At 54.6% G+C, this 57305-nt stretch carries 58 protein-coding genes (1 of these 58 cut by a window edge); 43 read left to right on the top strand and 15 right to left on the bottom strand.

Annotated features, from left to right (window positions below; translation table 11 throughout):
• The 3 genes in view from OGX97_RS22660 to iadA are tightly spaced (at most 11 nt apart) and all read left to right on the top strand, a layout consistent with a single transcriptional unit that may run on beyond the window.
• Nucleotides 1–182: the 3' end of a nucleoside recognition domain-containing protein gene (locus OGX97_RS22660; RefSeq protein WP_032944189.1), read on the top strand. The gene continues 478 nt to the left of window position 1, outside the view; 182 of the gene's 660 nt are visible here — the last part of the coding sequence; the start codon falls outside the window, past its left edge; its stop codon occupies nucleotides 180–182.
• 1 nt (nucleotide 183) lies between these two features.
• Nucleotides 184–645: a YjiG family protein gene (locus tag OGX97_RS22655; protein ID WP_003835099.1), complete on the top strand. Its 462-nt coding sequence runs from the start codon at nucleotides 184–186 to the stop codon at nucleotides 643–645.
• A gap of 11 nt (nucleotides 646–656) precedes the next feature.
• Entirely contained in the window at nucleotides 657–1820 is a 1164-nt protein-coding gene (gene iadA, locus OGX97_RS22650; protein WP_079935146.1) for a beta-aspartyl-peptidase, read from the top strand.
• A 54-nt stretch (nucleotides 1821–1874) separates the two neighbouring features.
• Here the strand turns inward: iadA and bcp are convergent, their stop codons facing one another.
• Both bcp and OGX97_RS22640 read right to left on the bottom strand, forming a co-directional pair.
• Nucleotides 1875–2345: a thioredoxin-dependent thiol peroxidase gene (bcp, locus tag OGX97_RS22645; RefSeq protein WP_003835095.1), complete on the bottom strand. Its 471-nt coding sequence runs from the start codon at nucleotides 2343–2345 to the stop codon at nucleotides 1875–1877.
• Nucleotides 2345–2917, bottom strand: a complete 573-nt coding sequence (locus tag OGX97_RS22640; protein WP_003037954.1) for a glycine cleavage system transcriptional repressor — start codon at nucleotides 2915–2917, stop codon at nucleotides 2345–2347. The genes bcp and OGX97_RS22640 overlap by 1 nt, the downstream gene beginning before the upstream one ends.
• A gap of 145 nt (nucleotides 2918–3062) precedes the next feature.
• On the opposite strand from OGX97_RS22640, the gene dapA reads away from it, so the two are divergent.
• The 6 genes from dapA (at nucleotide 3063) to ypfH (ending at nucleotide 9612) form a co-directional block, all read left to right on the top strand.
• Nucleotides 3063–3941 carry a 4-hydroxy-tetrahydrodipicolinate synthase gene (gene dapA, locus OGX97_RS22635; RefSeq protein WP_003037957.1) on the top strand — a complete coding sequence of 293 codons (879 nt, stop codon included), beginning with the start codon at nucleotides 3063–3065 and terminating at the stop codon, nucleotides 3939–3941.
• A gap of 16 nt (nucleotides 3942–3957) precedes the next feature.
• Nucleotides 3958–4992, top strand: a complete 1035-nt coding sequence (gene bamC / locus OGX97_RS22630; protein ID WP_003835088.1) for an outer membrane protein assembly factor BamC — start codon at nucleotides 3958–3960, stop codon at nucleotides 4990–4992.
• Nucleotides 4993–5103: 111 nt separating this feature from the next.
• A complete protein-coding gene (gene purC, locus OGX97_RS22625; protein ID WP_003835086.1) occupies nucleotides 5104–5817 on the top strand; it encodes a phosphoribosylaminoimidazolesuccinocarboxamide synthase in 714 nt (237 codons plus the stop codon).
• A 128-nt stretch (nucleotides 5818–5945) separates the two neighbouring features.
• On the top strand, nucleotides 5946–6809 hold the full coding sequence (gene ypfJ / locus OGX97_RS22620; RefSeq protein WP_032944186.1) for a KPN_02809 family neutral zinc metallopeptidase: 864 nt from the start codon (nucleotides 5946–5948) through the stop codon (nucleotides 6807–6809).
• Between the two features lie 15 nt (nucleotides 6810–6824).
• Nucleotides 6825–8840 (top strand): tRNA(Met) cytidine acetyltransferase TmcA, encoded by a 2016-nt coding sequence (locus tag OGX97_RS22615; protein ID WP_235127010.1) that lies wholly within the window; start codon nucleotides 6825–6827, stop codon nucleotides 8838–8840.
• 73 nt (nucleotides 8841–8913) lie between these two features.
• On the top strand, nucleotides 8914–9612 hold the full coding sequence (gene ypfH / locus OGX97_RS22610) for an esterase (protein WP_218659051.1): 699 nt from the start codon (nucleotides 8914–8916) through the stop codon (nucleotides 9610–9612).
• Nucleotides 9613–9715: 103 nt separating this feature from the next.
• On the opposite strand, the gene OGX97_RS22605 is transcribed toward ypfH, so the two are convergent.
• From OGX97_RS22605 to OGX97_RS22595, 3 genes are read right to left on the bottom strand one after another with little or no spacing between them, the layout of a single operon-like run.
• A complete protein-coding gene (locus OGX97_RS22605) occupies nucleotides 9716–9916 on the bottom strand; it encodes a YpfN family protein (RefSeq protein WP_218659052.1) in 201 nt (66 codons plus the stop codon).
• 27 nt (nucleotides 9917–9943) lie between these two features.
• Complete coding sequence (dapE, locus tag OGX97_RS22600) at nucleotides 9944–11071, bottom strand: succinyl-diaminopimelate desuccinylase (protein ID WP_003037976.1); 1128 nt, start codon at nucleotides 11069–11071, stop codon at nucleotides 9944–9946.
• A 3-nt stretch (nucleotides 11072–11074) separates the two neighbouring features.
• Nucleotides 11075–11431 carry an ArsC family reductase gene (locus tag OGX97_RS22595; protein ID WP_279850722.1) on the bottom strand — a complete coding sequence of 119 codons (357 nt, stop codon included), beginning with the start codon at nucleotides 11429–11431 and terminating at the stop codon, nucleotides 11075–11077.
• Between the two features lie 389 nt (nucleotides 11432–11820).
• Between OGX97_RS22595 and ypfM the strand changes: the two genes are divergently transcribed.
• Complete coding sequence (gene ypfM, locus OGX97_RS22590) at nucleotides 11821–11880, top strand: protein YpfM (RefSeq protein ID WP_001386977.1); 60 nt, start codon at nucleotides 11821–11823, stop codon at nucleotides 11878–11880.
• Between the two features lie 75 nt (nucleotides 11881–11955).
• Here ypfM and acrD read toward each other — a convergent pair whose 3' ends face one another.
• Complete coding sequence (gene acrD, locus OGX97_RS22585; protein ID WP_218659053.1) at nucleotides 11956–15069, bottom strand: multidrug efflux RND transporter permease AcrD; 3114 nt, start codon at nucleotides 15067–15069, stop codon at nucleotides 11956–11958.
• 184 nt (nucleotides 15070–15253) lie between these two features.
• Nucleotides 15254–16951, bottom strand: coding sequence for a nitrate/nitrite two-component system sensor histidine kinase NarQ (gene narQ / locus OGX97_RS22580; protein ID WP_032944178.1), 1698 nt, complete (start codon nucleotides 16949–16951; stop codon nucleotides 15254–15256).
• Nucleotides 16952–17211: 260 nt separating this feature from the next.
• Between narQ and aegA the strand changes: the two genes are divergently transcribed.
• From aegA to OGX97_RS22565, 3 genes are all read left to right on the top strand, one after another.
• Nucleotides 17212–19191, top strand: a complete 1980-nt coding sequence (gene aegA, locus OGX97_RS22575) for a formate-dependent uric acid utilization protein AegA (RefSeq protein WP_235127013.1) — start codon at nucleotides 17212–17214, stop codon at nucleotides 19189–19191.
• Between the two features lie 156 nt (nucleotides 19192–19347).
• The gene (nudK, locus tag OGX97_RS22570) at nucleotides 19348–19923 is read left to right on the top strand and encodes a GDP-mannose pyrophosphatase NudK (protein WP_279850723.1); all 576 of its coding nucleotides are present in this window, start codon (nucleotides 19348–19350) and stop codon (nucleotides 19921–19923) included.
• Between the two features lie 123 nt (nucleotides 19924–20046).
• Entirely contained in the window at nucleotides 20047–21090 is a 1044-nt protein-coding gene (locus OGX97_RS22565) for a DUF1176 domain-containing protein (protein WP_195995360.1), read from the top strand.
• Here the strand turns inward: OGX97_RS22565 and tkt are convergent.
• Complete coding sequence (gene tkt, locus OGX97_RS22560; RefSeq protein WP_195995359.1) at nucleotides 21080–23074, bottom strand: transketolase; 1995 nt, start codon at nucleotides 23072–23074, stop codon at nucleotides 21080–21082. The genes OGX97_RS22565 and tkt overlap by 11 nt on opposite strands.
• 280 nt (nucleotides 23075–23354) lie before the next feature.
• Between tkt and maeB the strand changes: the two genes are divergently transcribed.
• The 18 genes from maeB to eutR all read left to right on the top strand — a co-directional run bounded on the left by maeB (nucleotide 23355) and on the right by eutR (nucleotide 40654).
• Nucleotides 23355–25634, top strand: coding sequence for an NADP-dependent oxaloacetate-decarboxylating malate dehydrogenase (maeB, locus tag OGX97_RS22555; RefSeq protein WP_003835063.1), 2280 nt, complete (start codon nucleotides 23355–23357; stop codon nucleotides 25632–25634).
• Between the two features lie 160 nt (nucleotides 25635–25794).
• The gene (eutS, locus tag OGX97_RS22550) at nucleotides 25795–26130 is read left to right on the top strand and encodes an ethanolamine utilization microcompartment protein EutS (RefSeq protein WP_003037995.1); all 336 of its coding nucleotides are present in this window, start codon (nucleotides 25795–25797) and stop codon (nucleotides 26128–26130) included.
• Nucleotides 26131–26142: 12 nt separating this feature from the next.
• The gene (gene eutP / locus OGX97_RS22545; protein ID WP_003037998.1) at nucleotides 26143–26622 is read left to right on the top strand and encodes an ethanolamine utilization acetate kinase EutP; all 480 of its coding nucleotides are present in this window, start codon (nucleotides 26143–26145) and stop codon (nucleotides 26620–26622) included.
• Nucleotides 26600–27298, top strand: coding sequence for an ethanolamine utilization acetate kinase EutQ (gene eutQ, locus OGX97_RS22540; RefSeq protein ID WP_235127017.1), 699 nt, complete (start codon nucleotides 26600–26602; stop codon nucleotides 27296–27298). The genes eutP and eutQ overlap by 23 nt, the downstream gene beginning before the upstream one ends.
• A gap of 9 nt (nucleotides 27299–27307) precedes the next feature.
• Nucleotides 27308–28111, top strand: coding sequence for an ethanolamine utilization cob(I)yrinic acid a,c-diamide adenosyltransferase EutT (eutT, locus tag OGX97_RS22535; RefSeq protein WP_003835057.1), 804 nt, complete (start codon nucleotides 27308–27310; stop codon nucleotides 28109–28111).
• Nucleotides 28108–29124, top strand: coding sequence for a phosphate acetyltransferase (pta, locus tag OGX97_RS22530; RefSeq protein WP_032944169.1), 1017 nt, complete (start codon nucleotides 28108–28110; stop codon nucleotides 29122–29124). Before eutT ends, pta begins: the two co-directional genes overlap by 4 nt.
• Nucleotides 29125–29160: 36 nt before the next feature.
• Nucleotides 29161–29454 carry an ethanolamine utilization microcompartment protein EutM gene (gene eutM / locus OGX97_RS22525; protein ID WP_003835054.1) on the top strand — a complete coding sequence of 98 codons (294 nt, stop codon included), beginning with the start codon at nucleotides 29161–29163 and terminating at the stop codon, nucleotides 29452–29454.
• A 114-nt stretch (nucleotides 29455–29568) separates the two neighbouring features.
• Nucleotides 29569–29856, top strand: coding sequence for an ethanolamine utilization microcompartment protein EutN (eutN, locus tag OGX97_RS22520; protein WP_003038011.1), 288 nt, complete (start codon nucleotides 29569–29571; stop codon nucleotides 29854–29856).
• Nucleotides 29857–29867: 11 nt separating this feature from the next.
• On the top strand, nucleotides 29868–31271 hold the full coding sequence (locus OGX97_RS22515) for an aldehyde dehydrogenase family protein (RefSeq protein WP_286592731.1): 1404 nt from the start codon (nucleotides 29868–29870) through the stop codon (nucleotides 31269–31271).
• A 12-nt stretch (nucleotides 31272–31283) separates the two neighbouring features.
• On the top strand, nucleotides 31284–32123 hold the full coding sequence (gene eutJ, locus OGX97_RS22510) for an ethanolamine utilization protein EutJ (protein ID WP_048234757.1): 840 nt from the start codon (nucleotides 31284–31286) through the stop codon (nucleotides 32121–32123).
• On the top strand, nucleotides 32113–33300 hold the full coding sequence (eutG, locus tag OGX97_RS22505; protein ID WP_008785420.1) for an ethanolamine utilization ethanol dehydrogenase EutG: 1188 nt from the start codon (nucleotides 32113–32115) through the stop codon (nucleotides 33298–33300). The genes eutJ and eutG overlap by 11 nt, the downstream gene beginning before the upstream one ends.
• A gap of 119 nt (nucleotides 33301–33419) precedes the next feature.
• Nucleotides 33420–34652 (top strand): ethanolamine utilization protein EutH, encoded by a 1233-nt coding sequence (gene eutH, locus OGX97_RS22500; protein WP_003835043.1) that lies wholly within the window; start codon nucleotides 33420–33422, stop codon nucleotides 34650–34652.
• Nucleotides 34649–36052 carry an ethanolamine ammonia-lyase reactivating factor EutA gene (gene eutA / locus OGX97_RS22495; protein WP_257119526.1) on the top strand — a complete coding sequence of 468 codons (1404 nt, stop codon included), beginning with the start codon at nucleotides 34649–34651 and terminating at the stop codon, nucleotides 36050–36052. Before eutH ends, eutA begins: the two co-directional genes overlap by 4 nt.
• A gap of 11 nt (nucleotides 36053–36063) precedes the next feature.
• On the top strand, nucleotides 36064–37425 hold the full coding sequence (eutB, locus tag OGX97_RS22490) for an ethanolamine ammonia-lyase subunit alpha (protein ID WP_003038029.1): 1362 nt from the start codon (nucleotides 36064–36066) through the stop codon (nucleotides 37423–37425).
• A gap of 20 nt (nucleotides 37426–37445) precedes the next feature.
• Entirely contained in the window at nucleotides 37446–38342 is an 897-nt protein-coding gene (gene eutC, locus OGX97_RS22485) for an ethanolamine ammonia-lyase subunit EutC (RefSeq protein WP_008785418.1), read from the top strand.
• Nucleotides 38343–38351: 9 nt separating this feature from the next.
• Nucleotides 38352–39011: an ethanolamine utilization microcompartment protein EutL gene (eutL, locus tag OGX97_RS22480; RefSeq protein WP_003838537.1), complete on the top strand. Its 660-nt coding sequence runs from the start codon at nucleotides 38352–38354 to the stop codon at nucleotides 39009–39011.
• Nucleotides 39012–39022: 11 nt separating this feature from the next.
• Nucleotides 39023–39553, top strand: a complete 531-nt coding sequence (gene eutK / locus OGX97_RS22475) for an ethanolamine utilization microcompartment protein EutK (protein WP_279850724.1) — start codon at nucleotides 39023–39025, stop codon at nucleotides 39551–39553.
• Between the two features lie 48 nt (nucleotides 39554–39601).
• Nucleotides 39602–40654: an HTH-type transcriptional regulator EutR gene (eutR, locus tag OGX97_RS22470; RefSeq protein WP_003835032.1), complete on the top strand. Its 1053-nt coding sequence runs from the start codon at nucleotides 39602–39604 to the stop codon at nucleotides 40652–40654.
• A 95-nt stretch (nucleotides 40655–40749) separates the two neighbouring features.
• On the opposite strand, the gene hemF is transcribed toward eutR, so the two are convergent.
• Nucleotides 40750–41649 (bottom strand): oxygen-dependent coproporphyrinogen oxidase, encoded by a 900-nt coding sequence (gene hemF / locus OGX97_RS22465; protein ID WP_235127021.1) that lies wholly within the window; start codon nucleotides 41647–41649, stop codon nucleotides 40750–40752.
• A 2-nt stretch (nucleotides 41650–41651) separates the two neighbouring features.
• A complete protein-coding gene (gene amiA, locus OGX97_RS22460) occupies nucleotides 41652–42521 on the bottom strand; it encodes an N-acetylmuramoyl-L-alanine amidase AmiA (RefSeq protein ID WP_003038046.1) in 870 nt (289 codons plus the stop codon).
• A 212-nt stretch (nucleotides 42522–42733) separates the two neighbouring features.
• Between amiA and OGX97_RS22455 the strand changes: the two genes are divergently transcribed.
• The 10 genes from OGX97_RS22455 (at nucleotide 42734) to cysM (ending at nucleotide 51188) form a co-directional block, all read left to right on the top strand.
• Nucleotides 42734–43159, top strand: a complete 426-nt coding sequence (locus tag OGX97_RS22455) for a GNAT family acetyltransferase (RefSeq protein WP_003038048.1) — start codon at nucleotides 42734–42736, stop codon at nucleotides 43157–43159.
• Nucleotides 43146–43595 carry a DUF2919 domain-containing protein gene (locus tag OGX97_RS22450; protein WP_003835027.1) on the top strand — a complete coding sequence of 150 codons (450 nt, stop codon included), beginning with the start codon at nucleotides 43146–43148 and terminating at the stop codon, nucleotides 43593–43595. The genes OGX97_RS22455 and OGX97_RS22450 overlap by 14 nt, the downstream gene beginning before the upstream one ends.
• Nucleotides 43596–43654: 59 nt before the next feature.
• Entirely contained in the window at nucleotides 43655–44230 is a 576-nt protein-coding gene (locus tag OGX97_RS22445; protein WP_048215807.1) for an RpoE-regulated lipoprotein, read from the top strand.
• Nucleotides 44231–44323: 93 nt separating this feature from the next.
• Nucleotides 44324–45223 (top strand): porphyrinogen peroxidase, encoded by a 900-nt coding sequence (yfeX, locus tag OGX97_RS22440; protein WP_003835022.1) that lies wholly within the window; start codon nucleotides 44324–44326, stop codon nucleotides 45221–45223.
• 172 nt (nucleotides 45224–45395) lie between these two features.
• Complete coding sequence (gene ucpA, locus OGX97_RS22435) at nucleotides 45396–46187, top strand: SDR family oxidoreductase UcpA (protein WP_003835020.1); 792 nt, start codon at nucleotides 45396–45398, stop codon at nucleotides 46185–46187.
• Nucleotides 46188–46344: 157 nt separating this feature from the next.
• Complete coding sequence (locus OGX97_RS22430; RefSeq protein WP_235127026.1) at nucleotides 46345–47361, top strand: sulfate ABC transporter substrate-binding protein; 1017 nt, start codon at nucleotides 46345–46347, stop codon at nucleotides 47359–47361.
• Complete coding sequence (gene cysT, locus OGX97_RS22425) at nucleotides 47362–48195, top strand: sulfate/thiosulfate ABC transporter permease CysT (protein ID WP_003038061.1); 834 nt, start codon at nucleotides 47362–47364, stop codon at nucleotides 48193–48195. It begins immediately after the preceding gene.
• Nucleotides 48195–49070, top strand: coding sequence for a sulfate/thiosulfate ABC transporter permease CysW (gene cysW, locus OGX97_RS22420; RefSeq protein ID WP_003038064.1), 876 nt, complete (start codon nucleotides 48195–48197; stop codon nucleotides 49068–49070). The genes cysT and cysW overlap by 1 nt, the downstream gene beginning before the upstream one ends.
• Nucleotides 49060–50157, top strand: a complete 1098-nt coding sequence (cysA, locus tag OGX97_RS22415) for a sulfate/thiosulfate ABC transporter ATP-binding protein CysA (protein WP_235127028.1) — start codon at nucleotides 49060–49062, stop codon at nucleotides 50155–50157. The genes cysW and cysA overlap by 11 nt, the downstream gene beginning before the upstream one ends.
• Before the next feature lie 119 nt (nucleotides 50158–50276).
• Nucleotides 50277–51188 (top strand): cysteine synthase CysM, encoded by a 912-nt coding sequence (cysM, locus tag OGX97_RS22410; RefSeq protein WP_003835014.1) that lies wholly within the window; start codon nucleotides 50277–50279, stop codon nucleotides 51186–51188.
• 81 nt (nucleotides 51189–51269) lie between these two features.
• Here cysM and OGX97_RS22405 read toward each other — a convergent pair whose 3' ends face one another.
• Entirely contained in the window at nucleotides 51270–51986 is a 717-nt protein-coding gene (locus OGX97_RS22405) for a type 1 glutamine amidotransferase (RefSeq protein ID WP_235127030.1), read from the bottom strand.
• 13 nt (nucleotides 51987–51999) lie between these two features.
• On the bottom strand, nucleotides 52000–53292 hold the full coding sequence (ptsJ, locus tag OGX97_RS22400) for a MocR-like B6 salvage transcription factor PtsJ (protein ID WP_191226952.1): 1293 nt from the start codon (nucleotides 53290–53292) through the stop codon (nucleotides 52000–52002).
• 82 nt (nucleotides 53293–53374) lie between these two features.
• Between ptsJ and pdxK the strand changes: the two genes are divergently transcribed.
• Nucleotides 53375–54241 carry a pyridoxine/pyridoxal/pyridoxamine kinase gene (pdxK, locus tag OGX97_RS22395; RefSeq protein WP_235127032.1) on the top strand — a complete coding sequence of 289 codons (867 nt, stop codon included), beginning with the start codon at nucleotides 53375–53377 and terminating at the stop codon, nucleotides 54239–54241.
• Nucleotides 54238–54477, top strand: coding sequence for a hypothetical protein (locus tag OGX97_RS22390; protein WP_008785406.1), 240 nt, complete (start codon nucleotides 54238–54240; stop codon nucleotides 54475–54477). The genes pdxK and OGX97_RS22390 overlap by 4 nt, the downstream gene beginning before the upstream one ends.
• A gap of 148 nt (nucleotides 54478–54625) precedes the next feature.
• Here the strand turns inward: OGX97_RS22390 and crr are convergent, their stop codons facing one another.
• From crr to ptsH, 3 genes are read right to left on the bottom strand one after another with little or no spacing between them, the layout of a single operon-like run.
• Nucleotides 54626–55135: a PTS glucose transporter subunit IIA gene (crr, locus tag OGX97_RS22385; protein WP_000522253.1), complete on the bottom strand. Its 510-nt coding sequence runs from the start codon at nucleotides 55133–55135 to the stop codon at nucleotides 54626–54628.
• A gap of 40 nt (nucleotides 55136–55175) precedes the next feature.
• A complete protein-coding gene (gene ptsI / locus OGX97_RS22380; protein WP_103015162.1) occupies nucleotides 55176–56903 on the bottom strand; it encodes a phosphoenolpyruvate-protein phosphotransferase PtsI in 1728 nt (575 codons plus the stop codon).
• Between the two features lie 45 nt (nucleotides 56904–56948).
• Entirely contained in the window at nucleotides 56949–57206 is a 258-nt protein-coding gene (gene ptsH, locus OGX97_RS22375; RefSeq protein WP_002913505.1) for a phosphocarrier protein Hpr, read from the bottom strand.
• Nucleotides 57207–57305 lie beyond the last annotated feature (99 nt).

Here is a 57305-nt window from a genome sequence, read left to right as displayed (position 1 = left end):
AAACCAGCGGCAGCGCATGCATTACCAACTATTTTTCATCTGGCGCAGCGCTGTTTACGATGGTGACCGTTCCGGTGATTACGCCGCTGGCGGTGATCCTTGTCTTCAAATTTGTGGGCGCGAACCTGTTGCGTGTGTGGATCGCGCAGCTGGAAAATCGCCGTATGCAGCAGGAGGCGTGAGATGACAACGCAGGTACGTAAAAACGTCATGGATATGTTTATCGATGGCGCACGGCGCGGGTTTACCATTGCAACAACCAGTCTGTTGCCTAACGTGGTGATGGCGTTTGTGATTATTCAGGCGCTGAAGGTGACAGGGCTGCTCGAGGTTGTAGGGCGGGTATGCGAGCCGGTAATGGCGCTGTGGGGGCTACCGGGGGAATCTGCCACTGTGCTGCTGGCAGCGGTGATGAGTATGGGAGGCGGCGTCGGCGTGTGCGCCAGCCTGGTTGTCGCCGGTACGCTTTCGGGACATGATGCCACGGTGTTGTTACCGGCTATCTACCTGATGGGAAATCCGGTGCAAAATGTGGGCCGTTGTCTGGGGACCGCGGGGGTTCATCCTCGTTATTACCCGCTAATTATTGCGGTATGCGTCATTAATGCGCTGCTCTCTATTTGGGTTATGCAGGTTATTGCCTGACAAGGAAGGTTATGAACTGTTCAATTCTTGATTTGACGTTGTTCCAGCAGGGACACGTGTATGCGCCGGAAGATTTAGGGCGACAGGATATACTGGTCTCCGGCAGCAAAATTGTTGCCATCGCCCCGTCAATTTCTCCTGAAGACTTTCCCGGTTGCGAGTGTATCAATCTTGACGGCGCGATTGTATGCCCAGGATTTATCGATCAACACGTCCATCTTATTGGCGGCGGTGGGGAAGCGGGGCCGCATACCCGCACGCCGGAAGTGCGCTTGTCACGGCTGGTTGAAGCTGGTGTCACGTCGGTGGTGGGTTTGCTGGGGACCGATGGCATTACCCGTCACCCGGAATCGCTGCTGGCAAAAACCCGCGCGCTGGAGTTTGAAGGCATCAGCGCATGGATGCTGACCGGGGCGTATTCTCTGCCTTCCCCGACTATCACCGGCAGTATCGATCGCGATGTGGCGCTGATTGATAAAGTTATTGGTGTGAAATGTGCGGTTTCGGACCATCGTTCTTCAGCCCCGGATACCTCGGCGCTGGCAAATATGGCGGCGCAGTCGCGCGTCGGCGGGTTGTTGGGGCGCAAACCAGGGATCAGCGTTTTCCATATGGGCGACAGCCCGCGCATGCTGGAACCGTTGTACCAGATCCTCGACTGCTGCGATGTGCCGATTACTAAACTGTTGCCGACACACGTTAACCGTGCGGAACCGTTGTTCCAGGCGGCGCTGGAGTATGCCCGTAAAGGCGGTTATATCGACATTACCAGCAGCATTGATGAGCCCGTCGACCCGGCCACGGCTATCGCCACGGCGCTGCGCCAGAACGTGCCGCTGTCGCGCATTACCCTTAGTTCGGATGGCAACGGCAGCCAGCCGGAATTTGATGAGCTTGGCAATCTCACCGGCATCGGTGTCGCGGGGTTTGAATCACTGGCTGAGACGGTGCGCCAGTTGGTGAAGATTCATGCCATACCGCTGGAACAGGCGCTGTGTCCGCTGACGCGTACGGTCGCAGAATTTTTGGCACTGGAGCATAAAGGGCGTCTGGCGGTGGGATGCGATGCGGACATTCTGGTGCTCAACGACGCGCTGGAAGTTCATCACCTGTGGGCGAAGGGAAAAGCCGTAGTCAGGGAGCAGAAAGCGTGCGTGAAAGGGACGTTTGAGTAACCGGGCAGTCATCTGCCGGATAAGGCGTTCACGCCTCCATCCGGCATTTCACGGTCAGGCGTTCTCTTTCAGCCAATTCATTACCACGTCGTGGTGGTTGCTGGTTTTGAAGTCATCAAACACATGCTCAATTTTCCCTTCGGCATCAATCAGGAAGCTGATGCGGTGGATGCCATCGTAGGTTTTGCCCATAAATGACTTCTCACCCCAGACGCCGAACTGCTCGCAAACCTGATGATCTTCATCGGACAGGAGCGTGAAATTCAGGACTTCTTTCTCCGCGAATCGGGAAAGCTTCTCTGGTTTGTCGGTGCTGATCCCCAGCACTTCAACACCCGCTTTTTTTAACTCATCCATGTTATCGCGCAGGCCGCAGGCCTGTACGGTACAGCCGGGTGTCATGGCTTTCGGGTAAAAATAAACCAGAACACGCTGTCCCTGGAAGTCGGTTAAATTTACTTGTTCTCCGTCTTGATCCGGCAAGCTAAATTTCGGTGCGATATCACCGGCTTTCAGTGGGTTCATTACTTAACTCCATCCTGTTCATCATGCTGTGAGTAATTGACGACGTTAATACTGCCTTGCGCATTGAGTTCTGTACAGAGTGCTTTAAACGCATCTTCAATATTTGCCGAATCATGTGACGCAGGACTATGTGCGGTAATTTGAATAAACAACTGCGCCGCCTTTCCATTCTCAGCCGGTTGCGTGCGTGAAACCAGTTCCGCAATATTCATTTGGTGGCTGTCAAACAGAGCGGTGAAGCGTTCAATCAAATGGGGAGAATCAGGGACATCGACCTGCACCCATACCGTAGCAGGCATTGCCGGACGGGGGCGCGCGGTCGTGCGCTTCATCACAATGAGTAAATCCAGCTCTGCGCCTTTTAATGGCAGGGTTGATTCAATCAGGGTGATGGCATTCCAGGTGCCCGACAGCAACATGATAAACGTGAACTCATCACCCAGCATGGCCAGTCGGCTGTCTTCGATATTACAGCCGCAACTGCTGACATGACGCGTGATGGTGTTCACAATTCCTGGGCGATCGGCACCCAGCGCAGTAATGACCAGATAGTGTTGCGATGACGATGTCAAACCTGTTCTTCCTTTGAGCGGTGAGGTAATCATAAGGAAAGCATAAAAAAAACATGCATACAACAATCAGAACGGCTCTGGTCGCTTGCTTTTATTGTCGTACCAAACGTACCATTGAGACACTTGTTTGCACAGAGGATGGCCCATGTTCACGGGAAGTATTGTCGCGCTTGTTACGCCGATGGATGAGAAAGGTAAAGTCTGCCGGTCGAGCCTGAAAAAACTGATTGATTATCATGTCGCCAGCGGCACCTCGGCGATCGTTTCTGTTGGCACCACCGGTGAGTCCGCCACCCTGAGTCATGATGAACATGGCGATGTGGTGATGATGACGCTGGAACTGGCTGACGGGCGTATTCCGGTGATTGCTGGAACCGGCGCCAATGCGACCGCGGAAGCCATTAGTCTGACGCAGCGTTTCAACGACAGCGGTGTTGTCGGCTGCCTGACGGTGACGCCTTACTACAACCGCCCAACCCAGGAAGGTTTGTTCCAGCATTTCAAAGCCATCGCTGAGCATACTGACCTGCCGCAAATTCTGTATAATGTGCCGTCCCGTACTGGCTGCGATATGCTGCCGGAAACCGTGGGTCGTCTGGCGAAAGTTAAAAATATTATCGCTATTAAAGAGGCCACGGGGAACTTAAGTCGCGTTCACCAGATCAAAGAGCTGGTTTCGGACGACTTTATTCTGCTCAGCGGTGATGACGCGACCGGACTGGATTTTATGCAGCTCGGTGGTCATGGCGTGATTTCCGTAACGTCTAACGTTGCGGCACGTGATATGGCTGAAATGTGCAAACTGGCGGCAGCCGGGCAATTTGCCGAGGCGCGGGTGATTAACCAGCGTCTGATGCCGTTACACAACAAACTATTTGTCGAACCCAATCCTATCCCCGTGAAATGGGCGTGTAAGGAGTTGGGACTTGTGGCGACCGATACGCTACGTCTGCCGATGACGCCAATCACGGACAATGCTCGTGAAATCGTCAAAGCGGCGCTTAAGCATGCCGGTTTGCTGTAAAGTTTAGGGAGATTTGATGGCTTACTCAGTACAAAAGTCGCGCCTGGCCAAGGTTGCGGGTGTTTCGCTTGTTATGTTGCTCGCGGCCTGTAGCTCTGACTCGCGCTATAAGCGCCAGGTGAGCGGTGATGAATCCTATCTGGAGGCCGCACCGCTTGCTGAGCTTCATGCTCCAGCTGGGATGATTTTGCCGGTTATGTCGGGCGACTATAATATCCCGGTAACCAACGGCAGTGGTGCCGTGGGTAAAGCGCTGGATATTCGTCCACCGGCTCAGCCGTTAGCATTAGTCACCGGTGCTCGCACACAGATCGCGGGTGATACGTCGACATTACTGGTGGAAAACGGTCGTGGCAACACACTGTGGCCGCAGGTCGTTAGCGTCATTCAGTCTAAAAACTACACGATCACCAAACGTGATGATGCCAGCCAGACGTTGACCACCGACTGGGTTGACTGGAACCGTCTGGATGAAGACGAGCAGTACCGTGGACGTTATCAAATCTCGGTTAAACCGCAGGGCTATCAGCAAGCGGTAACGGTGAAACTGGTTAACCTCGAGCAGGCGGGTAAACCCGTAGCCGATGCGGCATCAATGCAGCGTTACAGCGCTGAGATGATGAACGTTATCTCTGCTGGTCTGGATAAGAACGCCACCGACGCCGCGAATGCCGCGCAGAACCGCTCTGCAGCCACCATGGATGTTCAGAGCGCCGCCGATGACACCGGTTTACCAATGCTGGTGGTACGCGGGCCGTTCAACGTGGTGTGGCAGCGTCTGCCGGCAGCGCTTGAGAAAGTGGGGATGAAGGTAACCGACAGCACCCGTTCTCAGGGCAGCATCGCGGTGACCTACAAACCACTGTCCGATAGCAACTGGCAGGAGTTGGGCGCAAGCGATCCGGGTCTGGTATCCGGCGACTATAAACTGCAGGTCGGTGATTTAGACAACCGCAGCAGCTTGCAGTTTATCGATCCGAAGGGGCATACCCTGACGCAAAGCCAGAACGACGCGCTGGTCGCCGTCTTCCAGGCAGCGTTCAGTAAGTAAAAATAAAGGGCTGGATAACTCCAGCCCTTTTTTTCTGATATGATACGCAAACGTGTGCGTCGGCAGAAAAACGCAATATTTATCGTTAATTCACACCCAGGAGTAATAAAGATGCAAAAGCAAGCTGAGTTGTATCGTGGTAAAGCGAAGACCGTATACAGCACGGAAAACCCGGACCTGTTGGTGCTCGAATTCCGCAATGATACGTCAGCAGGGGATGGCGCGCGCATTGAACAGTTTGACCGTAAAGGCATGGTGAACAACAAATTCAACCATTTCATTATGACTAAACTGCAAGAAGCGGGTATTCCTACCCAGATGGAGCGACTGCTTTCTGATACCGAATGTCTGGTGAAAAAACTGGAGATGGTACCGGTTGAATGTGTGGTACGTAACCGCGCGGCAGGCTCTCTGGTTAAGCGTTTAGGCGTTGAGGAAGGTATTGAGCTGAATCCGCCGCTGTTTGATCTGTTCCTGAAAAACGATGCTATGCACGATCCAATGATTAACGATTCCTATTGCGAAACTTTTGGTTGGGTGAGCAAAGAGAATCTGGCACGTATGAAAGAGCTGACCTACAAAGCTAACGACGTGCTGAAAAAGATGTTTGATGATGCTGGTCTGATTCTGGTCGACTTCAAACTTGAGTTTGGTTTGTATAAAGGTGAAGTGGTTCTGGGTGATGAATTCTCACCGGACGGTAGCCGCCTGTGGGACAAAGAAACGCTGGATAAAATGGACAAAGATCGCTTCCGCCAGAGTCTGGGCGGCCTGATCGAAGCCTATGAAGCCGTCGCGCATCGCCTGGGTGTGAAGTTAGACTAATCTTCCCCTGAGCCGGCGATCGCTCTCCGGCTCATTAACCCCACCTGATTTGATTACTATTTCTTATGGTAATCCTGTTCCGAACCGCCTACGATCATCATCATAATGAATAAAAAGTTGAGGTGATTATGCGCTGGCAAGGGCGTCGTGAAAGTGACAACGTGGAAGACAGACGAAACAGCTCTGGCGGCCCCTCTATGGGTGGGCCTGGTTTTCGTCTGCCCAGTGGTAAAGGCGGCATCATCCTGCTGATTGTGGTGCTGGTGGCGGGTTACTATGGCGTGGATCTCACCGGGCTAATGACTGGCCAGCCGGTCTCCCAACAGCAATCATCACGCTCCATCAGCCCAAACGATGATGAAGCGGCAAAATTTACCTCGGTGATTCTGGCTACAACAGAAGATACCTGGGGACAGCAGTTTGAAAAAATGGGTCGCACCTACCAACAGCCGAAGCTGGTGATGTACCGGGGCGCGACGCGTACCGGCTGCGGCGCGGGTCAGTCCGTGATGGGACCGTTTTATTGCCCGGCAGATGGTACGGTTTACATCGACCTTTCATTCTATGACGACATGAAAAACAAGCTGGGCGCCGATGGTGATTTTGCTCAGGGCTATGTTATCGCCCATGAAGTGGGTCACCACGTGCAGAAACTGCTGGGCATTGAACCTAAAGTTCGTCAGATGCAGCAGAATGCCTCACAGGCAGAAGTGAACCGTCTTTCCGTTCGAATGGAACTGCAGGCAGACTGCTTTGCCGGTGTCTGGGGCCACAGCATGCAGCAGCAGGGCGTTCTGGAGTCTGGTGACCTGGAAGAGGCACTGAACGCCGCACAGGCCATTGGTGACGATCGTCTGCAACAGCAGGGACAAGGACGCGTCGTGCCGGACAGCTTTACTCACGGAACCTCTGAACAGCGTTTTACCTGGTTCAAACGCGGTTTTGATAGCGGCGATCCGGGGCAATGTAATACTTTTGGTAAAGGTATCTAAGATACTGAGGCAGGGATGTCCGATAACACGGCGCTGAGCGCGTTAACCGAACAAATGACCCACGAAGGGATCCGTCGTCTGCTGATTATCAGCGGCGAGGATAACTGGTGTCAGGAACAGGCATTAGCGCTACGTAGCACGTTACCCGGCGACTGGCTGTGGGTAGGGGAGCAAGCCCCTACCGAGCCGTGCTGTACGCCGCAGGCGCTAAAAACATTATTAGGGCGCGAGTTTCGTCATGCGGTTTTTGACGCAGGGCAGGGTTTTGACGCTGCGGCGTTTGCCGCCTTAAGCGGCACACTGCTTGCTGGCAGTTGGCTGGTTTTGCTGACCCCACCCTGGCATTCCTGGCACACGCATCCGGACGCGGATTCACTACGCTGGAGCGATTGTGCTGAACCGATCCCTACACCGCACTTTATTGAACACGTCAAACGGGTGATTTCCCGCGATAGACAGGCTCTGCACTGGCAGCAGCATCAGCCGGTTGCCTGTCCGCACTTTCCTGCTCGCGCAGCCTGGCACGCGGCAACCGGCGAACCCCAGCCAGAACAGGCGATGATATTAAATCATTTGCTGGCTATGCCTCCCGGTGTGGTTGCGGTGACGGCCGCACGGGGTCGGGGCAAATCCGCTCTGGCAGGGCAACTCATAGCGCGGATAAATGGCACTGCGATTGTGACAGCGCCTGCCAAAGCGGCAACCGATGTGCTGGCGCAATTTGCCGGAGAGCGTTACCGTTTTATGGCCCCGGATGCGCTGTTAAGCAGTTCTGCAATCGCAGACTGGCTAATTGTGGATGAAGCCGCCGCGATCCCCGCGCCGCTGCTGCACCAACTGGTGGCGCGTTTTCCTCGTACGCTGTTAACCACTACAGTACAAGGCTACGAGGGAACGGGGAGAGGCTTCCTGCTGAAATTCTGTGCCCGCTTCCCCAATCTTCAACACTATGAGTTGCAACAACCGGTACGCTGGGCGCAGGGATGTCCGCTGGAGCAAATCGTCAGCGATGTGCTGGTGTTTGATGATGAAACGTTCACGCATGCCCCATTGGGGGAGCTTCACTTCTCGGCATTTGAGCAACAGTCCTGGCATGCTAATCCGGCGCTGCCGTTAGCGGTATACCAGCTGCTTTCTGGAGCGCATTATCGCACCTCGCCATTGGACCTGCGGCGGATGATGGACGCGCCTGGTCAGCATTTTCTTCAGGCATCAACCGCTGACTCAGTGGCGGGGGCTGTCTGGTTGGTCGATGAAGGGGGACTATCCGCGGAATTAAGCCAGGCCGTCTGGGCCGGATATCGTCGACCGAGAGGGAATCTGGTTGCGCAGTCGCTGGCGGCGCACGGTGGTGACCCGTTGGCGGCGACGCTCGTCGGGAGACGGGTCAGTCGAATTGCGGTTCATCCTGCTCGCCAGCGAGAAGGTATCGGACAGCAGTTGATTATGCAGGCCCTGCGTTATTCCATGCAGTGTGATTATCTGTCCGTCAGCTTTGGTTATACGGCTGAACTATGGCGTTTCTGGCAACGCTGCGGTTTTGTGCTGGTGCGGATGGGAAATCATCGGGAAGCCAGCAGCGGCTGTTATACCGCCATGGCGTTACTTCCCATTAGCGAAGCGGGGAAACGCCTTGCCGAGCGGGAGCACCAGCATTTGCGTCGTGATGCGAAAATCCTTGCGCAATGGAACGGTGAGAGCATTCCGCTGGTCCCACTGAAAGAGACTACGCTTAATGAGGATGACTGGGCTGAGCTGGCTGGGTTTGCCTTCGCGCATCGGCCATTATTGACGTCGCTAGGCTGTCTGAGTCGTCTGCTTGAGCACAGTGAGTTACCTCTTCCGGCCTTGCGCGGACGCATCCAGGCTAAACGTAGCGACGCCGAATTGTGCCAACAGCTCAAGATTTCTGGTCGTAAAGCGTTGCTGGTCATTCAGCGCGCCGAAGCGGCGCAGGCATTAAATCAGCTGGATGCAGAGCGTGAACAGCGGCTACATAATCGCATTATGCAATGGCAATTTTTTCACTAACTTCTTCAATTTCCTGGCATGGTCATTGCGGTTAAGCGGCGTAGAATGATTCTCATCAGCTAAGGAGAACGCCATGAAACATGACCATTTTGTTGTTCAAAGTCCCGATAAACCCGCTCAACAGCTACTGCTGCTGTTTCATGGCGTCGGCGATAACCCGGTTGCTATGGGCGAAATTGGCACCTGGTTTGCGCCGCTGTTTCCGGATGCGCTAATCGTTAGCATTGGTGGAGCAGAGCCTTACGGGACGACGTCCGGACGTCAGTGGTTTTCGGTGCAGGGCGTAACAGAAGAGAATCGTCAGGCTCGTGTTGACGCCATTATGCCGGTGTTTATCGAAACCGTGCGCTACTGGCAGAAGCACAGCGGCGTTTCGCCGCAGGCAACCGCGCTGATTGGTTTTTCTCAGGGTTCAATTATGTCACTTGAGAGCATCAAAGCTGAGCCGGGGCTGGCATCGCGGGTCATCGCCTTCAATGGCCGCTATGCCACCTTGCCAGAGGCTGCAACCACCGCGACGACGGTGCATTTGATTCACGGTGGTGAAGACCGGGTAATTGAGTTATCTCATGCCGTTGCCGCGCAGGAAGCGTTAATTCGCGCCGGTGGGGATGTGACGCTGGATATCGTCGAAAATCTGGGGCACGCCATTGATGAACGCAGTATGCAGTTTGCGCTCGATCATCTGCGTTTTACCGTACCGAAGCACTACTTTGATGAAGCGCTGAGCGGCGGTAAGCCTCACGATGATGATGTGATTACCATGATCTGATTGATCACCGTAGGCCGGATAAAACGCGAAGCGTTGCCATCCGGCACGTAATGCCCGGCGGCGCTAACGCTTACCGGGCCTACGGGACTTATCGGCCTACTAATTATTTCTTCGGTTGGTCCTTATTCGGCCAATCGTCGTCGTCGTCCCATTTATCGTTAAAGTCACGATGCGGGGGAAGATCCGGCTTGTTGGCAAGAAATTTCTTGTGATCGACGCGCTTGAGATCTTTAATCACGTTCAGCAGCACGCCTACCAGAAACACCAACACCAGAATCCACCAATATTTTGCCAGCCAGTCCATGCTCATTTCCTCTTACAGGAACACTCATCAGGCGACGAGTTGCTCCATGATACGTTGATACATACGGGCAAGCAGCTGCAGGTCGGCGGCATTAACACATTCATTAATTTTATGAATAGTGGCGTTGACCGGCCCAAGTTCTACTACCTGCGCCCCCATGCGGGCAATAAAACGCCCGTCGGACGTCCCGCCTGTAGTCAGTAACTGCGGTTTAATCTCATTATAGTGCTCAATGGCGTTCACCACTGCATCCACCAGTTTACCGCGTTCGGTCAGGAACGGCTGACCGGAAAGCCACCAGTCGACGGTATAACGCAGCTGATGTTTCTCCAGCAGCGCGTGAACCCGTGCTTTAATCATCTCATCGGTCAGCTCAGTGCTGAAACGGAAGTTGAACTGGATAAACAGTTCTCCAGGGATAACGTTGTTGCTTCCGGTTCCAGCCTGAATATTGGCAATCTGCATGCTGGTCGCCGGGAAGAATTCGTTACCCTGATCCCACTCGATCGCCACCAGTTCGTTGAGCATGGGGGCCGCGCGGTGTACCGGGTTATCGGCCAGATGCGGATAGGCTACGTGGCCCTGCACGCCGTGAATGGTCAGGTTGCAGGTCAGTGAACCACGACGTCCATTTTTCACCACGTCGCCAACGATTTCCGTGCTGGATGGCTCACCCACCAGGCAATAATCCAGTCGTTCATTACGCGCCATCAGCGCTTCAACCACCTTCACGGTGCCGTTTTTGGCGCTGGCTTCTTCGTCAGACGTTATCAAAAAGGCCAGACGACCCTGATGATTTGGATGCTGGGCGACAAAACGTTCTGCGGCCACGACCATCGCCGCCAGTGAACCCTTCATATCGGCAGCGCCACGCCCGAACAACATGCCATCGCGAATGGTCGGTTCGAACGGTGGATTGATCCAGCGATCGACATCGCCGGCAGGCACTACGTCGGTGTGACCGGCAAATGCCAGGGTCTCACCTTTACCGCGCCATGCCCAAAAATTCTGTGTGTCACCAAAGTCCATTCGCTCAACGGTAAAACCTACCGCGCGCAGGCGTTCAATCATTAACGCCTGGCACCCGGCATCATCCGGGCTCAGGGAAGGACGGCGAATAAGCTGCTGTGTCAGCTCAATGACCGGGCACGACATAGACTACACCTCATTAAAAAACAGAGTATAACTGGATTCACTGAAACCAAGCAGCATAGGCTTACCCGGCGCGCAGAGCAATGGGCGTTTGATAATTGCTGGCATTTCAATCATCAACGCGGTGGCGGAAGCCGCATCGGTGATTTGACTGCGCGTGGATTCATCGAGTTTACGCCAGGTGGTTCCACGCGTATTGAGCAGCGCCTCCCAACCTAATTCGCTGATAAAGGACTGTAATAGCGTGTTGTCCAGACCGTCGACGCGATAATCATGAAAGCAGTAGTCAATACCTTGAGCCTCCAACCAGCGTCTGGCTTTTTTAATCGTGTCGCAATTCTTAATGCCGTAAAGGGTGATCATTTGAATCCTTATTGACGTAATTTGAATATTTATTCTTTTATTCTGTGGCAATGAATAATACATATTGTCATTCAATCGTTATAGAAAAATATAACATTGTTGAACAACAGTGAATAATGATTCCTGAAAGCTCCAAAAAATACCGTATAACTAAAAATCAGAATCTGCCTGTTTGCATCAGCCTGTTTTTCCATCAGAATTGCAAAAGTAGTAGATGATGTATGAATATTTCAAAATATTGCAGTAAGTCACATAAAATTTATGGGTATAGCGCATAGTGATCACATAAACCCCAAACACTGGAGGAATCAATCGCAACCATCGGTTAAATTGCCTTCTTTTAATGATGATGATTTCGTAGAATGCCCATAATAATAAGAGAGGTTGTTATGATTGAACGTGAACTGGGGAACTGGAAAGACTTTATCGAAGTGATGCTTCGTAAATAATTTTCTGGAAGAAATTCATATCCTGTAAAGGATAAAAAAAGGCGACTCAACGTAAGTCGCCTTTTTTGTGTCCGATTATTCTGGGCGTGGCTTCAATGGGAAGCGTCTGCGCACCAGCACAAAGAACAGGGGAACGAAGTAAATCGCCAGGATAGTGGCTGAAATCATCCCGCCCATTACGCCAGTCCCCACCGCATGTTGACCGCCGGAGCCAGCGCCACTGCTGATGGTCATCGGCAGCACCCCGAAGATAAACGCCAGTGACGTCATCAGAATTGGGCGTAAACGTTGGCGACAAGCATGGAGCGTGGCGTCGAGCAGATCGTGTCCTTTCTCGTTCATCTCATTGGCGAATTCAACAATCAATATTGCGTTCTTCGCCGATAGCCCGATAACGGTAAGTAACCCGACCTGGAAATACACATCGTTTTCCAGGCCGCGCATCCAGGTCGCCAGTAGCGCACCAATGACCCCCAACGGCACGACCAGCATGACGGAGAAGGGTACCGACCAGCTTTCGTACAGTGCCGCCAGACACAGGAACACGACCAGCAGAGAAATGGCGTACAGGGCAGGGGCCTGAGAGCCCGATAGCCGTTCCTGATAAGACATCGCAGTCCATTCGAGGCCAAACCCTGTCGGTAACTGGCGCACCAGCGATTCCATTATGTCCATTGCCGTACCGGTACTGACGCCAGGCGCGGCTTCGCCGACAATCTCGACCGCGGAGTAGCCGTTATAGCGCTCCAGACGTGGTGAACCGGTTTCCCAGCGTGAAGTCGCAAAGGCCGAGAAAGGCACCATGCCACCGTTGTTATTGCGGACGTACCACAAGTTAATGTCGTCCGGGAGCATGCGAAATTTTGCTGCCGCCTGCACGTAAACCTTCTTCACGCGGCCCCGGTCCATAAAGTCATTGACGTAGCTGGAACCCCAGGCCGTTTGCAATGTGTCGTTGATGTCGTCGATGGAAACGCCCAGCGCCTGGGCTTTGCGCTGATCGATATCAATTTGCAACTGTGGGCTGTCGTCCAGACCGTTATGACGAACGCGGGTCAGGGACGTGTCTTTCCCTGCCAGCTCAATGAGTTTGTCGCGCGCGGCCATTAACGCATCATGGCCCGCACCGGCGTGATCCTGCAGCTCCATATCGAAACCGGCAGAGCTTCCGAGGCCGCTGATAGCCGGAGGGCTGCTGGCGAAGACGCGGGCTTCTTTAATCTTATTAAAGGCTTTGGTCGCACGTTCGATGATGGCGAAAGAGGTCCCGGTAGTGGTGTCGCGCTCATCCCAGTCTTTTAAGCGGACAAACATACGTGCCACGTTTTGACCGTTCCCGCCAGGGCCAGAACCGACTGTGGAAAAGACTGACATAATGTTGTCTTTCTCATGGGTGAAGTAATACTTCTCCACTTCCTCAACCACTTTCAATGTTTGCTGCTGTGTGGAGCCGCTGGGCAACTGTACCGAGGTGGTAAACATGCCGCGGTCTTCCAGCGGTAGGAAGGAGGTTGGGAGGCGCAGGAACAGGAAAACCATTCCGCCGAGCAGCAGGCCGTAGATCAGTATCCAGCGCAGGCTGCGGTGCAGGATCCTGGCGACGCCTTTTTCGTAGCGCTCGGCGTTGCGATTAAACATCCGGTTAAACCAGCCGAAGAAACCGGTTTGTCCGTGATGCTCGCCTTTATGCAGCGGTTTGAGCAGGGTGGCGCACAGAGCGGGGGTCAGGATCATCGCCACCAGAACAGACAGTACCATGGCGGAGACGATAGTAATCGAGAACTGGCGGTAAATAGCCCCGGTAGTGCCGCCGAAGAAGGCCATCGGGATAAACACCGCTGACAGCACCATGGCGATACCGACCAGCGCACCCTGGATTTGTCCCATCGATTTCCGCGTGGCTTCCCGCGGTGAGAGTCCTTCCTCACTCATAATACGCTCGACGTTTTCCACTACCACAATGGCGTCATCGACCAGCAGGCCGATCGCCAGCACCATCGCAAACATCGTCAAGGTGTTAACGCTATAGCCAAAGGCGTAAAGCACGGAGAAGGTACCCATCAGGACGACGGGAACGGCGATGGTGGGAATCAGCGTGGCGCGGAAGTTTTGCAGGAACAGGTACATCACGAGGAATACCAGTGCAATAGCTTCCAGCAGGGTTTTTACCACGTCGATGATTGAGGCTTTGACAAAGGAGGTGGTTTCATAAGCCACCTTATATTCCAGCCCATGCGGAAAATATTGTGACAGCTCGTTCAGACGGTTAATGACCAGCGTTGCTGTCGCCATTTCATTGGCGCCTGAAGCCAGCTTCACGCCCAGGCCGGAGGCAGGATTTCCATTAAAGCGGCTGAGGTAATCATACTTTTCAGCCCCCATTTCGACCGTCGCCACATCGCCCAGTTTAACTTCTGAACCATCCTGGTTGACGCGTAGCGTAATGGCGCGGAATTCATCCGGAGTCTGCAGTAGCGACTGGGCGTTGATCGTCGCGTTCAGCGCCTGCTTGTCCACCGAAGGCGTACCGCCAAGTTGTCCGACGGCAATCTGCGCATTTTGTGACTCGATAGCGTCGGTCACATCTTTAGCGGTCATCTGGAAACTGTTCAGTTTGGCCGGGTCAAGCCAGATACGCATGGAGTACTGTGAGCCGTAAGCGTCAATATCTCCTACGCCGTTAATACGGCTGAGTGGATCCTGAATGTTACTGGCGACGTAGTCGGCGATGTCCTGCTTATCCATTGAGCCATCGGTGGAGACAAAGGCGATAGTCAGAATATTGGTGTCCCCGGTCTTACGCACCGTGACCCCCTGATCCTGTACCGCCTGCGGCAGTTTACGCATTGCCGATTGCAGCTGGTTTTGCACCTGCTGGACGGCCTCGTCAGGATCGGTTCCGGCAACGAAGCTCAACGTAACCGTAGCCTGACCTGTCCCGCTGCTCTGCGATGACATGTACATCAGGTTATCGAGACCGGTCATGTTCTGCTCGATAACCTGGGTGACGGTGTTTTCCAGAGTCTGAGCCGAAGCGCCAGGATAGTTGGCGGTGACCCGCACGTTTGGCGGTGCCAGATCGGGATATTGCTCAACGGGCAGTGAAAAAATAGCCAGGGCTCCTGTCAGGCACAACAGGATAGCTAACACCCAGGCAAAAATGGGGCGATCGATGAAAAAATTCGCCATTAAAAGAGGACCTCGTGTTTCTGCGTATCGTTATGGGTATGGCTTGCTTCACTTTAGCGGCAAGGTACGGGTCAAACGTGGAGAAAAAAAGAAGATAATGTAAATTATCATGCCCGTTTACAGCATACCTTTCGTGCCAACGCCGTCAGGCCTGGATCCAGACCCGACGGCGCTTTGCGGTTCTTTACGTTAGCTCACTGTCTGATTCAGCCGAACGGAAACTGATGCTCACCAACGTTCCCCCTCCGGAAGGTTGAGAGAAGGTCAACGTGCCGCTCAGTCTTTCCGCCCGCTCACGCATAATATTGAGTCCATAGTGCCCTGCAGGCTCATGCGGCTCGCCAATGCCGATGCCGTTATCGCGGATATAAACCGTGTGGTTGCCGTCCGGAGCCGTTACGCAGCTGACGGCAATTTCGCTCGCACTGGCATGCTTAATGGCGTTCAGCACCGCTTCGCGGATGATCTGCAACAGGTGCACCTGCATTTGCGCATCCAACGCCAGCGTGGGTAACCGACAGTCGAGTGTGAGTTTAGCTGAGGTTTGATTTTGCAGCGTTTCCAGCATTTCATGCAGGGCGGAGGGTAAGTCTGCCTGCTGTAAGGTCAGACGGAAGGTGGTGAGCAGTTCGCGTAGCTGACGGTAGGCATCGTTCAGCGCCTGGGAGAAATCCGCCATAATGCTTTGCGCCGGGGCGTTATCCTCCGGGATTGAACGTTTAAGCAACGTGAGCTGAATGCGTAAATAAGAGAGCACCTGCGCCAGCGAGTCGTGCAGCTCGCGTGCAATCGTCGCTCGCTCCTCCATTAACAACAGCTGCTGAAAATGTTTTTGCGCCTGGTTGAAGTACAACCCGCGTCCCAGCATCGAGGAGACGCTGTTGAGCAGCGGAGTAGAAGCATTGACGTTTGGACTTTGCCAGTGCAGTTCGCCGTAGACGGTTTCCTGCATGGTGACAGGCAGGATCTGCATCGGTAGCTCGAGGCTTTTAGTCCCTTCGCTAATCCGCCAGTTATCACCGACGGTGAGTTCAAGGAAATACGCGGCGTCATGTTCGCGGACGATCTGTAAAATATGGCGGAAGCAGTGCACGTCAATCTGGCTGGTATTTAACGCCTGCGAGCACTGATACAACACCTCCAGACGGCGATTGGCTTCGTGGAGATCGTGAGTTTTCTCGGCCACAGACGCTTCCAGCGAGCGATACAGTTTGTGTAATTCACTCGACATCTGGCTAAATGTTTTGCCCAGCAACCCCAGTTCATTAGGCAAACCGGTATCCAGCGGTGGGATATCAAATTGACCGTGTTCAATTTGCTGACTGGCCATCACCAGTTTATTCAGCGGACGTACCACCTGCTGGCGAATGCGCCGCAGGGTAAAGAAGACGAGGGTGAATATGCCGATCCCGCCCGCCAGCGAGATGCCAAATACCAGCATTACTTTACGTTCGGCATAATGCTGCAACGCCAGCACGAAGAGATCGATCTGATCGACGTAGTTGTTGATGTTGGCCTGGTACCATTTTAAATCGCCGTCGATCAGGCGGGCGTTCATTTCCAGCCAGTTAGCATGCAGACGTCCATAGCGGCTTTTTACCGCTTGTGGCACATACCACGCGTTCAGATTCTGTAATGCTGGCGAGTTTAGCGCCTGCTGGAAAAGCTGGCGGTGGGCGTTAAGCTGCGGGCTCTGGCTTTGTAGATCGTAACCCAGACGGTAGCTTTGCATGCGCAATGAGCCAGCAACGTTGATGGCTTCGGCATCTCGCAAGCTGCTGGTCAGCGTGAGCAGCGCAATACCCGTTGAGAGAATCGACAGCATCACTATGTAGAAAAAAGCTTTAGCCAGACTGGCCGAGACCGGACGCTTTACCGTCACTTGTGCATCCTCACACAATACACGTCGCGCCTGAAAACAGCGTGAACGATGCGGTGTATTTGATAAATGTTAATAAAACGCCATGAAACTGGATGGTAACTGAAACACAATTTCATATGCGATGAAATAAATTGATCTGCCACAGGTTCTGGATAAATAGTTGTGCTTCCTGGGCAAATGAACATTGCCGCTTCCTTCCGTGTCGGTTAATAACACTCTTATAAAGAATAAGGTTTTTGCAACCAAAAAAGAAGGAAGCCATGAATCGTTTTATTATGGTCAATAGCCAGCAGTGCCTGGGATGCCATGCCTGTGAGGTCGCCTGCGTCATGGCTCACAATGGCGAACAGCATGTCCTGAGCCAACGGCATTTTCAGCCCCGAATTACCGTCATTAAGCATCAGCAGCAGCGCAGCGCGGTGACCTGCCACCACTGCGAAGATGCACCCTGCGCCAGAAGTTGCCCAAACGGGGCAATTAGCCATGATAACGACAGCGTTCAGGTGAACCCGCAAAAGTGTATTGGCTGTAAATCGTGCGTTGTAGCCTGTCCTTTCGGCACGATGCAGATCGTACTCACTCCCGTCGCCAAAGGGAAGGTGAAAGCTACCGCGCACAAATGCGATCTGTGCCAAGGGCGTGAACAGGGACCCGCCTGCGTAGAGAACTGTCCGGCGCAGGCGTTACAACTGGTGACGGAAAATTCGCTTACCGGTCTGTCAAAAGCGCGCAGGCTGCGTACCGCAAGTTTGGAAAGCCAGCCATGGCATGCCAGCACTACCGATTTTGTTCCACATGTCATCACTAAACGTGAGCAAATGCAGGCGACGCCTGCGCGCGGGGAGCCGGATAAACTGGCGATTGAGGCCCGGAAAACCAGCTTTGAAGAGATCTATCTGCCGTTTCGTACGGCGCAGGCGGAGCGCGAAGCCTCTCGCTGCCTGAAATGCGGCGACCACAGTATCTGCGAATGGACCTGTCCACTGCATAACCACATTCCGCAGTGGATTGAACTGGTCAAAGCCGGGAATATCGACGCGGCGGTTGAGCTTTCTCACCAGACCAACTGCCTGCCGGAGGTGACCGGACGCGTATGCCCGCAGGATCGACTCTGCGAAGGGGCATGTACGGTGCGTAGCGAGCATGGCGCAGTTACCATCGGTAATATTGAGCGTTACATCTCCGATCGGGCGCTGAGTAAAGGATGGCGACCGGACTTAAGCCATGTGCAGAAAGTGGACAAGCGTGTTGCCATCATCGGTGCGGGTCCGGCGGGTCTGGCCTGTGCGGATGTGCTTGCGCGCAGCGGCGTCAGCGCCACCGTTTACGATCGCCATCCTGAAATTGGCGGTTTGCTGACGTTCGGTATTCCGGCCTTCAAGCTGGACAAATCGCTGCTGGCGCGTCGCCGTGAAATCTTCAGCGCCATGGGCATTCATTTTGAACTTAACTGTGAAGTGGGTAAGGATGTCGCGCTTGAAAAGCTGCTGGAGGATTACGATGCCGTGTTCGTGGGCGTAGGAACCTATCGTTCCATGAAGGCGGACCTGCCAAATGAAGACGCGCCAGGCGTGTATGATGCGCTGCCGTTCCTGATTGCCAACACCAAGCATGTGATGGGGCTGGAGGAACTGCCTGAAGAACCGTTTATCGACACCGCCGGACTAAACGTGGTTGTGCTGGGCGGAGGCGATACGGCAATGGACTGTGTGCGAACCGCCCTGCGTCATGGCGCAAGCCAGGTGACCTGCGCCTATCGTCGTGATGAAGCCAACATGCCCGGCTCAAAAAAAGAGGTGAAGAACGCCCGGGAAGAGGGGGCAAATTTCGAGTTTAACGTTCAGCCGGTTGAGCTGGTGTTGCATGCCGATGGGCGAGTCAGCGGTGTGCGTTTCTTACGTACCCAACTTGGCGAACCTGATGCGCAGGGCCGTCGTCGCCCGGTTCCCATTGCCGGGAGTGAGTTTGTCATGCCCGCAGATGCGGTGATTATGGCGTTTGGTTTTCACCCACACGGCATGCCGTGGCTGGAGTCGCATGGCGTTAAGGTCGATAACTGGGGGCGCATTGCCGCCGATGTTGAAAGTGCATACCGTTATCAAACCAGTAACCCGAAAATCTTTGCCGGTGGCGACGCGGTACGCGGTGCAGACCTGGTGGTGACGGCCATGGCGGAAGGGCGGCACGCCGCCCAGGGGATCGTCGACTGGCTGGGCGTAAAATCAGTCAAATCTCATTAATCGGCGAGTAGGCCGGATAAAACGCGTTAGCGTTGCCATCCGGCAATGTGCCGCATGAATGCCTGATGGCGCTTTGCTTATCAGGCCTACATTGTTCCAAGACAAACCCGGTTTCACGGCGTAGTATTATTTCTCACTTCTTGCTGTGGAGCCGGTATGTCGCAAAAAATTACCCTCATCAAAGATAAAGTCCTCTCCGATAACTACTTCGTCCTGCGCAATATCACTTATGACCTGACCCGTAAGAATGGAGAGGTGATCCGTCACAAACGTGAGGTTTACGATCGTGGCAACGGCGCCACAATCCTGCTGTATAACCCGGAGAAGAAAACGGTGGTGCTCATCCGCCAGTTTCGCGTTGCGACATGGGTCAACGGTAACGAAGACGGTCAACTGATTGAAACCTGCGCCGGGCTGCTGGATAACGACGAACCGGAAGCATGTATTCGAAAAGAGGCGATTGAAGAGACCGGCTTTGAAGTGGGTGAAGTACGTAAACTGTTTGAGCTATACATGTCGCCGGGCGGTGTGACGGAAATAATCCACTTCTTCATCGCGCAATACCGTGACAGTCAGCGGACAAACGCGGGGGGCGGCGTGGAAGATGAAGATATTGAAGTTCTGGAACTGCCGTTCACACAGGCGCTGGACATGATCAAAACGGGTGAGATCCGTGACGGTAAAACGGTGCTATTGCTGAACTATTTGCAGTCATCGCATCTCATGGACTAATGCGCGGGATTTATATTTCTTTACAAATTTACGGCCAATCCGACGATTCTTATTGAGCCACATCAGTCGCGCAAGGAAGATACCGCTTAGGCTGTGTGTTTTGACTTCGGGGTTGTACCGTTCATGCGCTATCGCGTTATTCTCCTTTTCCTGCTCGGGTTGCTACCTGCCCGATTGCTGTGGGCTGCGCCCGCGCAACAGGCGTTTTCTGACTGGCAGGTAACGTGTAATAACCAAAATTTTTGCGTGGCGCGAAATACCGGAGAGCACCACGGCCTGGTCATGACCTTGAGCCGCAGCGCTGGGGCACATACCGACGCCGTGTTGCGTATTGAGCTGGGCGGGCTGGAATCGTCCAGCGTCAAAGAGAGCGATATTGCGCCGCGTCTGCTGTTGGATGGTGCGCCACTCTCGCTGAGCGGCGAGCACTGGCGCATAACTCCCTGGCAGCTGACGACCGATGATCCCGCCACCATCAGCGCATTTTTACAAACCATACAGGACGCGAAGGCGATTACCCTGCAAAAAGGTGCGCAAAACCTTTCGCTGGCCGGGCTAAAAGCCGCGTTGTTGTTTATCGACGCCCAGCAAAAACGGGTGGGGAGCGAAACTGCATGGATTGAAAAAGGTGACGAGCCTCCGCTCAGCGTACCTCCGGCCCCCGCGCTGAAAGGTGTAGCGGTCATTAATCCAACGCCAACGCCTCTCACGCAGCAGGAGCGCAGTGAACTGCTGGACTATGGTAACTGGCGGATCAACGGTATTCGCTGCTCTATCGATCCGCTGCGTCGCGAGATGCGCGTCACGGCCCTAACGGATGATAAAGCGCTGCTGATGATTGGTTGTGAGGCCGGGGCGTATAACACCATCGATCTGGCGTGGGTGGTTTCACGTACGACTCCGTTGACTTCACGCGCGGTACGGTTAAGCCTGCCGTTTAAAACGGATGCAGAAAGTCGCGATATGGAGCTGACCAACGCTACGTTTGACGAGAAGTCGCGGGAGCTGGTCACCCTCGCTAAAGGACGAGGGTTGGCAGATTGCGGTATCCAGACCCGCTGGCGCTACGACGGTCAACGTTTTCGCCTGGTGCGCTATGCCCAGGAGCCAAGCTGCGATAACTGGCATGGGCCAGATGCCTGGCCCACACTGTGGATCACGCGTTAAGCACCTTGTGCGCTTTGTCGACGATGTTATCCACCGTAAAGCCGAAGAATGGGAACAACTTGTCCGCCGGTGCTGACTCCCCATAACCCGTCATGCCGACAATCGCCCCTTTCAGTCCAACATATTTGTACCAGTAGTCGGCAATTCCTGCTTCTACCGCCACGCGCGCGCTGACGTTTGCCGGCAAGACCGACTCCCGGTACGCCTCATCCTGGGCGTCGAAGATATCGGTTGAGGGCAGAGAAACCACCCGCACGTTACGACCTTCGCCGGTCAGTTTTTCCGCTGCCAGCAGCGTGATTTCCATTTCTGAACCGGTAGCAATCAAAATAACATCCGGCTTACCGCCGCCATCCTTGAGCACATAGCCGCCGCGGGCAATTTGCTGCACCTGCTCTGGCGTGCGCTCAACCTGTGCCAGATTCTGCCGCGAGAGGATCAGCGCCGTTGGCCCGTCATGACGTTCGACTGCCAGCTTCCAGCCTACTGCCGCTTCAACCTGATCGCACGGTCGCCAGGTACTGAAATTAGGCGTCAGGCGCAGGCTGGCGAGCTGTTCAACAGCCTGGTGCGTAGGACCATCTTCCCCCAGACCAATTGAGTCGTGGGTATAAACCATGATTTGTCGGGCTTTCATCAGCGCCGCCATACGCGCGGCATTTCGGGCATATTCGACAAACATCAAGAACGTAGCGGTGTACGGTACGAAGCCCCCGTGATGGGCGATACCGTTGGCAATCGCCGTCATACCAAATTCACGCACGCCGTAGTGGATGTAGTTTCCTGCATGATCCTCTATAAGAGAGGAGGAGCCTTTCCAGATGGTCAGGTTGCTGGGGGCCAAATCCGCCGATCCGCCAAGCAGCTCTGGCAGTATAGGCCCGTAGGCGTTAAGGGTATTTTGCGAGGCCTTACGGGTGGCGATTTTGGCCGGATTGGCCTGCAGCTCGGTAATATATTTCTGTGTTGTTGCCTCCCACTCTTTCGGCAGCCCACCGCTCATCCGGCGAGAAAACTCTGCCGCCAGTTCCGGGTAGGCTTGTTGGTAAGCTGCGAATTTCTCCTTCCAGCCCTGTTGCGCTTTTTCGCCTTTCTCGCGTGCGTCCCACGCCCGGTAAATCTCTTTGGGGATCTCAAAAGCAGGATGATGCCACCCCAGCTTCTGCCGGGTCAGTGCCACCTCTTCTTCGCCCAGCGCAGCGCCGTGCGCTTCCTCTTTCCCTGCTTTATTTGGTGAGCCAAAACCAATCACCGTGCGGCAGATAATCAGCGATGGTTTATCGGTAACAGCCTGCGCTTCCTGAATGGCTTTTTTCACCGCCTCTGGGTCATGACCGTCAATGTCGTGTACCACATGCCAGTGATAGGCCTCAAAACGTTTCGCGGTATCGTCGGTAAACCAGCCGTCGGTTTCACCATCAATCGAGATGCCGTTGTGATCGTAGAAGCCAATGAGTTTGCCAAGCCCCAGCGTGCCCGCCAGCGAACAAGCCTCGTGTGAAATACCCTCCATCAGACAGCCGTCGCCCATAAAGACCCAGGTAAAGTGGTTAACAATCTCATGGTCCGGCTGGTTAAACTGCGCTGCCAGCGTACGTTCGGCAATGGCCATACCGACGGCGTTGGCTAAACCCTGACCCAGCGGTCCTGTCGTGGTTTCCACGCCCGGCGTGTAGCCAATTTCCGGGTGCCCTGGCGTCTTCGAATGGAGCTGACGGAAGTTCTTTAATTCTTCGATCGGCAGGTCGTAACCGGAAAGATGCAACAGGCTGTAAAGCAGCATTGAGGCGTGGCCGTTGGACAGAATAAACCGGTCACGATCGTACCAGGTGGGGTCGGTCGGGTTATGGCGTAGAAAATCGTTCCACAGAACTTCGGCGATATCGGCCATCCCCATTGGTGCTCCAGGGTGGCCGGAGTTAGCTTTTTGGACGGCATCCATACTTAGCGCACGAATGGCATTGGCAAGCTCTTTACGGGTCATAGGAAATACTCCTTGAAAAGTAAAGTGTTAGATGCGTGTTGTGATTCACACTTTTGGGAAAATTGCGGGCGTTGTCAGCAAAAAGCATAGCAGACAGGCATGGTATTGCTGGATTAAGCAGGTAACATGGTTGTTATAAATTGATAACAAATTCTTTCTTTGAATGGTGAGAGTTTGGGGACCTTCAAAGTTTGTACCGTTGACTGAGGTGATAATGTGCGGCTCAGTAGAATGGTTACCCGCGCCACTTTTTTGATAGATACGTGAAAGGAACAACAAGATGGATGACCAGTTAAAACAAAGCGCCCTCGATTTCCACGAATTTCCGGTACCCGGTAAAATCCAGGTTTCTCCGACCAAGCCTCTGGCAACGCAGCGCGACCTGGCGCTGGCCTACTCGCCGGGCGTGGCTGCACCGTGTCTTGAAATTGAAAAGGATCCGCTGGCAGCCTACAAATATACCGCGCGCGGCAACCTGGTTGCGGTTATTTCCAACGGCACAGCGGTGCTGGGTCTCGGCAACATTGGCGCGTTGGCCGGCAAACCGGTGATGGAAGGTAAAGGCGTTCTGTTTAAGAAATTCGCCGGGATCGACGTGTTCGACATTGAAGTCGATGAACTCGATCCGGATAAGTTTATCAATGTGGTTGCGGCCCTGGAGCCCACGTTTGGCGGTATCAACCTCGAAGATATTAAAGCGCCGGAGTGCTTCTACATTGAGCAAAAACTGCGCGAGCGCATGAATATTCCGGTCTTCCACGATGATCAGCACGGTACGGCAATCATCAGTACTGCCGCTATTCTGAACGGTCTGCGGGTGGTTGAGAAAAATATCTCTGACGTGCGCATGGTGGTGTCTGGTGCAGGTGCGGCGGCGATTGCCTGTATGAACCTGCTGGTAGCGCTGGGTATGCAGAAACACAATATTGTGGTCTGTGACTCCAAAGGTGTGATTTACAAAGACCGCGAACCGAACATGGCGGAAACCAAAGCGGCTTACGCGGTGGTGGATGACGGTAAGCGTACGCTGGATGATGTCATTGACGGCGCAGATATTTTCCTCGGCTGCTCGGGCCCGAAAGTGCTGACGCAGGAAATGGTTAAGAAGATGGCGCGTGCGCCAATGATTCTGGCACTCGCCAACCCGGAGCCGGAAATCCTGCCGCCGCTGGCAAAAGAGGTGCGTTCCGACGCCATCATCTGTACCGGTCGTTCAGACTACCCGAACCAGGTTAACAACGTCCTGTGCTTCCCGTTCATCTTCCGCGGTGCGCTGGACGTTGGTGCGACGGCCATCAACGAAGAGATGAAACTGGCGGCGGTGCACGCCATTGCTGAGCTGGCGCATGCCGAGCAGAGTGAAGTGGTGGCCTCTGCTTATGGCGATCAGGACCTGAGCTTCGGCCCGGAATACATCATTCCGAAACCGTTCGACCCGCGTCTGATCGTCAAAATCGCCCCTGCTGTGGCGAAAGCGGCGATGGACTCCGGCGTGGCAACGCGTCCGATTGCCGACTTTGACGCTTACATCGATAAGCTGACTGAATTCGTCTACAAAACCAACCTGTTCATGAAGCCGATTTTCTCCCTGGCACGCAAAGCGCCGAAGCGCGTGGTGCTGACGGAAGGGGAAGAAGCGCGCGTACTGCATGCTACCCAGGAGCTGATCACGTTAGGGCTGGCGAAGCCGATCCTGATCGGTCGTCCAAGCGTTATTGAAATGCGTATCCAGAAACTGGGTCTGCAGATCAAAGCGGGCGTCGATTTTGAAATCGTCAACAATGAGTCCGATCCGCGCTTTAAAGAGTACTGGAGCGAGTACTACCAGATTATGAAGCGTCGTGGGATTACCCAGGAGCAGGCGCAGCGTGCGGTGATTGCCAACACTACGGTGATCGGCGCAATCATGGTACAGCGCGGCGAAGCGGATGCGATGATCTGCGGTACGATTGGCGACTACCATGAGCACTTCAGCGTGGTGAAAGAGGTATTTGGTCATCGCGACGGCGTGCATACTGCCGGGGCGATGAACGCCTTGCTGCTGCCAAGCGGTAACACCTTTATCGCCGATACCTACGTCAACGACGATCCTACGCCTGAGCAACTGGCGGAAATCGCCGTGATGGCGGCAGAGACCGTGCGTCGCTTTGGTATCGAACCGAAGGTGGCGTTGCTGTCGCACTCCAACTTTGGTTCCTCTAACTGTCCGTCGGCCAGCAAAATGCGCGACGCGCTGGAGCTGATTAAGGCGCGCGCGCCAGAGTTGATGATTGACGGCGAAATGCACGGCGACGCCGCGCTGGTGGAAAGCATCCGTAATGACCGCATGCCGGACAGTCCGTTGAAAGGCTCAGCGAATATTCTGGTGATGCCGAATATGGAAGCTGCCCGTATTAGTTACAACTTACTACGCGTTTCCAGTTCTGAAGGCGTAACGGTTGGCCCGGTGCTGATGGGGGTTGCGAAACCGGTTCACGTATTAACGCCGATCGCCTCTGTTCGTCGTATCGTTAATATGGTGGCGCTGGCGGTTGTAGAAGCCCAAACGCAGCCGCTGTAATTTCACTTTAATTTATTTCCGGCGCGGGTTTCTCCCGCGCCTTTTTATTTTCCCTTTCTTAGTGATCTACTTCACCTTTTAAACCTGGTTGCCGAATTTTGTTATTTACTCTGACAAAAAATTGCCACGATGAGGGCAGTTTTAGCGGAGGCGGTGAGCAATGGAAAAAGAACGCATTATTCAGGAATTTGTGCCGGGGAAACAGGTCACGCTGGCGCATCTCATTGCGCACCCCGGCGAGGAATTAGCGAAAAAGATCGGCGTTCCCGAAGCGGGCGCTATCGGCATCATGACGCTGACGCCAGGCGAAACCGCGATGATTGCCGGTGACTTAGCCATGAAGGCGGCGGATGTACATATCGGTTTTCTCGATAGATTCAGCGGCGCACTGGTGATCTACGGTTCGGTAGGCGCAGTAGAAGAAGCGTTATTACAGACGGTAAGCGGTCTGGGTCGATTATTAAATTTCACTTTGTGCAACCTGACAAAAAGTTAATCAGAGGCGGCGATGAAACGTATTGCATTTGTCGGTACGGTGGGGGCGGGGAAAACAACGCTCTTTAATGCGCTACAGGGGAATTATTCCCTCGCCAGAAAAACACAGGCCGTGGAGTTTAATGAAAATGGCGATATCGATACGCCAGGGGAATATTTTAGCCATCCGCGCTGGTATCACGCCTTAATTACCACGCTGCAGGATGTCGATACGTTGATTTATATACACGCGGCAAATGATAAAGAAAGTCGCTTACCTGCCGGGCTGTTGGATATCGGCGCCAGTAAACGACAAATCGCCGTTATCAGTAAAACGGACATGCCGGATGCCGACGTCGCCGCAACGCGACAACTACTTCGCGGGATGGGTTTTCAGGAGCCGATTTTTGAGCTCAATAGCCATGACCCGCGCAGCGTGCAGCACCTGGTGGATTATCTGACTGAGCTCAGCCAAAAGGAGGAAAGGGCAGGTGAAAAAACTCATCACAGCTAACGATATTCGTGCGGCCCACGCACGCGGCGAACAGGAAATGTCGGTTGTTCTGCGCGCCAGCATCATCACCCCGGAGGCGCGCGAAGTTGCGGAGCTGCTGGGCGTTACCATCAGTGAATGCGATGAATCCGCGCCAACTGCTGCTGTACCGGCGGCGGTTGATGATGGCAAAACGGAAAGCCAGCGCATTCGCGAAACCATCATTGCGCAGTTACCGGAAGGGCAGTTTACCGAAAGCCTGGTCGCCCAGCTGATGGACAAAGTTATGAAGGAGAAGCAGTCGCTGGAGCAGGGCGGAATGCAGCCCAGCTTTAGCTCGGTAACCGGCAAAGGCGGCGTCAAAGTCATCGACGGCAGCAGCGTGAAGTTTGGTCGTTTTGACGGCGCGCAGCCGCACTGCGTGGGCTTAACCGATCTGGTGACCGACCAGGACGGTAGCAGCATGGCCGCCGGGTTTATGCAGTGGGATAACGCCTTTTTCCCATGGACGCTGAACTACGACGAAATCGACATGATTCTGGAAGGCGAGCTGCACGTTCGCCACGAAGGTGAAATCATGATTGCAAAAGCCGGGGACGTAATGTTTATCCCGAAAGGTTCCAGCATCGAATTTGGTACGCCATCGACGGTGAAGTTTCTGTATGTGGCCTGGCCTGCGAACTGGCAGTCCTGCTAAGGCGGATGTATGAAGGATTTCATTACCGAAGCATGGCTCAGAGCGAATCATACGCTTAGCGAAGGGGCTGAAATTCATCTCCCCGCTGACGCTCGCCTGACGCCGTCTGCCCGGGAATTACTGGAAAGCCGACATCTGCGTATTAAGTTTATCGACGAGCAGGGCAGCCTGTTTATTGATGATGAAGAACAGCAGCCGCAGCCGGTGCATGGGTTAACCAGCAGTGATACGCATCCACAGGCCAGCTGCGAACTGTGCCATCAACCGGTGGCGAAGAAACCGGACACCCTGACGCATCTGACGGCGGACAAGATGGTCGCCAAAAGTGACCCTCGGCTGGGATTTCGCGCCGCGCTGGACAGCACCATCGCCCTGGCTGTGTGGTTGCAGATTGAGATGGCAGAACCGTGGCAGCCGTGGCTGGCGGATATCCGCTCGCGCCTGGGCAATATTATGCGCGCTGACGCCATGGATGAGCCGCTGGCAGCACAAGCTGTCGTGGGTTTAAGTGACGAAGATTTACACCGTCTTTCTCATCAACCGCTGCGCTATCTGGACCACGACCATCTGGTGCCTGAAGCCAGCCACGGACGTGATTGCGCGCTGCTTAATCTGCTGCGTACCAAAGTCCGTGAAACGGAGACGGTGGCGGCCCAGGTGTTCATCACTCGCAGTTTTGAGGTTATGCGACCGGACATTATGCAGGCGCTCAACCGCCTTTCCAGTACGGTCTACGTGATGATGATTCTGAGCGTTGCGAAGCATCCGCTGACGGTTAACCAAATTCAACAGCGACTGGGGGAGAAGCAATGATCATTGAACGTGCTCGTCAACTCGCCCAACGCTCACCGGCACGGGTGGTGTTCCCGGATGCGCTGGATGTCCGGGTGTTGAAGGCGGCGAATTACCTGCATCAGCACGGTCTGGCACATCCCATTCTCGTCGCCAGCCCGTTTGCGCTGCGCCAGTTTGCCCTCAGCCACCGGGTGGCAATGGATGGCATTCAGGTTATCGATCCGCAAAGCAATCAGCCAATGCGCGAAGAGTTTGCGCTGCGCTGGCTGGCTCGCGCGGGAGATAAAACGCCTGCGGATGCGCTGGAAAAACTCAACGATCCGCTGATGTTCGCCGCTGCAATGGTCAGCGCGGGTAAAGCTGACGTCTGTATTGCGGGCAATCTCTCATCAACAGCGAACGTGCTGCGTGCCGGATTACGCATTATCGGGCTACAGCCTGGCTGTAAAACGCTGTCGTCAATTTTCCTGATGCTGCCGCAGTACCTTGGTCCGTCATTAGGTTTTGCCGATTGCAGCGTCGTGCCGCAGCCCACCGCCGCACAGTTGGCGGATATTGCAATTGCCAGCGCGCAGACATGGCAGGCGATCACAGGTGAAGAGCCGCGCGTCGCCATGCTGTCGTTTTCAAGTAATGGCAGTGCTCGCCATCCTAACGTCGCTAACGTGCAGCAGGCGACCGAGATCGTTCGTGAGCGTGCCCCGCAGCTTACCGTGGACGGAGAACTGCAATTTGATGCCGCCTTTGTTCCGGATGTCGCAGCGCAAAAAGCGCCCGCCAGTCCGTTAAAGGGCAATGCCAATGTGATGGTCTTCCCATCGCTCGAGGCAGGCAATATTGGCTACAAAATCGCTCAGCGTCTGGGAGGGTATCGCGCAGTAGGTCCGTTGATTCAAGGGCTTGCCGCACCGCTTCATGATCTCTCTCGTGGCTGTAGCGTACAGGAAATTATCGAACTGGCGTTGGTGGCAGCAGTGCCGCGCCAGACTGACGTGAGTCGTGAAAACGCCTCACAAACACTGGTTGTTTAGGTCCCGTTCTGGACCCCTTAATGAGAGGAAAACACAATGGAAGCATTAGGAATGATTGAAACCCGGGGCCTGGTTGCACTGATTGAGGCTTCTGACGCAATGGTTAAAGCGGCACGGGTGAAACTGGTTGGCGTGAAGCAGATCGGTGGCGGTCTGGTCACTGCCATGGTCCGTGGCGACGTAGCGGCATGTAAAGCTGCAACGGACGCAGGTGCTGCGGCTGCACAGCGTATTGGCGAGCTGGTTTCAGTACACGTGATCCCACGTCCGCACGGCGATCTGGAAGAAGTGTTCCCGATCAGCTTTAAAGGCGACAGCAACGACATGTAAGTCGTCCATGTGACGCCACAGACTTCATTGCTGGCGTCACCCTCTCTCCTTTTCACATTACCTTCTGCGGGGGGTAGGGGGAGGTTTTACCTGAAATATGCCACGGAGGCGCGTATGAAACTGGCAATCGTTACAGGACAAATTGTTTGTACCGTACGCCATCAGGGGCTCGCGCACGACAAGTTGCTGATGGTGGAAATGATTGACGCCCAGGGAAATCCCGACGGGCAATGTGCTGTTGCTATCGACAGCATCGGGGCGGGAACCGGAGAGTGGGTGCTGCTGGTCAGCGGAAGCTCCGCCCGTCAGGCGCACCGGAATGAATCATCGCCTGTCGATCTGTGCGTGATTGGCATTGTCGATGAAGTGGTGGCAGGTGGTCAGGTGATCTTCCATAAATAAGGCAGAAAATCATGAATCAACAGGATATTGAACAGGTCGTGAAAGCGGTACTGCTGAAAATGAAAGACAGCAGCCAACACGTCAGTGCCGTTCAAGAAATGGGCGTTTTTGCCTCCCTGGATGACGCAGTGGCGGCAGCAAAACTGGCCCAGCAGGGGTTGAAAAGCGTTGCCATGCGCCAACTGGCTATCACGGCCCTACGTGAGGCGGGCGAAAAGCACGCCAGAGAATTAGCGGAACTTGCCGTCACTGAAACCGGCATGGGACGCGTCGAAGATAAATTTGCCAAAAACGTGGCGCAGGCGCGCGGCACGCCGGGTGTGGAATGCCTGTCTCCACAGGTTCTGACCGGCGATAACGGTCTGACGCTGATTGAAAACGCACCGTGGGGCGTGGTGGCCTCGGTAACTCCATCCACCAACCCGGCCGCGACCGTCATTAACAACGCCATCAGCCTGATTGCCGCTGGTAACAGCGTGGTCTTCGCACCGCATCCGGCGGCGAAAAAAGTCTCTCAGCGCGCTATCACTCTGCTTAACCAGGCGGTGGTTGCCGCAGGCGGTCCGGCAAACCTGTTGGTGACGGTTGCCAACCCGGATATCGAGACTGCCCAGCGTCTGTTCAAGTACCCAGGTATCGGCCTGCTGGTGGTGACCGGTGGTGAAGCCGTGGTGGACGCCGCGCGTAAGCACACCAACAAACGTCTGATTGCCGCTGGTGCGGGTAATCCGCCAGTGGTGGTTGATGAAACGGCTGACCTGGCACGTGCGGCGCAGTCGATAGTCAAAGGTGCATCGTTTGACAACAACATCATCTGCGCCGACGAAAAAGTGCTGATCGTGGTCGATAGCGTCGCTGATGAACTGATGCGTCTGATGGAAAGCCAGCATGCGGTGAAACTGACCGCGGCTCAGGCCGAACAGCTGCAGCCGGTGCTGCTGAAAAATATCGATGAGCGCGGTAAAGGCACAGTCAGTCGTGACTGGGTCGGGCGCGATGCCGGAAAAATCGCTGCGGCGATTGGTCTGAACGTACCGGAGCAAACCCGTCTGTTATTCGTCGAAACCTCCGCGACGCATCCGTTTGCCGTTACCGAACTGATGATGCCGGTGCTGCCGGTCGTGCGAGTTGCCAACGTCGATGAAGCCATTGAACTGGCGGTCAAGCTGGAAGGCGGCTGCCACCATACGGCGGCGATGCACTCACGCAATATCGAAAATATGAACCGTATGGCAAACGCCATTGATACCAGCATCTTCGTTAAGAACGGACCGTGCATTGCCGGTCTTGGACTGGGCGGTGAAGGCTGGACCACGATGACTATTACCACACCAACCGGGGAAGGGGTGACCAGTGCGCGTACGTTTGTGCGTCTGCGTCGCTGTGTGTTGGTAGACGCCTTCAGAATTGTATAAGGAGTAAATGAGATGGCGCACGACGAACAACGTTGGTTGACACCCAGACTGCTAAAAGCGGCAACGCTATGTAACCAGACGCCCGCAAAGAGCGATTCACCGCTGTGGTTGGGCATTGATTTGGGAACGTGTGATGTGGTGTCGATGGTTGTGGACAGTGACGGACAGCCGGTCGCGGTTTGCCTGGACTGGGCCGATGTCGTGCGCGATGGCATCGTCTGGGATTTCTTTGGTGCGGTGACCATCGTTCGTCGCCATCTCGATACGCTCGAACAACAACTGGGTTGCCGTTTTACCCATGCGGCAACCTCGTTTCCACCGGGAACTGACCCACGCATCTCTATTAACGTGCTGGAGTCTGCCGGGCTTGAAGTGAGCCATGTCCTCGACGAACCAACCGCGGTGGCGGATCTGTTGCAGCTTGATAACGCCGGCGTGGTGGATATTGGTGGTGGCACTACCGGGATTGCGATTGTTAAACAGGGCAAAGTGACTTACTCCGCTGATGAAGCGACCGGCGGGCACCATATCTCTCTGACGCTGGCCGGGAACCGTCGTATCCAGTTGGAAGAAGCCGAGCAGTACAAGCGCAGCAATGGCAAAGAAATCTGGCCGGTGGTGAAGCCTGTCTACGAAAAGATGGCGGAAATCGTGGCGCACCATATTGCCGGACAGGATGTCGCTGATTTGTGGCTGGCGGGTGGCTCCTGTATGCAGCCAGGCGTTGATGAACTGTTCCGTAAGCGTTTCCCGGAACTGCAGGTGCATTTACCCCAGCACAGCCTGTTTATGACTCCGCTGGCGATTGCAAACAGCGGAAAAGAAAAAGCGGAAGGAATCTATGCAAGCTGAATTGCAGACCGCGCTCTTTCAGGCATTCGATACCCTGAATCTGCAACGCGTAAAAACGTTTAGCGTTCCCCCGGTTACGTTATGTGGACTGGGAGCGCTTAGTACCTGCGGACAGGAAGCACAAACGCGCGGACTGACGCATATGTTCGTCATGGTTGACAGCTTTCTGCATCAGGCGGGGATGACCGCCGCACTGGAGCGCAGCCTGGCGATGAAAGGTGTGGCAATGACGCTGTGGCCATGTCCGGTAGGTGAACCGTGCATTACGGACGTCTGCGCGGCAGTCGCGCAACTGCGTGAATCAAAGTGCGACGGCGTCGTGGCTTTCGGTGGCGGTTCCGTGCTGGATGCCGCCAAGGCAGTGGCGTTGCTGGTGACCAATCCTACCCAGACGCTGGCTGACATGGACGAGCGTAGCGTGTTACGCCCGCGTCTGCCGCTGATTGCCGTACCGACTACCGCCGGAACGGGCTCAGAAACCACGAACGTCACGGTGATTATCGACGCCGCGACCGGACTCAAAAAAGTGCTGGCCCACGCAACCCTGATGCCGGATGTGGCGATCCTTGACGCCGCATTGACGGAAGGCGTGCCTGCGCACGTAACGGCGATGACCGGGATTGATGCACTGACGCACGCCGTTGAAGCGTATAGCGCACTGAACGCGACGCCGTTTACCGACAGCCTGGCGATTGGTGCGATAGCGATGATCGGTAAATCGCTGCCGAAGGCCGTCGGCTACGGTCAGGATCTGGCGGCGCGCGAAAGCATGCTGCTGGCTTCCTGTATGGCCGGGATGGCGTTTTCCAGCGCTGGGCTTGGCCTGTGCCATGCGATGGCGCACCAGCCGGGGGCGACGTTGCACATTCCACACGGACAGGCTAACGCCATGCTGCTTCCCACGGTAATGGGGTTCAACCGCATGGTGTGTCGTGAGCGCTTTAGCCATATCGGACGCGCGTTAACCAACAAGAAATCGGACGATCGTGATGCTATCAACGCGGTCAGCGAGTTGATTAGCGAAGTGGGCCAGACCAAACGACTCTCTGACGTTGGGGCAAAGCCCGAGCAGTACAGCGCATGGGCTCACGCCGCGCTGGAGGATATTTGTATTCGCAGTAACCCACGGACCGCCACGCAGGCACAGATCATCGACCTGTACGCGGCTGCCGGGTAATGCCTGTAGGCCGGATAAGGTGCTCGCACCGCCATCCGGCAATAACACGGCGTTAATGCCGGAGGCGACGTAAACGTCTTATCCGGCCTACAAATCACAAATGACAGGGAGTAGGGGCTATGGGAATTAACGAAATCATCATGTACATCATGATGTTCTTTATGCTGATTGCCGCCGTGGACAGGATCCTGTCGCAGTTCGGCGGTTCGGCACGCTTCCTCGGTAAGTTTGGTAAGAGTATTGAGGGATCGGGCGGCCAGTTTGAAGAAGGTTTTATGGCGATGGGCGCGCTGGGTCTGGCGATGGTCGGTATGACCGCGCTGGCACCGGTTCTGGCGCATGTGCTCGGGCCAGTAATTATTCCGCTGTATGAAATGCTGGGCGCGAACCCGTCGATGTTTGCCGGAACGCTGCTGGCGTGCGATATGGGCGGCTTCTTCCTGGCGAAAGAACTGGCGGGCGGCGACGTTGCGGCGTGGCTGTACTCTGGCCTGATCCTCGGGGCGATGATGGGGCCGACGCTGGTCTTCTCCATTCCGGTTGCGCTGGGGATTATTGAACCGTCTGACCGTCGTTATCTGGCGCTGGGCGTGCTGGCGGGTATTGTCACCATTCCGATTGGTTGTATTGCGGGCGGTTTGATTGCGATGTACTCCGGCGTCGAAATCAACGGACAGCCGGTGGAGTTCACCTTCGCGCTGATCCTGATGAATATGATCCCGGTGCTGATCGTGGCTGTGCTGGTGGCGCTGGGACTGAAATTCATCCCGGAAAAAATGATCAACGGCTTCCAGATCTTCGCGAAATTCCTGGTGGCGCTGATCACCATCGGCCTGGCAGCAGCGGTGGTCAAATTCCTGCTCGGCTGGGAGCTGATCCCAGGTCTTGATCCTATCTTCATGGCTCCGGGCGACAAGCCGGGTGAAGTGATGCGCGCCATCGAAGTTATCGGTTCTATTTCCTGCGTACTGCTCGGTGCGTACCCAATGGTACTGCTGCTGACCCGCTGGTTTGAAAAACCGCTGATGAGCGTCGGTAACCTGTTAAAAATCAATAATATTGCGGCTGCCGGTATGGTTGCGACGCTGGCGAACAACATCCCAATGTTCGGCATGATGAAGAATATGGATACCCGCGGCAAAGTGATCAACTGCGCCTTTGCGGTCTCCGCGGCCTTTGCTCTGGGTGACCACTTAGGCTTCGCCGCTGCCAACATGAACGCGATGATCTTCCCGATGATTGTCGGCAAGTTGATTGGCGGCGTGACGGCGATTGGTGTGGCTATGCTGTTGGTACCGAAAGATGAAGATGTGCCAGCAGAAGTAGAAACCAACCCGGAGGCGCAATCGTGAATACTCGCCAGCTACTGAGCGTCGGTATCGATATCGGCACCACTACCACTCAGGTGATTTTCTCGCGCCTTGAGTTAGTCAACCGTGCGGCAGTGTCGCAGGTGCCGCGCTACGAATTCATCAAACGCGAAATTAGCTGGCAAAGCCCGGTGTTCTTTACCCCCGTTGATAAGCAGGGCGGGTTGAAAGAGGCCGAACTTAAGGCGCTGATCCTCGCCCAGTATCAGGCGGCGGGTATTGCGCCTGAGACTGTCGATTCCGGCGCGATCATCATCACCGGAGAAAGTGCCAAAACCCGTAATGCGCGTCCGGCGGTGATGACGCTCTCTCAGTCGCTGGGGGATTTTGTTGTGGCCAGCGCCGGTCCGCATCTGGAATCGGTGATTGCCGGTCACGGTGCGGGGGCACAAACCCTGTCCGAGCAGAAGTTGTGCCGCGTACTGAACATCGATATCGGTGGCGGTACGTCGAACTACGTTCTGTTTGATGCTGGAAAGGTCAGCGGTTCGGCTTGCCTCAACGTCGGCGGGCGACTGCTGGAAACGAACGGCCAGGGACGAGTAGTACATGCGCATCAGCCGGGGCAGATGATTGTTGATGACGTATTTGGTCCGGGCACCGACGCCCGAACCCTCAATGCGGCGCAGCTTGTTCAGGTAGCCCGACGGATGGCGGCGCTGATTGTGGAGGTGATTGACGGCACGTTATCACCGCTGGCGCAGGCGCTGATGCAAACCGGCCTGTTACCGGCGGGCGTGAAACCGGAAGTGATTACGTTGTCCGGCGGGGTGGGCGAGTGCTACCGCAACCAACCAGCCGATCCGTTCTGTTTTTCCGACATTGGCCCGCTGTTAGCAACGGCACTGCATGAACATCCGCGCCTGTGTGAGATGAACGTGCAGTTCCCGGCGCAAACCGTGCGCGCCACGGTGATTGGCGCCGGTGCGCATACGCTGTCGCTTTCGGGCAGCACCATCTGGCTGGAAGGCGTGGCGCTTCCGCTGCGCAATCTGCCGGTGGCGATTCCGGTTAATGAGGCTGATTTGGTGGCCGCCTGGCAACAGGCGCTAATGCAGCTCGATCTGGACCCGCAAACGGACGCCTACGTGCTGGCGCTGCCCGGTTCGCTGCCGGTGCGCTATGCCGCGCTGTTAACGGTGATTGATGCGCTGCTGGCCTTTGTCGCGCGCTATCCGAATCCGCATCCCCTGCTGGTGGTAGCTGAGCAGGATTTTGGTAAGGCCCTGGGCATGCTGTTACGCCCACAGTTACAGCAACACCCGCTGGCAGTCATCGATGAGGTGGTTGTCCGGGCGGGGGACTATATCGACATTGGTACGCCTCTTTTTGGCGGATCGGTTGTGCCGGTGACGGTGAAATCACTCGCATTTCCTTCCTGAGGGAACGACTTATGAAACTAAAGACCACATTGTTCGGCAATGTTTATCAGTTTAAGGATGTTAAAGAGGTGCTGGCAAAAGCCAACGAACTGCGTTCGGGGGATGTGCTGGCAGGAGTGGCCGCAACCAGTTCGCAGGAGCGCGTGGCGGCCAAGCAGGTACTGTCGGAAATGACGGTGGCGGATATCCGCAATAACCCGGTGATTTCCTATGAAGAGGACTGTGTTACTCGTCTGATTCAGGATGACGTCAACGAGACGGCCTATAACCGTATCAAAAACTGGAGTATCAGCGAGCTGCGCGAGTACGTGCTGAGCGATGAAACCTCCGTTGATGACATTGCGTTTACGCGCAAAGGGTTAACGTCGGAAGTGGTCGCTGCGGTAGCAAAAATCTGCTCTAACGCGGACCTGATCTACGGCGGTAAGAAAATGCCGGTGATCAAAAAGGCCAATACCACCATCGGTCTGCCGGGCACCTTCAGCTGCCGTTTGCAGCCGAACGACACCCGTGATGACGTGCAGAGTATTGCCGCACAAATCTACGAAGGGCTGTCCTTCGGGGCGGGCGATGCGGTGATCGGCGTAAACCCGGTAACGGATGACGTGGAAAACTTAAGCCGCGTACTGGATACCGTGTACGGCGTTATCGACAAATTCAACATCCCGACCCAGGGCTGCGTACTGGCACACGTGACTACCCAGATCGAAGCGATTCGTCGCGGCGCGCCGGGCGGGCTGATTTTCCAGAGTATCTGCGGTAGCGAAAAAGGCTTAAAAGAGTTTGGCGTTGAGCTGGCCATGCTGGATGAAGCGCGCGCAGTGGGCGCTGAGTTCAACCGTATCGCCGGGGAAAACTGCCTGTACTTCGAAACCGGGCAAGGGTCTGCACTTTCCGCGGGCGCGAACTTCGGCGCCGATCAGGTGACGATGGAAGCGCGTAACTACGGGCTGGCACGCCACTATGATCCGTTCCTGGTGAACACCGTGGTGGGCTTTATCGGGCCGGAGTATCTCTACAACGACCGTCAGATTATTCGCGCGGGTCTGGAAGATCACTTTATGGGCAAGCTGAGCGGCATCTCAATGGGCTGCGACTGCTGCTACACCAACCATGCTGATGCTGACCAGAACCTTAACGAAAACCTGATGATTCTGCTCGCCACCGCTGGCTGCAACTACATCATGGGCATGCCGCTCGGTGACGACATCATGCTCAACTATCAGACCACCGCCTTCCATGACACCGCGACCGTGCGTCAGCTGCTGAACCTGCGTCCGTCGCCGGAGTTTGAACGCTGGCTGGAAACCATGGGCATTATGGCAAACGGTCGCCTGACCAAACGGGCGGGCGATCCGTCACTGTTCTTCTGATGACGCGGGGATGACACACGATGGATCAAAAACAGATTGAAGAAATTGTACGCAGCGTAATGGCGTCAATGGGTGAGTCTCAACCGCAGGCTCAAGAACCGTCAGCACCAGCAAAATGCAGCACCACGCAGTGCGCCGCGCCGACCGGTGAAAGCTGCGCGATGGACTTAGGCTCAGCCGAAGCCAAAGCATGGATTGGCGTTGAGAATCCGCACCGTGCAGAGGTGTTGACTGAACTTCGTCGTAGCACCGCTGCGCGTGTATGTACCGGTCGTGCCGGTCCTCGTCCGCGTACCCAGGCGCTGCTGCGTTTCCTGGCTGACCACTCGCGTTCGAAAGATACGGTATTGAAAGAAGTGCCGGAAGAGTGGGTAAAAGCCCAGGGGCTGCTGGAAGTGCGCTCGGAAATCAGCGACAAAAACCTGTATCTGACGCGTCCGGATATGGGGCGTCGTCTGAGTGCGGAAGCCATTGAAGCACTGAAATCACAGTGTGTAATGAATCCGGATGTGCAGGTGATTATTTCTGATGGCCTGTCTACCGACGCGATTACCGCTAACTATGAAGAGATCCTGCCGCCGCTGTTGTCGGGCTTAAAACAGGCCGGATTGAAGGTCGGGACGCCGTTCTTTGTTCGCTATGGGCGCGTGAAAATCGAAGATCAGATCGGCGAACTGCTGGGTGCAAAAGCGGTGATCCTGCTGGTTGGTGAACGTCCGGGCCTCGGCCAGTCGGAAAGTCTTTCTTGCTATGCCGTCTATTCGCCGCGTGTGGCGACCACCGTTGAAGCTGATCGTACCTGTATCTCGAACATTCACCAGGGCGGTACGCCACCGGTTGAAGCGGCGGCGGTGATTGTGGATTTGGCCAAGCGCATGCTGGAGCAAAAAGCATCCGGCATCAATATGACCCGTTAAGGAGGCATCATGCCAGCATTAGATTTAATTAGACCTTCAGTCACCGCAATGCGTGTGATTGCCTCGGTAAATGACGGTTTTGCCCGCGAACTTAAATTACCGCCACATATACGTAGCCTCGGACTCATCACAGCAGATTCTGATGACGTGGCGTATATTGCCGCAGACGAAGCGACAAAACAGGCAATGGTCGAAGTGGTTTATGGCCGCTCGCTGTATGCCGGTGCGGCGCACAGTCCCTCTCCAACATCGGGCGAAGTGCTGATTATGCTCGGTGGACCAAACCCGGCCGAAGTTCGCGCGGGTCTGGACGCGATGGTGGCCAATATTGAAAGCGGGGCGGCATTCCAGTGGGCGAATGACGCAGAAGATACCGCCTTCCTGGCGCATGTGGTTTCGCGTACCGGTTCGTATCTCTCCGCAACCGCGGGATGCCGACTGGGCGATCCGATGGCGTATCTGGTAGCACCGCCGCTGGAAGCGACATTTGGTATTGATGCCGCGCTGAAATCTGCCGATGTACAACTGGTGACCTATGTACCACCGCCGTCAGAAACTAACTATTCAGCCGCGTTTTTGACCGGTAGCCAGGCCGCTTGTAAAGCCGCATGTAACGCCTTTGCCGATGCCGTTCTGGATATTGCCCGTAATCCAATCCAGCGCGCGTAAGAGAGGTAGTGATGATCAATGCACTGGGATTACTGGAAGTGGATGGCATGGTGGCTGCCGTGGACGCGGCCGATGCCATGCTGAAAGCCGCGAACGTGCGTCTGCTTAGCCACGAAGTGCTCGATCCTGGTCGGCTGACGCTGGTGGTGGAAGGCGATCTGGCGGCATGCCGCGCAGCGCTGGATGCTGGCAGTGCAGCCGCAGCGCGTACGGGCCGTGTTATCAGCCGTAAGGAAATAGGCCGGCCGGACGATGACACCCAGTGGCTGATCGGCGATTTTAAACGCCAGCCGAAGAAACCTGAACAGAAGCCAGAAGCGAAAACAGAAGTGAAACCAGAGAAGACACAGGACGCCCCAGTGACGTCTGAATCCTCTGCCCAACTTCTGACGCTGTTAGCATCGGTCCGTCAAGGAATGACGGCAGGGGAAGTGGCGGCCCACTTTGGCTGGTCACTTGATGAAGCCAGAAATGCGCTGGAACAGCTCTTTTCTGATGGAGCGTTGCGTAAACGCAGTAGTCGCTACCGCTTAAAAAATTAACCTGTCGGAGGGCCGGGGGCTTCGTTGAAGCTTCCGGCTTAAAAGATCATGAAAAAGAACCGTACTGCAAACTTGCACCATCTTTATCATGAAGTATTACCCGAAGACGTTAAACTGACGCCGAAAGTGGAAGTGGACAACGTTCACCAACGGCGAACAACGGATGTGTATGAGCACGCGCTGACGATTACCGCCTGGCAGCAGATCTACGACCAGCTGCATCCGGGAAAATTTCATGGCGAGTTCACGGAAATCCTGCTCGATGATATTCAGGTGTTCCGTGAATACACCGGACTGGCGCTGCGTCAGTCGTGCCTTGTCTGGCCAAACTCATTTTGGTTTGGCATTCCGGCCACGCGCGGCGAGCAGGGATTTATTGGTACCCAGTGTTTGGGTAGCGCTGAAATTGCCACCCGCCCAGGCGGGACGGAGTTTGAACTGAGTACGCCGGATGATTACACCATTTTGGGTGTCGTCATTTCGGAAGAGGCCATTGCTCGTCAGGCCAACTTCCTTCATAACCCGGAAAGGGTGCTACATATGCTGCGCAATCAGTCGGCGCTGGAAGTTAAAGAACAACACAAAGCCGCGCTATGGGGCTTTGTGCAGCAGGCGCTGGCGACGTTTAGTGAGAATCCTGAAAACCTTCACCAACCCGCGGTGCGTAAAGTGTTGGGGGATAACCTGCTGCTGGCGATGGGCACCATGCTGGAAGAAGCGCAGCCGATTATGACTGCGGAAAGCATCAGCCATCAGAGCTATCGTCGCTTGCTGTCACGTGCGCGCGAATATGTGCTGGAAAATATGTCAGAGCCGCTGACCGTGCTCGACTTATGCAATCAGCTGCACGTTAGCCGCCGGACGTTGCAAAACGCCTTTCACGCGATCCTCGGTATTGGCCCGAATGCCTGGTTGAAACGTATTCGCCTGAACGCCGTTCGCCGTGAGTTGATAAGCCCATGGTCGCAGAGTGCGACGGTGAAAGACGCCGCCATGCAGTGGGGATTCTGGCATTTAGGGCAGTTTGCCACCGACTACCAGCAGCTGTTTGCGGAGAAACCGTCGTTGACGCTGCATCAGCGTATGCGCCAGTGGGCATGATGAGATTATTGTGCCGGATGCGACGCTAACGCGTCTTATCCGGCCTACGGGTTTGCCGTTGTTGTAGGCCTGATAAGCATAGCGCCATCAGGCAATTACACCCAGTCGCGGACCTGAATAAACTCGCTAAGGGCAGCTTCCGGGCTGTTCGCTTCCGGCTGCCAGTCATACTCCCAGCGTACCAGCGGTGGCATCGACATCAGAATCGACTCCGTGCGCCCGCCGGTTTGCAAACCGAACAACGTGCCGCGATCCCACACCAGATTAAATTCCACATAGCGCCCACGACGATAAAGCTGGAAATTACGCTCGCGCTCGCCCCAGCTCATCATTTTGCGGCGTTCGACGATGGGCAGATACGCCTCGGTGTATCCTTGACCTACCGCCTGCATAAAAGCGAAGCAGTGGTCGAAATCAGGGGTATTCAAATCATCGAAAAACAGCCCGCCAATGCCGCGCTGCTCGTTGCGGTGCTTGAGGAAGAAGTAGTCATCGCACCACTTTTTGTAACGTGGATAAACGTCATCGCCAAACGGCTGGCACAGGTCCCGCGCCGTGCGATGCCAGTGAACCGCATCCTCATCAAAGCCGTAGTAGGGCGTTAAGTCAAAGCCGCCGCCAAACCACCACACGGGATCGGCCCCCGGTTTTTCCGCGATAAAAAACCGTACGTTGGCATGACTGGTTGGAATGTAGGGATTCTGCGGGTGCACCACCAACGAGACGCCCATGGCTTCAAAACTGCGCCCGGCAAGCTCCGGGCGATGCGCGGTAGCCGAGGCCGGCATTGCATCGCCGTGGACGTGGGAGAAGTTGACGCCTGCTTGCTCGAAAATACCGCCGTTACGCAACACCCGACTGCGCCCGCCGCCGCCTGTTTCGCGTTGCCAGTTATCCTCAACAAATTCGCTGCCGTCTACGGTGGATAACTGCTGACAAATTTCATCCTGCAGGCTGAGCAGGAACTGTTTTACGCGCTGTGCATCGGGCTTCATGGTTAACGTTTCTTCGAGTGTGCTTTCTGGTTATCAAACCAGTGGAAATAGCTGATGATGCCATTGGCGATAGCGGTGGCGATTTTCTGACGAAACGCCGCCGTACCCAGCAATCGTTCTTCTTCCGGGTTGGTGATGAACGAGGTTTCGACCAGGACCGACGGAATCGAAGGTGATTTTAGCACCACGAAGGCGGCCTGTTCCGTGCTGCGACTGTGCAGACGGTGTACCGGCTTGATCTTCTTAAGAATATGCGAGCCTAACGTCAGGCTGTTTTTTATGGTGTCAGTTTGCACCAGATCGAACAGCACCTGTTGCAACAAATGATCTTTGTCAGTGGCCTTCTTTCCGGCGACTTCATCGGCCCGGTTTTCACGATCGGACAGATATTTCGCCATGGCGCTACTGGCGCCGCGATTGGATAAGGCAAAGACCGAAGCACCCGCAGCGCTCGGATTGGTAAAACCGTCGGCGTGGATCGACATGAACAGATCGGCACCATGTTTGTGGGCAATCTCAACGCGATCGTAGAGCGGAATAAACGTATCGCCGGAGCGGGTCAGACGCGCATCAATCCCCTGGTTACGAAGAATCGATCGCACGTTTTTGGCAATCGCCAGTACCACATGTTTTTCCTTGGAACCGTTACGGCCAATGGCGCCGGTATCAATACCGCCGTGACCCGGATCAAGGACAACCACGCGTTTAGCGCCTGATTTTTTCGCTTTCGGTTTGCTGTGTCCATTGCTGGTCTTTAGCGCTTCTTCTTTAGCGATGGCTTGCGACATGCCTGACAGCGTCAGGGCGGCCAGCCCGGCTTTCAGCACCTGGCGGCGCGATGTGAGTGTTTTTAGTGGTTTAAAAGTGCTCATACGGCCTGAGTTGTAAAAAAAAGGTTCTAAACGTTATATCGTATCGCGTTGTCCGTTGCGACGGATCGGGATAAGAATTGTTTTACTTTTCATTTCAATACGTGACAATTCCGTATTATGCCATTTTTTCCGCCGCTTCGCGTCAGATATTGGCTAAATCAGCCGTTCGCGCCATAATCGCTTTTTAACGTCCTGAAAAGGTACCCAATACCATGGAAATACGCGTTTTTCGCCAGGAAGATTTCGAAGAGGTGATCACCCTCTGGGAGCGTTGTGATTTGCTGCGTCCATGGAACGACCCTGAAATGGACATCGAACGCAAAGTCAATCATGACGTCAGCTTGTTCCTCGTTGCTGAAGTGAACGGCGAGGTGGTCGGCACGGTGATGGGCGGATACGACGGGCATCGCGGTTCCGCCTATTACCTGGGCGTGCATCCTGAGTTTCGCGGACGCGGTATTGCCAATGCGCTGCTCAACCGGTTGGAGAAAAAGCTCATTGCCCGCGGTTGTCCGAAGATTCAAATCATGGTGCGTGACGATAACGACGTCGTACAGGGCATGTATGAACGTTTGGGCTATGAACATGCGGATGTACTCAATCTGGGCAAGCGTTTGATCGAAGATGAAGAGTACTGAGTTTCATCCGGCCGACTATGACGGTCATGGGCGTCTGCGCCTGCCTTTTCTCTTCTGGTGCGTACTGCTGTTGCAGGCACGCACCTGGGTTTTGTTTGTGATTGCCGGTTCTTCCCGTGAGCAGGGCAACACCTTGCTGAATCTGTTTTATCCCGATCATGACGCATTCTGGCTGGGGTTGCTTCCCGGCGTTCCCGCCGTGTTGGCGTTTTTACTCAGTGGGCGACGCTTTGCGTTTCCGGTGATCTGGCGCTGGCTGCGCGGATTATTGATTCTCGCTCAACTGGTGCTGCTGTGCTGGCAGCCGGTGATGTGGCTGGCAGGCGATCCGCTCAACGGCGTCGGGCTGGCGCTGCTGGTGGCGGATATCGTCGCGCTGATCTGGCTGTTAACCAATCAACGTCTGCGTGCCTGTTTTTCCCTTGAGAAAGAATAACGGCACTTTTTGGGGAAACCGGACTCCAAGCACCGTTGATAATTAAGGAAGGAAGTGAAATGAAATCACTGCGTTTGACTTTATGCGCGATGCCGCTGCTACTGGCCGGGTGTTCAACGTTGTCCTCGGTGAACTGGTCTGCCGCCAATCCGTGGAACTGGTTTGGTTCTTCAACGCAGGTCACAGAGCAGGGCGTCGGAGCGTTAACGGGCGCTACGCCGCTGGATGAAAAAGCCATTGCTGATGCGCTGGACGGCGATTACCGCCTGCGTAGCGGAATGAAGACCGATAACGGTAATGTGGTGCGCTTCTATGAAGCGATGAAAGACGACAAGCTGGCGATAGTCATCAACGGCAGCCAGGGAACCATCAGTCGTATTGATGTATTAGATCACGATATTTCGTCAGCCGCGGGTGTCGAAATCGGTACACCGTTTAGCGACCTTTACACTAAAGCTTTCGGTAATTGCCAAAAAGCAACCGGAGATGACAGCGCGGGCGTTGAGTGTAAAGCTGAAGGAAGTCAACATATTAGCTATATTTTTTCCGGTGAATGGAGCGGGCCTGAGGATATAATGCCGTCTGACGACACGCTGAAAGCGTGGAAAGTAAGCAAAATTATCTGGCGGCGTTAATTTGCGTCTGAACAAATCGGCTTGTTAAAAAAACAGGTAGAATAGCGCCCATCAATGCCACGATGTCGTGGCATCTTTTTTTCAGGAGGAACAATGTCTCAGGTTCAGAGTGGCATTTTGCCAGAACATTGCCGTGCGGCGATTTGGATTGAAGCCAATGTTAAAGGCGACGTTGATGCCCTGCGTGCGGCCAGCAAAACCTTCGCCGATAAGCTGGCGACCTTTGAAGCTAAGTTCCCGGATGCGCATCTGGGCGCGGTTGTCGCTTTTGGCAACAACACCTGGCGTGCATTGAGCGGCGGCGTCGGTGCTGAAGAGTTAAAAGACTTTATCCCTTACGGTAAAGGTCTGGCACCAGCAACCCAATATGACGTGTTGATCCACATTCTCTCTTTGCGTCATGACGTGAATTTCTCCGTTGCGCAGGCGGCAATGGAAGCATTTGGCGACTGTATTGAAGTTAAAGAAGAAATCCACGGTTTCCGTTGGGTCGAAGAGCGCGATCTCAGCGGCTTTGTTGACGGTACGGAAAACCCGGCAGGCGAAGAAACGCGCCGTGAAGTTGCTGTTATCAAAGATGGCGTGGATGCCGGTGGCAGCTATGTGTTTGTGCAGCGTTGGGAACATAACCTGAAGCAGCTTAATCGCATGAGCATCCATGACCAGGAAATGATGATTGGTCGCACCAAGGAAGCCAACGAAGAGATCGACGGTGATGACCGTCCGGTCACCTCTCACCTGAGCCGTGTTGACCTCAAAGAAGACGGTAAAGGGCTGAAAATTGTGCGCCAGAGCCTGCCATACGGTACTGCCAGCGGCACGCATGGTCTCTATTTCTGCGCCTACTGCGCTCGTCTGCACAACATTGAACAACAATTGCTGAGCATGTTTGGTGACACCGACGGTAAGCGTGATGCGATGCTGCGCTTCACCAAACCGGTAACCGGCGGCTATTACTTTGCACCGTCGCTGGACCGTTTAATGGCGCTGTAATGGTGAGCTGAGCCTGTTATCGGCCACGAAATAGACATCCCCGCATCGTCGGGGATTTTTTTTACCTGAGATTAACCTGATTTAGTGAGCTATTCCTCAGCACTAATTTGTTATTGCTGTATCTTCTGCGTGAATGAAGCGAAGGCTTCATATTCAAAAGGAGAATATTGAAATGGGAAAACTCACGGGCAAAACAGCATTGATTACGGGCGCATCTCAGGGTATTGGCGAGGGTATCGCCAGAACGTTTGCCCGCCATGGTGCGAACTTAATCCTGCTGGATATCTCCGATGAGATTGAAAAACTGGCGGATGAGTTGGCTGGGCGAGGGCACCGTTGCACAGCCGTTCACGCTGACGTCAGAGATTTTGCGTCGGTCAAGGAAGCGGTGACGCGCGCGAAGCAGATTGAAGGCAAAATCGATATTCTGGTGAACAATGCCGGCGTATGCCGCCTCGGCAACTTCCTTGATATGAGCGATGAAGATCGCGATTTCCACATTGATATCAACATTAAAGGCGTCTGGAACGTGACGAAAGCCGTTCTGCCGGAGATGATTGCGCGCAAAGATGGGCGCATCGTGATGATGTCATCGGTGACCGGCGATATGGTTGCTGACCCGGGCGAAACGGCCTACGCGCTGTCGAAAGCCGCGATCATCGGTTTGACCAAATCCCTGGCGGTAGAATATGCGCAGTCCGGCATTCGCGTGAACGCCATTTGCCCTGGCTACGTTCGTACGCCGATGGCGGAAAGCATTGCGCGTCAGTCTAACCCGGAAGATCCTGAATCCGTTTTAGTCGAAATGGCGAAAGCGATCCCGATGCGTCGTCTGGCCTGTCCGCTTGAGGTCGGTGAACTGGCGGCGTTCCTGGCATCGGATGAGTCCAGTTATTTAACTGGCACGCAAAACGTGATTGATGGCGGCAGCACTTTGCCTGAAAGCGTAAGCGTCGGCGTCTGATTGATGCCGGTCTCCTCCCCATGTGCTGGGGAGGAGGTACCCCTTATTCTCTTTTCAACTTTCAAATCATCAAACGGTATATAAAACCGTTACTCCTTTAGCACTGGTTATAAATATGATGACCATAAGAAAGTCATTTAATTTATAAGGGTGCGCAATGGCCGTTAACTTACTGAAAAAAAGAACACTGACGCTGGCAGCCATGCTGTTGCTGGTGGGGCAGGCGCAGGCAACGGAACTGCTGAACAGTTCATACGATGTTTCCCGCGAGCTGTTTGCCGCCCTTAATCCGCCGTTTGAACAGCAATGGGCGAAGGATAACGGCGGCGACAAACTGACGATTAAACAATCTCATGCCGGGTCATCAAAACAGGCGTTGGCGATTTTGCAGGGGCTGAAAGCTGACGTCGTGACCTATAACCAGGTGACCGACGTGCAGATCCTGCATGACAAAGGCAAGCTGATCCCTGCCGACTGGCAAAGCCGCCTGCCGAATAACAGTTCGCCATTCTATTCCACCATGGCGTTTTTGGTGCGTAAGGACAACCCGAAGAATATCCACGAATGGAACGATCTGGTTCGCCCGGACGTGAAGCTGATTTTCCCGAACCCGAAAACCTCCGGTAACGCACGCTATACCTATCTGGCTGCGTGGGGCGCGGCAGATAAAGCGGACGGTGGGGATAAAGCTAAAACCGAACAGTTCATGACCCAGTTTCTGAAAAACGTGGAAGTATTTGATACCGGCGGTCGTGGTGCAACTACCACCTTCGTGGAGCGCGGTCTGGGCGACGTACTGATTACCTTTGAATCGGAAGTGAACAATATCCGTAAACAGTACGAAGACCAGGGCTTCGAAGTGGTGGTGCCGAAGGTCAACATTCTGGCGGAGTTCCCGGTGGCCTGGGTAGATAAAAATGTGCAGGCCAACGGTACTGAAAAAGCGGCGAAAGCTTACCTGAACTGGCTGTACAGCCCGCAGGCGCAAACCATCATTACCGATTTCTACTACCGCGTGAATAACCCGCAGGTAATGGACAAGCTGAAAGATAAATTCCCGCAGACCGAATTGTTCCGTGTGGAAGATAAGTTTGGCTCGTGGCCTGAAGTGATGAAAACGCACTTTGTCAGCGGCGGTGAGCTGGACAAACTGCTGGCGGCGGGGCGTAAGTAAATGTTTGCTGTTTCTTCCCGACGTGTGCTGCCCGGCTTCACTTTGAGCCTGGGCACCAGCTTGCTGTTTGTCTGCCTGATATTGCTGCTGCCGCTGAGCGCGCTGGTGATGCAACTGGCGCAAATGAGCTGGGCGCAATACTGGGATGTGATTACCAATCCGCAGGTGGTGGCGGCTTATAAAGTGACGCTGCTGTCGGCGTTTGTGGCGTCGATTTTTAACGGCGTGTTCGGTTTGCTGATGGCGTGGATCTTAACCCGCTATCGCTTTCCGGGCCGTACGCTGCTGGATGCGCTGATGGACCTGCCGTTCGCACTGCCTACGGCGGTGGCAGGTCTGACGCTGGCGTCACTGTTTTCGGTTAATGGCTTCTACGGCGAGTGGCTGGCGAAGCTGGATATCAAGGTGACCTACACCTGGCTCGGTATCGCGGTAGCGATGGCCTTTACCAGCATTCCGTTTGTGGTGCGTACCGTGCAACCGGTACTGGAAGAGTTAGGCCCGGAATATGAAGAAGCAGCTGAAACGCTCGGTGCTACGCGCTGGCAAAGTTTCCGTAAAGTAGTGCTGCCGGAGCTGTCTCCTGCGCTGGTGGCGGGCGTTGCGCTGTCGTTTACCCGCAGCCTCGGTGAGTTTGGCGCGGTTATTTTTATCGCCGGAAACATCGCATGGAAGACGGAAGTGACCTCGCTGATGATTTTTGTTCGCTTGCAGGAGTTTGACTACCCGGCCGCCAGCGCGATTGCTTCTGTGATCCTCGGGGCTTCGTTGTTGCTGCTGTTTTCAATTAACACTCTGCAAAGTCGCTTTGGTCGACGTGTGGTAGGTCACTGATGGCAGACATTACCCAATTGAAACGCTATGGCGCACCCCGCATCAACTGGGGGAAATGGTTTCTGATCGGCACGGGCATGCTGGTCTCCGCGTTTATTTTGCTGGTGCCGATGATTTACATCTTCGTGCAGGCGTTCAGCAAGGGATTAATGCCGGTATTACAGAACCTGGCGGATCCGGACATGCTGCATGCCATCTGGCTGACGGTGCTGATTGCGCTAATTGCGGTGCCGGTGAACCTGGTGTTTGGTGTGTTGCTGGCCTGGCTGGTGACCCGTTTTAACTTCCCAGGACGCCAACTACTACTGACGTTACTGGATATTCCATTTGCTGTCTCGCCGGTGGTCGCCGGTCTGGTCTATCTGCTGTTTTACGGCTCTAACGGCCCGCTTGGTGGATGGCTGGATGAGCATAACCTGCAAATTATGTTTGCCTGGCCGGGGATGGTGCTGGTGACAGTGTTCGTTACCTGTCCGTTTGTGGTGCGTGAGCTGGTGCCGGTGATGTTAAGCCAGGGCAGCAATGAAGATGAAGCGGCTGTGTTGCTGGGTGCATCCGGCTGGCAGATGTTCCGCCGCGTTACGCTGCCGAATATCCGTTGGGCATTGCTGTACGGTGTGGTGTTGACCAACGCCCGTGCGATTGGTGAGTTTGGTGCGGTGTCAGTGGTTTCCGGCTCGATTCGCGGCGAAACCCTATCGCTGCCGCTACAGATTGAATTACTGGAGCAGGACTACAACACGGTCGGCTCCTTTACCGCCGCGGCGCTATTAACGCTGATGGCGATTATTACCCTGTTTTTGAAGAGCATGTTGCAATGGCGTCTGGAGAACCAGGAAAAACGCGCGCAGCAGGAGGAAAATCATGAGCATTGAGATTGCCAATATTAAGAAGTCTTTTGGTCGCACCCAGGTGCTGAACGATATCTCGCTGGATATTTCTTCAGGTCAGATGGTCGCGCTGCTGGGGCCATCCGGCTCGGGCAAAACCACGCTGCTGCGCATTATTGCCGGGCTGGAGCATCAGTCCAGCGGGCATATCCGTTTTCACGGTACCGACGTCAGCCGATTGCACGCCCGCGACCGTAAGGTGGGGTTCGTGTTCCAGCACTATGCGCTGTTTCGTCATATGACCGTTTTCGACAATATCGCGTTTGGTCTGACGGTCCTGCCACGGCGTGAGCGCCCGAATGCGGCGGCCATCAAAGCAAAAGTGACCAAACTGCTGGAAATGGTTCAACTGGCTCATCTGGCGGACCGTTTCCCGGCACAGCTCTCCGGCGGGCAAAAACAGCGCGTGGCGTTGGCGCGTGCGCTGGCGGTAGAGCCGCAGATCCTGCTGCTCGACGAACCGTTTGGCGCGCTTGATGCGCAGGTGCGCAAAGAGCTGCGTCGCTGGCTGCGTCAGTTGCATGAAGAGTTGAAATTTACCAGCGTGTTTGTTACCCACGACCAGGAAGAAGCAACGGAAGTCGCAGACCGCGTAGTGGTGATGAGTCAGGGTCATATCGAACAGGCTGATGCGCCGGATCAGGTATGGCGCGAACCGGCTACTCGTTTCGTCCTGGAATTTATGGGTGAGGTTAACCGCCTGCAGGGGACGATTCGTGGCGGCCAATTCCATGTGGGCGCACACCGCTGGCCGCTGGGTTATACGCCTGGCTATCAGGGACCGGTGGATCTGTTCCTGCGCCCGTGGGAAGTGGACGTGAGCCGTCGTACCAGCCTGGATTCGCCGTTGCCGGTACAAGTGCTGGAAGCCAGCCCGAAAGGGCACTACACCCAATTAGTTGTGCAACCTCTTGGGTGGTATAACGAACCGTTGACGGTAGTCATGCAGGGCGATGATTCCCCTGGCCGCGGCGAACGTTTGTTTGTCGGGCTGCAAAATGCGCGCCTGTATAACGGCGACCAGCGTATTGAAACGCGGGAAGAGGAACTTGCCCTGGCGCAAAGCGCCTGATAGGTTAATTCGTATAGTTATCATCCGGTGGCGCTGCGCTTACCGGGCTTACCAGGTGCAGCATGACCTGTAGGCCGGGTAAGTACAGCGCCACCCGGCATTTTTATTGAGCTGAAAACGTGAACACATTAGAACAAACAATTGGCAATACGCCTCTGGTGAAATTACAACGTCTGGCGCCGGATAACGGTAGTGAAATTTGGGTCAAGCTGGAAGGCAATAATCCCGCAGGTTCGGTGAAAGACCGCGCCGCGTTGTCGATGATCGTCGAAGCGGAAAAACGCGGAGAAATTAAGCCAGGCGACGTGCTGATTGAGGCGACCAGCGGTAATACCGGAATTGCGCTGGCAATGATCGCCGCGCTGAAGGGCTATCGCATGAAGCTGCTGATGCCAGACAACATGAGCCAGGAGCGCCGTGCGGCGATGCGCGCCTATGGTGCCGAGCTGATTCTGGTCACCAAAGAGCAGGGGATGGAAGGCGCGCGCGATTTAGCCCTTGAGATGGCGCAGCGTGGAGAAGGCAAGCTGCTGGATCAGTTTAATAATCCGGATAACCCGTACGCGCATTACACCACCACCGGACCGGAAATCTGGCAGCAGACGTCAGGTCGTATTACCCACTTTGTCTCCAGTATGGGAACGACAGGCACCATTACCGGTGTGTCGCGTTTTCTGCGTGAGCAAGAAAAAGCGGTCACTATCGTTGGCCTGCAGCCGGAAGAGGGCAGTAGTATTCCGGGAATTCGCCGCTGGCCTGCGGAATATATGCCGGGCATTTTTAACGCCTCGCTGGTGGATGAGGTGCTGGATATTCATCAGAACGATGCGGAAAACACCATGCGTGAACTGGCCGTGCGTGAAGGAATTTTCTGCGGTGTCAGCTCTGGCGGCGCGGTCGCGGGCGCGTTACGCGTTGCACGTGCTACGCCCGGCGCGGTAGTTGTGGCGATCATCTGCGATCGCGGCGATCGCTACCTTTCGACCGGCGTCTTTGGTGAAGAGCACTTTAATCAGGGGCTGGGAATTTAACTTTTTGGCCTGATAAGCGCAGCGCCATCAGGTAACTGCCTGGCACGATGGCCGGATAATGTTTTATCCGGCCAGGGATGATTAATCGTTACGTTTTTCCACCAGCTTATCCAGGAATTGCCACAGCTTCTCATTCATTTGCTGGTAGTCCCAGGCGCGCATCTCTTCAACCGGGCGGATGAAGCGTTTCCCTTCAGCTTCAGCCAACTCTTGCTCTGAGTGCTGAATTAATCCTTCAATCGCGTCAGCTGTGAACTCCATATGGCACTGGAAACCATAGACGAAATTACCGTATTGCACGATTTGTCGCGGGCAGCCCTCACTGGTAGCAAGAATTATCGCCTGGTCGGTTAACCCCGGCATGTCGTTGTGCCAGTGACCGACGATAAGCGATGAGCCGAAATGGCTGAACAGCGGGTTCTGTTGACCGGCTTCGGTCAGAACGATGGGGTAGTGACCAATTTCTTTTTCCGGACTCTGGCACACCTTCGCACCCAGCGCTTCGCCGATTAACTGTGAACCCAGGCAGATCCCCACCACAATTTTACGTGCCGCAATCGCCTGGTTGATCAGATGCTGCTCGGCCTGAGAATCAAAGTACGGGCACTCTGCCAGCGTGGTTCGTGGTGACTGCGGACCGCCAAACACCACCAACATATCGAAATCATCGGCGTTCGCAGGGACCGCTTCTCCGGCGTAAACGCGCGACCAACTGACGCTATAGCCGCGTGATTCGGCCCACGACAGATACGCGCCAGCAGATTCGAAAGACTCATGAATAACAAAATGAACTCGCACTTTTTCTCTCCTGTTAGCGTTTTAGCGCCTGATGAATATCAGCCGCCAGCTTATCAATGTCGCTGTCAGTTAAGGTTGACAGCGTAATACGCAGGCCGTGGGCAGGCGTATTGACGCCAAAAACTTCGCCTTCCCGCACCAGCCAGCCGGACTTTGCCAGCGCAAAAGCGATCGCCTGGCTGTTATCATCCAGCGGTAGCCACATATTCAGACCGTCACCAACGGGCAACTCAATGCCATGTCGCCGTAGCGCTGCTGTCAACTTTTGCTGCTGGGTGGCGTAAAACTGCTGAGTTTGCGCCAGCGTGTGTTGATAAGTCTCGTCACTCAGGCAGGCGCAGGCCAAATCCTGCAGCAGGTGGCTGACCCACTGACTGCCGGAGTTGAGCCGTAAACGTAGCTTCCCTGAAGTGAGCGGATCGCTGGCCACAATGGCCAGGCGTAAATCCGGACCTAACGTTTTTGACATCGAACGGACAATCGCCCAGTGCGTGGTTTCCTTCGCAATCACCGGATACCAGTGGCAAGCAGATAGCAGCGCAAAGTGGTCGTCGACGATCACCAGCGTCTGCGGATAGCGGGCCAGGATTTCCTGCAATTGCGCCGCGCGTGAAGCGCTCAGGCTGCATCCTGTCGGGTTATGCGCGCGCGGTGTCAGAATCACCGCCCGCGCACCTTTCTGTAGCGCGAGTTCCAGTTGGTCCGGCAGCATGCCTTCGTGGTCAACATTGGCCGGACTGGCGGAGAAACCAGCATAACGCAGCATGTTGATGCTGCTCAAAAAGCATGGATCTTCTACGACAACGCTATCACCAGGCAGTAAATGGGCGCACAGTAGCCGTTCGATAGCATCAATGGCGCCGCTGGTGATATCAATTTCCCCTTTGCCGGGCATTGCATTTTGCATCCATTGTGATGCCCATACCTTAAGCCCTGGTGACACAGCGGCATCGCCGTACAACCGCGGATTCTTATTTATCTTCGCGAAATAACTACTCAGGTCAGGAAGACGCGAGGGCGCTGGATTACCGCCGGAAAGATCGATAAGCGGGGTATCCGGATTACCACCTTCCAGCGCAACGGGGGCAGTAATCCCCTTAATCACCGTGCCGTTGCGTCCCAGGCTCTGCGCCAACCCTGAGGTGACCAGGCGTTTGTAAGCCGCCGCGACAGTATTGCGGTTCACGTTTAATTCCGTTGCCAGTTCCCGCACTGGCGGCAACGTTTCGCCTGCTGCCAGCGTGCCTGTAGTGACATGTTGACGGATACTGTCAAAAATTTCGTTAGCGGTTTTTCCGTCGATCATTATTGACCTATGACAAAATGAATTTTAGCATATGACGATAATAGTGAGGCGTAGGCCCGCTGTCCAGCGAGAGGAGAAATTTATGGAGCAGGAGAGTGATATCCAGTCAGTGCTCTTTGACGACACGAATCGGGCGTTACAGACCGATATCGTCGCGGTCCAGTCACAGGTGGTGTATGGCAGCGTAGGTAACAGCATCGCCGTCCCGGCCATTAAAGCGCAGGGGTTACGCGTGACGGCAGTACCCACGGTGCTGTTCAGTAATACCCCGCATTATGAAACCTTTTACGGCGGTGTTATTCCGTCTGACTGGTTTAGCGGCTATCTCCGCGCCTTAAGCGAGCGTGATGCCTTGCGTGAGCTAAAGGCGGTGACTACAGGTTACATGGGCAGCGCGGAGCAAATCGCCTTGCTGGCACAGTGGCTGGAAACCGTTCGGGCCACGCATCCGGACCTATGCATTTTGGTCGACCCCGTGATTGGCGATACGGATAGCGGCATGTATGTGAAAGCCGAAATCCCGGAAGCTTATCGTCAGCACCTGCTGCCGTTGGCACAGGGGCTGACGCCGAACGTGTTCGAGCTGCAAATGCTAAGCGGAAAGCCGTGTAGTACGCTTGATGAAGCCATTACGGCGGCACAATCACTGCTCACTGACACCCTGAAATGGGTGGTAATAACCAGCGCGCCGGGGGATACCGAAGAGATTATTAACGTTGCGGTGGTGACGGCTGAAACGGTTGAGGTGTTAGCCCATCCGCGAGTGAAAACGGATCTGAAGGGGACTGGCGATCTGTTTTGTGCAGAGCTGGTGAGCGGCCTTGTACTGGGGAAAACGCTGACGACCGCGACTCACGACGCCGCGCAGCGGGTGCTGGACGTGATGACGTGGACGCACCTGTGCGGTTGTGATGAATTAATTCTGCCACCGGCAGGGGAGGCGCGATGAAGAGTTACCGGCTGGTAGTTCGCCAGAATGGGCGTATGGTTGGACATTTTGACACCAACGGGGCAGCAGCGCTGGAAGATATCTGTGTAGCGCGGGCCATGTTTGGTATTGCGGGTGGCTACGACTGTGAATTGTTAGTGGCAGACTCGGAGCGACGGATGCTGGAAAGCGGGCCGGAAGGGATGAAGATTCTGATGCGCGAGGCGTGTTACCGACCGGTCACCTCACAGATTTAATGCCGGATGGCGACGAGAACGTCTTATCCGGCCTACGTTACGGAGTTTGCTGTAGGCCGGATAAGCGTAGCGCCATCCGGCAGGGTTTTGATATCCATCAGATAAAAAAAATGGCGCCTGCTGGCGCCATCTTTCTCTGCAAAAAGAATTACTTCTTGATGCGGATAACCGGAGTCTCACCCACTGTCACGCTACCGGACAGTTTGATCAGCTCTTTGATTTCGTCCATGTTGGAGATAACAACCGGAGTCAGGGTAGACTTGGCTTTTTCTTCCAGCAGCGGCAGATCGAATTCAATAACCGGGTCGCCCACTTTCACGCGCTGACCTTCTTCAGCGATGCGTTTGAAGCCTTCGCCTTTCAGTTCAACGGTATCAATACCGAAGTGAACAAACAGCTCAATGCCGCTGTCGGATTCGATAGAGAAAGCGTGGTTGGTTTCAAAGATTTTGCCGATGGTGCCATCAACAGGAGCAACCATTTTGTTACCGGTTGGTTTGATAGCAATGCCATCACCAACGATTTTTTCAGCAAAAACTACATCCGGCACGTCTTCGATGTTGACGATCTCGCCAGAGAGCGGAGCAACGATCTCAATAGTTCCGGTGTCTTTCTTATCATCAGAAACCAGAGATTTCAGTTTATCGAACAAACCCATGATCTTCTCCTAAGCAGTAAATTGGGCCGCATCTCGTGGATTAGCAGATTGTTTTTTCTTCAATGAACTTGTTAACCAGCGTCATTAACTCGTCCGTTGTCGGTTGAGCAAGAGCCTGCTCTGCTAACACCTTCGCATCTTCGAAGTTCGTGTTACGGATAATCTTCTTAATGCGCGGGATAGAAATGGCGCTCATAGAGAATTCGTCCAGACCCATCCCCAGCAACAGAAGTGTAGCACGTTCGTCGCCTGCAAGCTCACCACACATGCCAGTCCATTTGCCTTCAGCATGAGAAGCATCAATAACTTGCTTGATCAGCGTCAGCACAGATGGCGACATCGGTTGGTAAAGGTGTGAAATCATATCATTACCACGGTCAACTGCCAGGGTGTACTGCGTTAAATCATTGGTGCCGATACTAAAGAAATCAACTTCTTTGGCTAAATGACGCGCAATTGTTGCCGCAGCTGGTGTTTCCACCATCACGCCAATCTCAATGCTCTCGTCAAATGCTTTACCTTCGTCGCGCAGTTCCTGTTTGTAGATTTCGATCTCTTTGCGCAGTGCACGCACTTCTTCAACAGAGATGATCATTGGGAACATGATACGCAGTTTGCCGAAAGCAGAGGCGCGCAGAATAGCGCGAACCTGGTCACGCAGGATCTCTTTACGATCCATGGCGATACGCACGGCACGCCAGCCCAGGAACGGGTTCTCTTCTTTCGGGAAGTTCATGTACGGCAGCTCTTTATCGCCGCCGATGTCCATGGTACGGACGATGACCGCCTGAGAGCCACAGGCTTCAGCAACGGCTTTATACGCAGCAAACTGTTCTTCTTCAGTTGGCAGCGACTCACGGTCCATGAACAGGAATTCGGTGCGGTACAGACCCACACCTTCAGCGCCGTTACGCTCGGCGCCTTCGATATCGCGAACGGTACCGATGTTAGCAACAACTTCAACCTGGTGACCGTCCAGCGTGATAGCCGGCAGATCTTTCAGCTTAGCGAGTTCCGCCTTCTCGGTCGCAACCTGCTCCTGAACGGCACGCAGTTGCTCGATAACGTCGTTGGTCGGATTGACGTAAACCTGGTTGTTTACGGCATCCAGAATCAGATAGTCGTCGTTTTTCACCTGAGAGGTGACGCTACCCGTACCTACGATGGCAGGCAGTTCCAGAGAACGCGCCATGATAGAGGTATGAGAGGTACGTCCGCCCGCGTCAGTGATGAAACCCAGCACCTTGTTCAGGTTTAGCTGTGCGGTTTCAGACGGGGTCAGGTCTGCGGCAACCAGGATAACTTCGTCCTGGATAGCGCTTAGGTCAATAATTGCCAGACCCAGAATGTTACGCAGCAGGCGTTTACCGATGTCACGTACGTCAGCCGCACGTTCTTTCAGGTATTCATCATCCAGCTCTTCCAGGGCTGTGGCCTGACCTTCGATAACTTCATGCGCAGCTGCATCAGCCGTCATGTGCTTATCTTTAATCAGGGCTATGATTTCCTGCTCCAGCTCCTCATCTTCGAGCAGCATGATATGCCCTTCAAAGATGGCTTCTTTTTCTTCACCGAACGTTTCACCAGCTTTGGTTTTGATCGCTTCCAGTTGCGCAGATGCCTTGGCACGACCGCTCAGAAAACGTTCAACTTCCTGATCAACCTTGTCGGCAGAAATTTTTTTCCGGTCAATGACGATCTCGTCTTCTTTCAGCAGCAATGCTTTACCGAAAGCGATACCCGGGGATGCTAAAATGCCTGAAATCATAACCCTACCTTACTTGTGACTGATATTTAAAAGAACTCGTTGAACTTACTCGAGTTCAGCCATCAGTTTAACCAGATGCTCAACTGCTTTCTGCTCGTCTTCACCTTCTGCGGACAGGGTGACAACGGTACCCTGAGTCAGGCCCAGAGTCTGCAGTTTAAACAGGCTTTTGGCGCTAGCGCTTTTGCCGTTGGAAGTCACAGTAATTTCAGAAGTAAAGCCTTTTGCTTCTTTAACAAACTGAGCAGCAGGGCGAGTATGCAGACCGTTCGGAGCGGTAATGGTAACTTCTTGCTGGAACATTATATTTCCCCAACTTATAGGTTTAGTGTTGTGGAACTAAAGTCTAGCCTGGCGGCTCAACTTTAGCCTGTATTGTTAGCATCGGCGTAAACTGGACGC

The organism is Citrobacter sp. Cpo061 (assembly GCF_030332845.1).
Lineage (GTDB): Bacteria > Pseudomonadota > Gammaproteobacteria > Enterobacterales > Enterobacteriaceae > Citrobacter > Citrobacter portucalensis.
The sequence above is the reverse complement of the archived record's forward strand: the minus strand, read 5'-3'. Positions and strand labels throughout refer to the sequence as shown.

Coding starts and splice junctions, on each gene's coding strand:
- pta (WP_032944169.1), top strand. CDS start 28,108: ATGATCATTGAACGTGCTCGTCAACTCGCCCAACGCTCACCGGCACGG.
- eutM (WP_003835054.1), top strand. CDS start 29,161: ATGGAAGCATTAGGAATGATTGAAACCCGGGGCCTGGTTGCACTGATT.
- eutJ (WP_048234757.1), top strand. CDS start 31,284: ATGGCGCACGACGAACAACGTTGGTTGACACCCAGACTGCTAAAAGCG.
- bcp (WP_003835095.1), bottom strand. CDS start 2,345: ATGAACCCACTGAAAGCCGGTGATATCGCACCGAAATTTAGCTTGCCG.
- aegA (WP_235127013.1), top strand. CDS start 17,212: ATGAATCGTTTTATTATGGTCAATAGCCAGCAGTGCCTGGGATGCCAT.
- eutT (WP_003835057.1), top strand. CDS start 27,308: ATGAAGGATTTCATTACCGAAGCATGGCTCAGAGCGAATCATACGCTT.
- yfeX (WP_003835022.1), top strand. CDS start 44,324: ATGTCTCAGGTTCAGAGTGGCATTTTGCCAGAACATTGCCGTGCGGCG.
- nudK (WP_279850723.1), top strand. CDS start 19,348: ATGTCGCAAAAAATTACCCTCATCAAAGATAAAGTCCTCTCCGATAAC.
- OGX97_RS22615 (WP_235127010.1), top strand. CDS start 6,825: ATGTCCGATAACACGGCGCTGAGCGCGTTAACCGAACAAATGACCCAC.
- bamC (WP_003835088.1), top strand. CDS start 3,958: ATGGCTTACTCAGTACAAAAGTCGCGCCTGGCCAAGGTTGCGGGTGTT.
- eutN (WP_003038011.1), top strand. CDS start 29,569: ATGAAACTGGCAATCGTTACAGGACAAATTGTTTGTACCGTACGCCAT.
- ypfH (WP_218659051.1), top strand. CDS start 8,914: ATGAAACATGACCATTTTGTTGTTCAAAGTCCCGATAAACCCGCTCAA.
- OGX97_RS22605 (WP_218659052.1), bottom strand. CDS start 9,916: ATGGACTGGCTGGCAAAATATTGGTGGATTCTGGTGTTGGTGTTTCTG.
- hemF (WP_235127021.1), bottom strand. CDS start 41,649: ATGAAGCCCGATGCACAGCGCGTAAAACAGTTCCTGCTCAGCCTGCAG.
- iadA (WP_079935146.1), top strand. CDS start 657: ATGAACTGTTCAATTCTTGATTTGACGTTGTTCCAGCAGGGACACGTG.
- crr (WP_000522253.1), bottom strand. CDS start 55,135: ATGGGTTTGTTCGATAAACTGAAATCTCTGGTTTCTGATGATAAGAAA.
- eutK (WP_279850724.1), top strand. CDS start 39,023: ATGATCAATGCACTGGGATTACTGGAAGTGGATGGCATGGTGGCTGCC.
- ypfJ (WP_032944186.1), top strand. CDS start 5,946: ATGCGCTGGCAAGGGCGTCGTGAAAGTGACAACGTGGAAGACAGACGA.
- ptsH (WP_002913505.1), bottom strand. CDS start 57,206: ATGTTCCAGCAAGAAGTTACCATTACCGCTCCGAACGGTCTGCATACT.
- dapE (WP_003037976.1), bottom strand. CDS start 11,071: ATGTCGTGCCCGGTCATTGAGCTGACACAGCAGCTTATTCGCCGTCCT.
- pdxK (WP_235127032.1), top strand. CDS start 53,375: ATGGAGCAGGAGAGTGATATCCAGTCAGTGCTCTTTGACGACACGAAT.
- eutC (WP_008785418.1), top strand. CDS start 37,446: ATGGATCAAAAACAGATTGAAGAAATTGTACGCAGCGTAATGGCGTCA.
- ptsI (WP_103015162.1), bottom strand. CDS start 56,903: ATGATTTCAGGCATTTTAGCATCCCCGGGTATCGCTTTCGGTAAAGCA.
- eutG (WP_008785420.1), top strand. CDS start 32,113: ATGCAAGCTGAATTGCAGACCGCGCTCTTTCAGGCATTCGATACCCTG.
- OGX97_RS22455 (WP_003038048.1), top strand. CDS start 42,734: ATGGAAATACGCGTTTTTCGCCAGGAAGATTTCGAAGAGGTGATCACC.
- tkt (WP_195995359.1), bottom strand. CDS start 23,074: ATGACCCGTAAAGAGCTTGCCAATGCCATTCGTGCGCTAAGTATGGAT.
- purC (WP_003835086.1), top strand. CDS start 5,104: ATGCAAAAGCAAGCTGAGTTGTATCGTGGTAAAGCGAAGACCGTATAC.
- eutR (WP_003835032.1), top strand. CDS start 39,602: ATGAAAAAGAACCGTACTGCAAACTTGCACCATCTTTATCATGAAGTA.
- OGX97_RS22445 (WP_048215807.1), top strand. CDS start 43,655: ATGAAATCACTGCGTTTGACTTTATGCGCGATGCCGCTGCTACTGGCC.
- OGX97_RS22390 (WP_008785406.1), top strand. CDS start 54,238: ATGAAGAGTTACCGGCTGGTAGTTCGCCAGAATGGGCGTATGGTTGGA.
- eutB (WP_003038029.1), top strand. CDS start 36,064: ATGAAACTAAAGACCACATTGTTCGGCAATGTTTATCAGTTTAAGGAT.
- maeB (WP_003835063.1), top strand. CDS start 23,355: ATGGATGACCAGTTAAAACAAAGCGCCCTCGATTTCCACGAATTTCCG.
- OGX97_RS22655 (WP_003835099.1), top strand. CDS start 184: ATGACAACGCAGGTACGTAAAAACGTCATGGATATGTTTATCGATGGC.
- cysW (WP_003038064.1), top strand. CDS start 48,195: ATGGCAGACATTACCCAATTGAAACGCTATGGCGCACCCCGCATCAAC.
- OGX97_RS22515 (WP_286592731.1), top strand. CDS start 29,868: ATGAATCAACAGGATATTGAACAGGTCGTGAAAGCGGTACTGCTGAAA.
- cysT (WP_003038061.1), top strand. CDS start 47,362: ATGTTTGCTGTTTCTTCCCGACGTGTGCTGCCCGGCTTCACTTTGAGC.
- eutH (WP_003835043.1), top strand. CDS start 33,420: ATGGGAATTAACGAAATCATCATGTACATCATGATGTTCTTTATGCTG.
- OGX97_RS22430 (WP_235127026.1), top strand. CDS start 46,345: ATGGCCGTTAACTTACTGAAAAAAAGAACACTGACGCTGGCAGCCATG.
- acrD (WP_218659053.1), bottom strand. CDS start 15,069: ATGGCGAATTTTTTCATCGATCGCCCCATTTTTGCCTGGGTGTTAGCT.
- OGX97_RS22565 (WP_195995360.1), top strand. CDS start 20,047: ATGCGCTATCGCGTTATTCTCCTTTTCCTGCTCGGGTTGCTACCTGCC.
- eutS (WP_003037995.1), top strand. CDS start 25,795: ATGGAAAAAGAACGCATTATTCAGGAATTTGTGCCGGGGAAACAGGTC.
- cysA (WP_235127028.1), top strand. CDS start 49,060: ATGAGCATTGAGATTGCCAATATTAAGAAGTCTTTTGGTCGCACCCAG.
- OGX97_RS22450 (WP_003835027.1), top strand. CDS start 43,146: ATGAAGAGTACTGAGTTTCATCCGGCCGACTATGACGGTCATGGGCGT.
- eutP (WP_003037998.1), top strand. CDS start 26,143: ATGAAACGTATTGCATTTGTCGGTACGGTGGGGGCGGGGAAAACAACG.
- OGX97_RS22595 (WP_279850722.1), bottom strand. CDS start 11,431: ATGATCACCCTTTACGGCATTAAGAATTGCGACACGATTAAAAAAGCC.
- ptsJ (WP_191226952.1), bottom strand. CDS start 53,292: ATGATCGACGGAAAAACCGCTAACGAAATTTTTGACAGTATCCGTCAA.
- eutL (WP_003838537.1), top strand. CDS start 38,352: ATGCCAGCATTAGATTTAATTAGACCTTCAGTCACCGCAATGCGTGTG.
- amiA (WP_003038046.1), bottom strand. CDS start 42,521: ATGAGCACTTTTAAACCACTAAAAACACTCACATCGCGCCGCCAGGTG.
- ucpA (WP_003835020.1), top strand. CDS start 45,396: ATGGGAAAACTCACGGGCAAAACAGCATTGATTACGGGCGCATCTCAG.
- dapA (WP_003037957.1), top strand. CDS start 3,063: ATGTTCACGGGAAGTATTGTCGCGCTTGTTACGCCGATGGATGAGAAA.